This window comes from Pseudacidovorax sp. NFM-22 (genome assembly GCF_021401245.1).
In the GTDB taxonomy this organism is placed as follows: domain Bacteria; phylum Pseudomonadota; class Gammaproteobacteria; order Burkholderiales; family Burkholderiaceae_C; genus Xenophilus.
This window is the reverse complement of sequence record NZ_JACBFY010000007.1, coordinates 111605-166501: the sequence shown is the minus strand read 5'-3', so window position 1 is coordinate 166501 and position 54897 is coordinate 111605. Positions and strand designations below refer to the sequence as shown.

Genomic DNA, 54897 nt, shown 5'->3' with positions numbered 1-54897 from the left:
CGGTGGGCGGTCAGGGCCTTGAGCATCCGCGCGTGGCCGCCGCCTGAACGCCGCTCCCCGATGAGCAGCTTGATCTCCGGCAGCGAGAGCCCCAGGGCCTGGCCCGCCTGGATGGCCGAGAGTCGGCGCAGGTCGGCTTCGGTGAACTCCAGGTAGGGCCGCGACCCGCCGGCGAGCCCGGTGCGCGGCGACAGCAGGCCTTCCCGCAGGTAGTGCCGGACGGTCGTCGGCTTCACCCCTGCGCGGCGCGCGAATTCAGCGATCCACATCGGCGTGTTCCCCATGTTGACTATGCATCCAACTGCATAGTTATAACCTTGGCCATGAACCACGCGACGACGCCCCTTCTCCTCCTTCCCGGGCTGATGAACGATGCCCGGATCTGGAATCCGCTGACGACCGCCATCGCCGGAGAGCGCACCGTGCACGTCGCGCCCACGCACCTGCACGACCGCATCGCCGAGTCGGCCCGTGACGCGATCGCGGCCATGCCCGCCGGCGCATTCGCGGTCGCCGGCTTCTCGCTGGGCGGGTACGTCGCGCAGGAGGTCTGCCGCCAGGCGAGCAGCCGCATCGCCGGGCTGGGCCTCCTGAGCACGGGCGCCCGCGCGGACACCGAGGACGCGAAGCAGGTCCGGCAAAGGATGATCCAGGCCGTGGAGGGTGCCGAAGGCGCAGGCACCGCCACCGCCACCTTCGGCCAGGTCGCCCAGGGTTTTGCCGCAAGGATCGTTCACGCGTCGAGGTTGCAGGACCGCGAACTGCTGAACCTGCTGTTCGACATGGCTTCGACCGTGGGAAGCCAGGGCTTTGTCCGGCAGCAGCGGGCGGCCATGCACCGGGCGGACACCCGCGACCTGCTGCCTCGCATGCACGCCCCCGCCGTCGTCATCTGTGGGCGTGAGGACCAGATCACGCCCTTCAGCCTGAGCCAGGAGATGGCCTCACTTCTGCCGGACGCCGAGCTGGTGGCGGTGGCCGAGGCGGGGCACATGGCGATCCTGGAGCAGCCTGCGACGGTGGTTGAGGCTTTGGTGCGTTGGCTGCGGCGGGTGGATGGTGCGGCGACGTGCCGGGGCGACGGGGTGGCGGCAGTTTGAGAGCGGCTGCGGTTGGGCCGGACCAGCTATTCGTTTGAGCGTCTTGAATGAAGTCATCGACCACCGGCAGGCACTTGCTGCGCCGGCTGTTGGCCAGCGTGTCCATCACGAAGCCTGCGCTCCAGGTGTCATTGACGAGCTGGCTGGCTGCCAGAGGCTGGCGTTCGCCCGTGGGGCGTTTGACCCTGCGGCGCTTGCGCACCGACAGGTTGGCCAGCTGTACAGGCGCCACACGCGTTTGCGGTTCACCTAGTGGCCTTCAAGACTCAACAGGTCGTGATGCGCCGATAGCGAAAGCGCCGGCGCTCGTGCACCAACTCGACAATGCGTGTGCTCAGGCGAGACTGTGGGCTCGCGCATGCTGGGCGACTCCCGATAGCTGGTTCCTGGACAAAACCCCGCATAGCTACAGGCGCGGCGCTCGCTGATGGACAGTTCCTGGACCATCCTGGCAGGGGCTTCGCGCTTGACTTGCGGGGTCAGCGCTTTACCCCGAAGCCCACCTTCAACGCTTCGATGTGCAGGTGGGCCTCGGTCAGCAGCTTCTTGAGCCTAGCGTTCTCGCTCTCGATCTCGCACAGACGCGTGGCCTCGCTGGCCTGCATGCCGCCGAACTTGGCGCGCCACTTGTAGAAGGTCGCATCGCTGAAACCACCCCGGCGACACAACTCCTTGACCGACATGCCGCACTCGGTCTCCGTGCAAACCCGATGATCTGTTCGTCGGTGAATCTGCGCTTCTTCATGTCCGTTCTTCCTGTGAAAACGGACTCTACTAACCTTCAACTGGTATGCAGGTCAGTGGCATCGAATTATCCAGTCACGCCGTCTTCAGTCGGCAGTTGTCACAAGATCCACAACAAGGAAAATCTTTAATTTCTGACCAGAACTCTTCTTCTCTGATCGCCCACAAATGAAGCGAGAAGGCAAGGATAGACGCATCCGCTGCGTGTGTGCCGCATCGGCGTAACCGCTTCGGCACCTTGCCCCCACTCGAATCACAAATGCATCGTTGCTTCAGCTTCACGACCTTTTTCGAATCGCGCCACACACTGTAGAGGTACGCATTGTTCTCGTACAGCTTCATGACTCTCTTCGTACTTACTATCGAAAGTCTCCGCTCTCGCAACGCCAACTCGTACTTGGCGCCAAGAGCTCGAGCGGCTGACTCCGCACGATGCTGCTCCAGCGCAGCTTTCGGGCCGTGTGCCCACTCATTATTGTTTGGCCAGCGACGAATTTTCTTCGCTCGGTACTGGAGGACCAGAAACTTCCATAGTGTTCGCCACCAAGCATGAGCGCTGTCATTGTCACACACATCGAGGTTAGAAACCTCCCACCAATAAAGGCAGAAAGTGCCATCAATGTTGATATGGCGATGTGGGCAGAATTTTGGCAGATTTACTGGTACGCGCTCCTTAGCGGCGACCTTATTGCCGCCCACGTGGGTGGCCTCAATCTCGTAGGCGACGGTTCGGCCATCGCTTAAAGCGAGATTGAACTTTAGGATGACGCAATCGGTCGACGCATGCTCTGCTGACGCGTGGTACTCAGAAGCAACTGCCGCGATGAAGTCAACGGCAGTCAACATCAAGCTCGTCTAGATTCGCAATAAGGACGTACCACCTGCTCCTGCGCCTTGGCGATGGCAGGGGTGCTCACGACCAAACCCACGGATCTAGCAACACCTGCAGATTTTTCGCCCTCGTCGGCTAATGCTTCAGTTGCTTCGAGATAGTCGAAATTTGCAATCTTACGTGTGCTGCCAAATAACTTTCTGACAGCTGTCGATGCCTCGTTGTAGGCGTTTTTACCAATTGCAGTTTCTGTGCCGTTGCATCGTACCTGTTCAGCTTCTGAAGCAAGCACACCACGGCTCACTGAACAACGAACTCGACTACCCTTCACTCCGAGGCGAGTGACCGTCATCGGGCCGTAGTCAAAACCAACGGCAAGGCCCAGGGTCCCGGAAAAATAGTTCTCTTTCTCCAGCTTCTCAATCGCGAGATCGAAGCTGCTACGAAAAGCGCCCGCCAGCCGAGTGGCCTCAGAAATCGTGTCGTGGACGGCCGTGGCCGCTGCGGTCCCCTCACAGATTAAACCGTGGATGCAGTCGCCAATGAATCGAATGCGGCGGCCTTTAAATTCAGTTGTCAGTACACGCTCTAATTCAGCTCGAAGAACATGAAGTACACGTACAACATTTTCGGCATTCGCTTCAATGTTTTCGGCGACATACTTCGTAAAACCATCAATGTCTGCATAGATGCTCACCGCCTCTTGCCGCCGTGAGTTAGCAGGCGTTAGGGACGCAATATCCATCGTAGAGAACGGAGGCGTATGCCTAGTGAACTCAATGCCCCCAAGGGGGTTGTTTTTCTGGTCCTCACGCCACTCGTCCACGACAACATCGGCAGTAACGCCTAGGTCCGCGGCGTCTTCACAATCCTTGATCTCATCATCCGACAGGGCAGTTTTTTCTGGAAATTCCACTTCCTCTAGGCCAATCACGCGCCGTGCAGCATTGGTGAGGTAAATACCTCTTGCCGAGCGATTGCTGGCAAGCTTGGCAGCATGGTTCGCTGCATCGCCGAGAAACAAGGGCTCTCTGTATCCGTTCCGGCCGTTGTTGACGGCAAGGGTCTCGCCCGTGTCGATACCGACTCGCAAGATTGCGGCAGGGATCTTCGCATCGGTATCTTTTGTTTCGTGGAGAACATTGATCATGAGCTGGGCAGTTGCGACCGCGCGCTGCACACGCTTCTTCTCAGCACCCGTCTCTGAGTTGTACGGCTTCGTAAACAACGAGTGAAGTCGCTGGTTGTGGAAGTCCACCCGCCTCGCGTCCACTCGCTTGAGGATCCGGTTGACGGCCCGGTAGTGCTGATCTAGGAACCTAAGCGTGCGTTTGTGACAGTCAGTGCCCTCTACTCCAGTGACATTCAGCATCTCGTCCAGATTCTGTATGTCTGCGTACATGTGGACACCATCCACCCGGTAGGCCGCGTTGGTGGCAATTGACTCAAGAGACATGTCACGTCCGTACTTCTTAATCGTCACGGTACTGACGTCCCCCATCTTCTTCTCAATGTGGGTGCTGGCGCGCTCGTAGTTCCAAGTGTGGCTCACAGTGATCTCCGAAGAACCGCCTCGACAGGAAGCAGCTTGTTGCGTATAGTTTGATTATGGGTAAGGTTTTCTAACCCGTCAAGCAACTATACACATGACCACCGCTTCGAAGATTCGTTGGGGCACCGAGCGACGCCTAGAGTTCATAGAGTTCCGTCTGTACTGGGAGGGCGGCGTCAGGCGAGGGGAAATCAGTGAGAAGTTTGGAGTGTCTATTCCTCAAGCCTCAGCGGACCTAGGCCTGTACCAGCAGCTCGCTCCAGACAACCTTACCTATGACGCAAGCGAGAAGCGCTACGTGAGCACTGACACCTTCGCTCCGCTGTACCTGAGTCTCGAACCTGAGATCTATTTGTCGCAAGTTCGGGATCATGTGAAGGAACGCCCTAGCCTCACTGATCACTGGCTTGGCACTGCTCCAAGCGCTGCTGTCATGCCCTTACCTGTGCGTCAAGTGGACCCAAGCGTTCTTCGTCAGTTGGTGACCGCAATTAGAAAAAAACAGTCAATAGAAGTATTTTATCACTCAATGAGTGAGGTCAAGCAGGAGTACTCCTGGCGTTGGTTGTCGCCTCACTCTCTCGTCAATGATGGTGCAAGATGGCATATCAGAGCTTTCTGCCATAGGAATCAGGCCTTTAGGGATTTTCTGCTTTCCCGTTGCAATAGCACTAGAGGTTTCGGAGAATCTCAAAGCGACATAGCAAACGATACCAGCTGGAACGAAATATTTGACGTTGTAATTTGCCCAAATCCTAAACTAACTGACAGCCAGCGACGCGGAGTAATAGAAGACTACGGGATGACCGATGGAAAATTGGTCTTATCTGTTCGAAGAGCGCTCCTTTTTTACTTCGAAAAGAATCTAAGGCTAGATACGGCGGATATTGACGGAAATCCTGCGGCTACGCCACTGAAGATCGCTAATTACCAGGAATTCAAGCTCGCCATTGCCAAAAACTAACAGATTGCCCCGGAGAATTTATGAAGGAAAGACTTGAAGGTCCGCGCGGGCGACGTCAACGCGTTGATTTGATTCGACGCCAGCGTCTCGTAGCGGGAAATGAGCGATTGGCCGAAAAGCTCGCTGACATAGTCGATTTGCGCGAGCTAAATACGGGCGAGGTTGTCATAGAGCAGGGGGGTGAAGACAATGACCTGTATTTCATACTCACGGGTTCTTGCGACATTGTCATCAATAGCAAGATAATTAGAACTCGGGTCGCGGGTGAGTCCGTTGGAGAGATGGCCGCGGTGGAGCCCTTGCAAAAAAGATCTGCAACCGTGCGCGCCCGCGAGGCCAGTGTTCTAGCGAAACTCACTGAAACGCAATTAACTGAGATTGCGGGAGAATTTCCAGACATCTGGCGCCACCTCGCGCAAGTACTCTCTAAAAGGCTTTTGGAGAGAAATCAAATGGTCGCGGCAAGACGTGACAAGATCAGGGTTTTCGTTATATCTACAGCTGAGAATGTCAAGATTGTGCGAGCGCTCCACAATCAATTTGAGCATGATGAGTTCGCAACGGTCCCATGGAATCAGGGAGTATTTAGAATTGCGAACTACACAATTGACGATTTAGAGCAGCAGCTTGATCAATGCGACTTTGCGGTTGCTATCGCTCATGGCGAGGACAGGGTGCGAACCAGAAATAAAAACTGGCCGGCACCTCGAGACAATGTGGTGTTTGAGCTTGGGTTGTTCATGGGCAGACTTGGCCGAAGCCGGGCGATTCTGATGGAGCCTAAGGGTGTAGGGCTCAAGCTTCCGAGTGACATGGCAGGTTTAACGACGATTCGATACGACTTCGTGGAAGGCGCTCCGGAGAAATTTGCCCCAGCCTGTGACAAGTTGAGAGAACACATTAAGAAATTGGGCTGTATCGGACAAGACTGACTATAAACGCTAACGCAGAATTTCTCGTTCAACCAACTAGAAATTGTCGCTCTATCTTAATTCTTGCTTGGGCTAAAATATGCCAACCATCGAGCAACAGCTATCTGCCGCGCAATGGATGTTTGAGCGACAATTGTATTGGATTGCACAAGCAGAACTGAAGGTTGCAGCTGTTGTGACGATTGATATAGCTATGCTCGGCGGCCTGTTCGCGGCATGGACGAATATTCAATCGCATCCAGCTTGGTCGGTGCTGCTTGCGTCCGCCTGCGTAGGCCTTTTGTGCGCTGCTGTGTTATGTGGAGCGATGTGCTTGATGCCGCGAACTTTACCGGCAGAGTATATCAGCGGCTTGTACTTCGGACAGATAGCAGAAATCAGGAACTCTGCAGACTTTGCCGATGCGCATAGATTGAAGACTCAGCAGCAACTATTAGATGATTGGTTGCGTCAAGTTCATAGAAATGCTCAGATCGCAACACTCAAACACTCTTGGGTTCGCAAATCTTTGATTTTTTCATTCCTTGGCGCTGCATGTTGGGTTGGCGCAGTTGCAATCCTTGTGAAAATCTGAGACCGGCTTATCAAGCCTAAATTATAAAAAATTTGGGAAAATTAGGAGCTCAAGAGAATTTTGGTGAAATCTGCTTTTGACAAACGAACTTATCGCTCGCGATTCGAGTTACGCTCGGCATCTTTTTTGGCGATTTAGGTAGCTCGAGCGGCATTGACTTTATTTCCGAGTATGCGGGAATCACATACGCGGCATCAAATGGTGTTGGATTGCCAACGGGGGCATCCGTACCCGCGCAACGCTTCGGCAGGGCTAGGCCGGCGTCGCGGTCAGCAACCCGCCGCCCCCAAGCACCCGGTCTGGATCCTCAGCTAAGCCCAGCGACTTTTTGAGCGCCTGCAGGCTTGAAATACCCGCCCTTCCGCCTCGGTGTAGCGCCACGGCCCACACAAGCCCCGGCCCGTCTGCGATCAATCGCGCACTAGGACAATTTGCCCAGTTCCCGCCCCACCCACCGACGTATCCAATCCGCCCCATGGAATGGGTTCCCGTCGGCTTCATCACTCTGAAGGCGCTCGTCTTCTGCGCAACGATGTTCTTCGCCATCAAGTGGCATTACGAACAGGGCCAGGGCTTGAGCAAACGCGCGCTGCTGCTCACGGCGGGGAAGGTCGCTGCCGTGTTCATCCTGGTGCTCACGGCCGTGCTGCTCCTGACGTTCGGGGTCGCGGCGGGGCTCGGCATGGAACTGAAGCTGCCTTGAGGCAGGCACGGGCGAAGACCGGGATCTGATGCCGCCCCCGCCAGGGCACCCGCGGAACTGGCTTGGCCAGGCCGCTGGTTCCCCCCCCCTTGAAGGGGGAGGCGGAGCGCGAAGCGCGCAGCCTGGGGGTGGGTCAATACACCACGACCTTCCCCGTCGGCCGCGGGCTGTGGCAGTCGTTGTAGAAGTACTCGCCCTTCTGCGTGAAGGTGTAGCTGGCCGACTGCCCCGGTGCCAGGCGGAAGTTGAAGGCCCCTTCGAAGAACTGCGTGGCGCAATGCGTGTTGGGGTTATCCGCTGGGTTGGTGAAGGTCACCGTGGTGTTGGCCGGCACCCGCATCCAGGTGGGCGTCATGGCATTCACGGCCGTCGACTCGGTGGCGCCCGGTGCGTTGGTGGCGGTCTGCACGCGGCCCAGGAACACGGTGTTCGGCGTGGGCAGCGCGGCGCCTTCCACCGCTGAGCCGGAGACGGGCCGGCGCACCTCGGGCGGCGTGGGCGTGGCGGCTGGCGGCACGGTGCCGCCCACCTTGAAGGCCCACAGGTAGTCGCCGCGCGGTGCCGAGTTGCCGTACGGAATGCTGGTGCCGCCCGCATACACGGCGATGTACTGCTCGCCATCGATCTCGTAGGCGATGGGGCTGGCGCTGATGCCCGAGCCGGTCTGGAAGCGCCACAGCTCGCTGCCGTCCTGCGCGTCCAGGGCCAGCAGGTTGCCGTCGGGCTGCCCGATGAACAGCAGTTTCGAGGCCGTGCTCAGGATGCCGTTGCCATGCGCGAGCGAGTACGGCATGGGCTTCTTCCACTTGACCAGGTTGGTGCTCGGGTCGACGGCCACCACCGCGCCGGTCTGGTACTCGCCGGGCGGACGCAGGCCGTTGCTGGCTTCGGTGAGCGAATGGGCCGCGGCCACGTAGCCCATGCCGGTGTAGACCAGGCCGGTGCGCGGGCTGAAGGACTGGTGGTTCCAGTTGGCACCGCCGCCATGGCCCGGGATGGTGAGCACCGGCACGTCCCAGTGCGGGTCGAACAGGCAGCCGGTCACGTAGTTGGGCACGGCCCGGTTGGGGTCGCCGGGCACGGCAGTGCCCAGGGCCTGGTTGACCACGCAGGTCTCGGTCCAGGCGCCCTGGCGCGGGAAGGGCTGCGTGGCCGAGGTGGCCTGCCGCGCGTCCTGCTTGACCGGGATCTCGTCGATGCCCAGCGGCGCGCTGCCGTCGCGGCGGTCGAGGATGTAGTACATGCCCGTCTTGCTGCCGTAGATGACGACCTTGCGGTCGGCACCATTGATCTTCACATCGGCCAGCACGGGCGACATGACGTTGTCCATGTCCCAGATGTCGTGGTGCACCGACTGGAAGTGCCACTTGTAGGCGCCCGTGTCCATGTCCAGCGCGACGATGGAGTTGGCGAACAGGTTCTGCCCCGGCCGCGTCGAGCCGTTCTGCGACGAGCCGCCGCGCACGTTGCCGAAGGTCCAGTACACGGTCTTGAGGGCCGGGTCCACGGCAGGGTGGATCCAGGGCGTGGCGCCGGTGCGGTCGCTGTCGGGTGCGCCGCCCCAGGTGTCGTAGCCCATCTCCCCAGCGCGCGGCACGCCCCAGAAGGCATTGAGCACCTTGCCGGTGGCCGCGTCGGCCGTGAAGGCGGCGCCGCGGTTGCCGTCGTTGGTGCCGATGAACAGGCGCTTGTCGTGGTAGACCAGCGCCACCTTCTGCACCGCGCCCAGGAAAGCCGCGTCGGACGACGAGGTGGGGTACTGCTTCACATAGACGACCTTGCCCGTGTCCTTGTCCAGGGCCACCAGCCGGTTGCCGCCGCCGATGGTGAAGACCAGGCCCAGGTCCTTGGCCACGGCCGCACCGCGGCGGGTGATGGCGCCGTAGGGCGTCGTCCACTTCCACTTGGTGGCGCCGGTCTTGCCGTCGACCGCGATCAGGTTGCCCTGCGCCGATTCGATGTACAGCACGCCGTCCACGGCCACCGTGGTGCTCTGGCTGTTGCCGCTCACGACGCCGCCTTCGACGCGGTTGACCCAGGCGCCGCCGAGTTGGCCGACGCGGCTCTTGTCGATGGCACCCAGGCTCGTGTAGTTCTGGTTGCCGAGGTTGCCGCCCACCTTCGGGAAGTCCTTGTCGCCGGCGGTGCAGCAGTCGGACAACGCGGCGGCCGGCGCTGGCGCGGGCTGCGGTGCAGGCGATGGCGAGGGAGAAGGCGCCGGTGGCGCAGGTGTGGGCGCAGGCACGATGGGCAGCACGCCGCTGCCGTTCGAGTCGCCGCCACAGGCGGCCAGCATGAGGGGCGAGCCGATGACGCCGGCGGAAAGAAGCACCGTCGCCAGATGGGTGAGTTTCATGGGGTTGTCTCCGTGGAAATGCAGGGGCAGACGCGCGAGCAGGCGCGGCCGGTGCAAGCCGGCCGCGCTGCCCCGGTCAGGGCGTGGTGCAGAAGGGCGTCAGGCCCATGGCCGACTTCACGCCCTGCACGACCAGCTTCTGGAAGAACTCCGAGCCCACGCCGGAGTAGTTCTCGGCGAAGGAGTCGCCGTTGTGGCCCAGCGAGGTGACCCAGGCGCGGCCGCCGTCGTAGTACTGGCACCAGGCCACGGGATGGAAGCCTTCATGGCCCGGATGGGGCGCGGCCGTCAGCGGCTTGAGCGTGGAGGTGTCCACGGTGGCCAGGAACTTGACGTTCGACGGGAAGGGCTCGAGGTTGTACCACTCGTCCTGGAAGGAGAAGCGCTTGGGCAGGTCCTGGGTGGAGGGGTCGTCCGCCACGATCAGCACGTCGCCCGCGCGGTTGGGGCCGTGGTTGTAGAAATTGGCGTTGCCCAGCAGGCCTTCGTAGTAGGGCCAGGTGTATTCGGCGCCGAAGGCGTTGTGCAGGCCGACGAAGCCGCCGCCACGGCGCATGTAGTTGCGCAGCGCCGTGCGGGCCGCGTCCTTGCTGGTGGTGACGGCGTCGTTCCACAGCGTGTCGCGGTTGGGGCTGGCGAAGATCACCGCCTTGTAGTTGTTGATGCGGCCGGACAGCACCGACACGTCCTCGGTCCAGTCGGCGGTGATGCCCTCGGCCTTGAGCATGCGGATGAGGCCGATCTGCATGAGGTTGTCCGGATTGAGCGTCGGGTTGAGTCCGGCGGCCATCGGGGTGCCGAGGTTGGCATGGCGCGGTCCGGCGGTGCGCGAGTAGATCAGCACGCGGTCGGGTGTGGAGGCGAAGGCGCCCCAGTCGTGGTAGCACTTGGGATTGGTGCCCCGGCACACGTTGTAGTACGTGTCGAAGCTGTCGTCCTCCGGCTCGGCCGGCGCCGGGTCGTCGGGCGGTGTGGTAGTCGGCGGTGTGGTGGCCGGTGGGCTGTTGCCGGTGGCAGGCGGGTTGTTGGCCGCGGCGGCGGCCAGCAGCGCAGCGGCCGCTGCGTTGTCGTTGCCGCCACTGCCGCCGCCGCATGCGGCCAGCGCCAGGCCGAGGCATGCGGCCGTCGCGGCGCGCAAGAGTTGAGCATGGAAGAGGGTCAAGGTTGTCTCCTGAGTGTGGTGAGAAGGTCGGCCGGGGCGTGCAGGGGCCCGCCCGGCCATGGCGCATCGGCGCCAGGCGGCGAAAAAAGGGATGGGGAAAGGTGCGACGGACGGCCTGTGCGTCAGGCCGGGCGGTCGGGGATGGGCGCGCAGGGGCGGCCGCGTGCGCGAAGCGCGCGGGGCCCATGGATGGAAGGGGTGTCAAGGTCCGTCGTACGAAGGCGCAGGCACCTTCGACGCGGCCATCTGGCTGCGTTCACGCGTGTCTCCTGTTCTCTTGATGCTTCCCGTGTGGGCGCATCGTAATCAAACAGGAAAAGTTTTCCAAGAAGAAATGTTGTTCCGTCTTGGGCGACCGCGACTGTGGGCAGGGGGGCTCGCCTGCAGGCGCGAACTGAACACGGCACACGGCATGCCGTGGCACAGCAAGGGAGCAGGACAGGATCGTGCGGCGCCGCCAGCGTGGGCGTGCAGGCCCCGCCGATGCGACAGGGGCACGGCCAAGGCCGCGAGGCGGCGTTCAGCGGGCGTGACCGCCGATGCGGGGCCGCGCCGCCGGGGCCTCGGGCTCAGGCGCGGCGGCGGAACAGCGGCGAGGCGCCGCTTGCGCGCGAGACGTCCTGGGCGGTCTCCAGCAGCGCCGGGCCCAGCTCTTCCATGCGCTGCGGCGTCAGGCGCACGGCCGGCCCGGCGATGGTGACCACGCCGATGGCCTTGGCGTCCGGGCCGGCCACAGGTGCGGCCATCGCCGTCATGCCCGGCGCGAAGACCTCGTTGATCATGCTGAAGCCCCGCTGGCGCGCGGCCTTCACATAGGTCATCACGGCCTTGATCGAGGTGGGGGCCTTGGGACCGAAGTCCTTGGGGCTGCCCAGGCCGCGGCGCGCCACGATGGCCAGTGCCTCGTCGTCGCCCAGCGTCGACAGCCAGGCATGCCCGGCCGCGCTGCACGACAGCTCCACCGACAGGCCCATGTCGGGGTCGTAGCGCAGGCCGCGCGTGGCGCCCTGGGCCTTGGCGACGAAGGTCAGCTCTTCGCCGTCGACCACGGCCAGGCGCACCAGTTCGCCCGATGCCTGGGCCAGGCGCTCCAGCAGCGGCTGCGCCACGTCCACCACGCCCGAGCGGCTCAGGAAGGCCAGGCCGAGGGCGGCGAGCTTGATGGTGATCTGGTAGTGGCCGTCGCGCTCGTCCTGCCGCACATGGCCGCAGCGCACCAGGTCCGACAGGATGCGGTGGGTGGCCGACAGGGGCAACTGCAGCTCGCTGGCAAGCACCGACAGCGCGCAGCCCTGCGGATGGTCGGCAAGGTATTCGAGCACCTTGAAGCTGCGTTCCATCACACCACTCATGTTCGGCTCCCGGCCGACAAGGGGTCGGCGAATTTCTGGACGGCCGTGACTGTACCAAAGCGCCGAATAGATTTTCATTGTGGAAATTCTTTCCACATGTGCTTATGATCGCGCCGCCTGGCAGGCTGCACCGGCCGGCCACCGTCCAACCCTGATGGAGACAACCTTGAAGAAATTCGTCCGAGCCTTTGTCGCCGCGGGCCTCGCGGCCGCGTTCGCCCTGCCCGCCCTGGCCCAGCAGGAGCGCACCATCCGCTTCGGCCACCTCAACAACCCCGACCATCCGGTGAGCTTCGGCGTCAAGCGCTTCGCCGAACTGCTCTCGACCAAGAGCGGCGGCAAGATGAAGGTGCAGGAGTACCCGTCCAACCAGCTGGGCAACGAGATGCAGCAGCAGGCCGCGCTGCAGGGCGGCGTGCAGCAGATGTCGGCCCCGGCCACCACCTCGCTCGCCGGCATCGTCAAGGAGTTCGGCCTGGTCGACTTCCCCTTCTCGGTGGCCACCTTCGAGCAGGCCGATGCCCTGCTCGACGGGCCGCTGGGCCAGGCGCTGATCGCCAAGCTGCCCGAGAAGGGCCTGGTGGCGCTGGGCTACTGGGACCTGGGCTTTCGCAACGTGACCAACAGCCGCCAGGCCATCACCAAGCCGGAAGACCTGGAGGGCTTGAAGATCCGCGTGATCCCGAACCCCGTGTTCCTCGACACCTTCAAGGCCTTCAAGGCCAACCCCGTGCCGATGCCCTTCGCGGAGCTCTACGGCGCGCTCGAGTCCAAGGCCGTGGACGGCCAGGAAAACCCCTTCTCGGTGATCCTGTCCAACAAGTTCTACGAGGTGCAGAAGTTCGTCAGCGCCACCAACCATGTCTACGCCGCCAACATCGTGCTGGTGAGCAAGAAGTTCTGGGACCAGCTCACGCCGCAGGAGCAGAAGTGGATGCGCGAGGCCGCCGACGAGTCGCGCGCCTACCAGCGGCAGGTCAGCCGCGCCGCCGCGCAGAAGGCCCTGGGCGAACTGCAGGCCAAGGGCGCGCAGTTCAATGAACTGGCGGCCGACCAGCAGGCCCGCATGCGCCAGATCGCCCAGCCGGTGATCGACAAGTTCGCCGCGCAGTACGACCCCGCGATGGTCAAGCTCTACAAGGACGAGCTGGCCCGCATCCGCAAGCAGTGAACCTGGCCCACCGAATGAGCGCTTCCATGAACATCCTCGTCCTGCACGGACCCAACCTCAACCTGTTCGGCCGTCGCGAGCCGCACATCTACGGCACCACCACGCTCGCGGAGATCAATGCGCGCATCGCCGCCCTGGCCGAAGAGTTGGGCGTGCAGATCCACACGCTGCAGTCCAACCACGAGGGCGCGTTGATCGACTTCCTCCACGAGCACATCGACAGCGCCCAGGGCGCGCTGGTCAACCCCGCCGGGCTGACGCAGCACGGCGTGCCGCTGCACGACGCCATCAAGGCGATGCCCTTCCCGGTGCTGGAGGTGCACATGTCCAACATCGCCGCCCGCGAAAGCTGGCGCGCGCATTCCATCATCTCGCCCGCCGTGCGCGGCACGATCCAGGGCCTGGGACCGCAGTCCTACCTGGCGGCGCTGCGCGCGCTGGTCGAGCTCGTGCGCGAGGCCCGGCGCTGACGCCTGGCCTCCACAGGGGCGCGCCCGCTGCGGCGCGCCCCGGGAGATCCTCACCATGAATCGCTGGATCGACCGCGCCTGCCGCGCGGTGGAGAACCTGGTTGCGCTCATGCTGGCCGTGATGGTCGTGCTCGTGTTCGGCAACGTCGTGCTGCGCTATGGCTTCAACTCGGGCATCCTGCTGTCCGAAGAAGTCTCGCGCTGGCTCTTCATCTGGATGACCTTCCTCGGCGCGCTGGTGGCGCTGCACGAGCGCGCCCACCTGGGCGTGGACATGGTCGTCGGCCGCCTTCCGCCCGCGGGCAAGAAGCTGTGCCTGCTGCTGAGCCAGCTGCTGATGCTCTACATGCTGTGGCTGCTGCTGCAGGGCAGCATCGTGCAGACGCGCATCAACTGGGACGTGGAGGCGCCGGTGACGGGCCTGTCCATGGCCATCGTCTACAGCGTGGGCATCGTGTTCGCCATCGGCGGCGGGCTGCTGCTGCTGATCGACCTGGGGCGTCTGCTCACCGGCCGCCTGCGCGAGGACGAACTCGTCGCCGTGCAGGAATCGGAAGAGGCCGCGGCCCTGGCGCAGGTGCTGGGCCAGGCCCAGTCATCGCAGGCGGATCGCAACCCACATCCCCGGGAGGGCCGGCCATGACGCTGACCGTGTTCATCGGATCGCTGCTGCTGGCCATGGCCATCGGCATGCCGATCTCCTTCGCGCTGCTGGCCAGCGGCGTCGCCCTGATGTGGCAGCTGGACCTGTTCGACGCGCAGATCCTGACGCAGAACCTCATCGGCGGCGCCGACAGCTTTCCGCTGCTGGCCGTGCCCTTCTTCATGCTCGCCGGCGAGATCATGAACGTGGGCGGGCTCTCCAAGCGCATCGTCAACCTGGCACTCGCGCTGGTGGGCCATGTGCGCGGCGGCCTGGGCTACGTGACCATCATGGCCGGCTGCCTGCTGTCGGCCCTGTCGGGCTCGGCCGTGGCCGATGCGGCGGCGCTCACCGCACTGCTGCTGCCCATGATGACCGCCGCCGGCCACGACAAGGCCCGCGCGGGCGGGCTGATCGCGGCCACGGGCATCATCGGGCCGGTCATCCCGCCCAGCATCGGGTTGGTGATCTTCGGCGTGGCGGCCAACGTGTCGATCTCCAAGCTCTTCCTCGCGGCCATCGCGCCGGGCCTGATGATCGGTGGCGCGCTGTGGATCACCTGGGCCTGGCTGGTGCGGCGCGAGAAGGTCGCGCCGCCGCCCCGCAAGAGCGGCCGCGAGATCCTGATCGCCGCGCGCGAGGCGGGTTGGGCGCTGCTGCTGCCGGTGATCATCCTCGTGGGCCTGCGCATGGGCGTGTTCACGCCGACGGAGGCCGCGGTGGTGGCCGCGGTCTATGCCTTTGCCGTGGCGACCTTCGTCTACCGCGAGCTGAACTTCGGCCAGCTGCGCGACGTGTTCGTGTCGGCGGCCAAGACCAGCGCGGTGGTGATGTTCCTCATCGCGGCGGCGATGGTCAGCGCCTGGCTGATCACGGTGGCCGACCTGCCCTCGAAGGTGGTGGGGCTGCTGGAGCCCTTCATGGGCAACAAGGTGCTGCTGATGATCGGCCTCATGCTGCTGGTGATGGTGGTGGGCACCGCACTGGACATGACGCCGACCATCCTGATCCTCACGCCGGTGCTGATGCCGGTGGTGATCAAGGCGGGCATCGACCCGGTCTACTTCGGCGTGATGTTCATCATCAACAACTCCATCGGCCTCATCACGCCGCCGGTGGGGGTGGTGTTGAACGTGGTGGCGGGCGTGGGCCGCATGAAGATGGACGAGGTCACGCGCGGCGTGCTGCCCTTCATGGCGGCGGAGTTCGCCATCATGTTTGTGATGGTGCTGTTCCCGTCGCTGGTGACGGTGCCGGCACGCTGGTTCGGCGGCTAGCGTCGGCCGGTCGCCCGGACGGACCAGTCAGTCGAGGATCGCGCGGCGCACGTCTTCCTGCAGGCTGCGCAGGTGCGCGCGCATGGCCTCGCGTGCCTTGTCCGCATCGCGGCTGCGCAGCGCCTCCAGGATGCGGCCATGCTCGTCGTGGTTCTCGCGCTGGCGATGCAGCGGGCTGTGCAGGCGGAAGAGCCGCGCATTCACCCGCAGCTCCTCGACCAGGCGCGGGAACACCACGTTGCCGCTGGCCCCGGCCAGGAAGAGGTGCAGCTTGTCGTCGAAGTGCCAGTGCGCCGTCTCGTCGTGCTCGCCCTCGTCCAGGGCACGCACTTCGGCCTCGAGCGCGTCGAGCTCCTCGTTGGAGATGCGGGGCGCCGCCAGCGCGATGGCCTCGCCCTCGATCACCTCGCGCGCGCGCATGCAGTCGAAATACTCCTTGGTGCCCAGGGCCCGCACCGCATACGAGCGCGCGTCGCGCCGCACCAGCAGGCCCTCGCCGGCCAGGCGCACCAACGCCTCGCGCATGGGCGTGCGGGAGATGCCCAGTTCCTCGGCCAGCCGGCCTTCCTGCAACGGGCTGCCGCCGGAGATCTTGCGGTCGAGGATGAGCGTGCGCAGCCGGTCGTAGGCCTGCTCGGCCAGGCTGGTCGAGCGCACCTCGAGCGGCGCGATCGTGATGGTGGCCGGCTGGGCGGGGCTGGGCAGGGTGGGCATGCGGAACGGCGTGGCGCGGAGGGCAAAAGCTTAGCAGGCCGACACAAGGGCGGGACGGGCGCTCAGAGCCATTTCTCCAGCGGATTGCCGTCGCGCGGGGCACGCGGCCGCAGGCAGGGCAGGAACAGGCCCGAGCCCGGCGCCGCATCGAAGCGGCCGTCGTGCCACACCAGCCGGCCACGCGAGACCGTGGTCGCGGGCCAGGCGCGCAGCTTCATGCCTTCGTAGGGCGTGTAGTCGGCCGCGTGGTGGAGCATGTCGTTGCGGATCGTGCGCTCTTCGCCGGGCGCGAACTGGTCCCAGATGACGAGGTCGGCATCGCCGCCGACCGCGATGGTGCCCTTGCGCGGGTACAGGCCGTACAGCCGCGCGGGGTTGGTGGCCGTCAGCTCCACGAAGCGGTGGATGTCGATGCGCCCAGCCATCACGCCTTCGCTCATCAGCAGCGGCAGGCGCGTCTCCACGCCCGGGATGCCGTTGGGTATGCGGTCGAAGGACGCATCGACGCCCGCGACGCGCTTGCCATCGGGGCCGTTCATGTTGAAGGGCGCGTGGTCGGACGAGACGATGGTGAAGAGCCCGCTGGAAAGGCCGTTCCAGATGAACTGCTGGTTGGCCTTGTCGCGTGGCGGCGGGCTGCAGATGCAGCGGGCGCCGTGCATCGGGTCGCTCTCGTCGATGCCCAGGTCCTCGGCGCTGAGGAACAGGTACTGCGGGCAGGTCTCCGCATGGATCGGCAGGCCACGGCCGCGGGCCCAGTGGATCTGCTCGACCGCCTCGTGGCCCGACACATGCACGATCAGGATGGGCGTGTCGATCAGTTCCGCCAGGGCGATGGCGCGGTGCGTGGCCTCGCGCTCCACGGCCATGGGCCGCGAGGCCGCGTGGTAGCGCGGCGCGGTGAGGCCGGCGTCCAGCAGCTGTTCGGTGAGCCAGGCGATGCAGTCGCTGTTCTCCGCATGGATCATGGTCATCGCGCCATGGCGGCGGGCCGTGGCCAGCACCTCGATGATCTGGCGGTCGCCCAGCTTCAGGTCGTCGTAGGTCATGTAGATCTTGAAGGAGGTGTAGCCCTTCTCGATCAGCTGAGGCAGCTCGCGCTGCGTCACGTCCTTGGTGGCGTCGGCCACGATGAGGTGGAAGGCGTAGTCGATGCAGGCCTTGCCTTCGGCACGGCGGTGGTAGTCGTCCACCGCCGCCTGGATGCTGTGGCCGCGCTGCTGCAGCGCGAAGGGCAGCACGGTGGTGGTGCCGCCGCAGGCGGCGGAGCGGGTGCCGCTTTCGAAATCGTCGGCGAACTTCGAGCCGTCGCTGGTGGGCTGATCGAAGTGGCAGTGCCCGTCCACGCCCCCCGGCGTGACCAGGCGGCCGGCGGCGTCGAGCTCGCGGGCGGCGCTGCCTTCGAGGTCCTGCGCGATGGCGGTGATGCGGCCGCCCTTCACGCCGATGTCGGCACGGTAGCGGTCGCCGACGGTGGCGATGTCCGCGTTGCGGACGATGAGGTCGTAGTGGGCCATGGTGGGGGTGGGCCTCAGCGCTGTTCGAGGGCGGCCTCGCCGGGCACGGGCCCATGCGACCTGGACTCGGTGCCGTGCCCGTAGGCGCGGCCGAAGTGACGCTCGATGCGGCGCTGGAGCAGGTCCCAGGCCGTGGTCATGAGCAGGTAGTAGATGGCCGCGACCAGGAACAGCTCCAGCACCATGAACTTCTCCTGGATCAGCACCTGCGTGCGGCGCAGCAGTTCTTCCATGGAGATGACCGAGGTCACGGAGGTGGTCTTGAGCAGGCCGTTGATGCTGTTGCCCAGCGTCGGGATGATCAGCCGCATGGCCTGCGGCAGCACGACGTAGCGCATGGTCTGCGCGCCGGTGAAGCCCATCGCCCGTGCGGCATTGGTCTGTCCGGCCGGGATCGACTGGATGCCGCCGCGCACGATCTCGGCCAGGTAGGCCGCCTCGTTGAGGATCAGCCCCAGCAGCGCCGATTCGATCACCGACAGCTTCAGGCCCATCTGCGGCAGGCCGGTGTAGATGATGATGAGCTGCACCAGCAGCGGCGTGCCGCGGAACACCCAGATGTAGAAGTGCGCCGGGGCCGACAGCCAGCCATGGCGCGACAGCCGCGCCAGCGCCAGTGCGCAGCCCAAAAGCAGGCCGCCCGCGATGGCGGCCAGCGTCAGCCACAGGGTCGTCACCGCACCCTGGAGGATGTAGGGGTTGAACAAGTAGTCGGCGAATCCCGACCAGCTCCAGCCTTGGCCCATGTGGCGTCCTTCGTGTCGCTTCGATGGCACCCCCCCGGGGGTGCGCCTCACGCCCATCCCGTGGCGGGACGGGCGCCCTGCCCTGTCAGGCTGCCGGGCCCTTGACGACCACGGGGCCGTCGATGGGCTTCACGCCGTACTGGTCGAACAGCTTCTGGAAGCTGCCGTCGGCCTTCATGTCGTTGAGCACCTTGGCGACGGCATTGGCCAGCTCCTTGTTCTTGGTGGCCAGCGCCACGGGCGTGGGGAACAGGCCCGACAGCACGCGGTCGAAGTCGCCGCGCTTCTGGTACTCGGCACCCGTGGAGTCGATGGACAGGGCCACCTCGACCTGGCCGGCGCGCAGCGCCTGGAAGGCCATCGCGAAGTTCTCGAAGGTGCGGATGGTCATGCCCTTGAGGCCCTTGTCGGTGAGCGCCTTGTCCAGCTCTCGCGCCTTGCGCTCTTCGAAGCCGCCGATCTCCACGCCGATGGTCTTGCCCGACAGGTCCTCGGGCTTGGCGATCTTCAGCGGGTTGCCCTTGGCGGTGCTGATGCTGATGGCCTGGTCTTCGTACTGCAGCATCTGCATCAGCTTGGCGCGTTCCTCGGTGTAGAAGATGCCGGTGTTGATCAGGTCCCAGCGGCCGGCCTGCAGGCCCGGGATCATGGCCGAGAACTCGATGCGCACGTACTCGGGCGTCAGGCACAGGCGCTTGGCGATGGCCTCGCCCAGCTCCACGCGCATGCCCTTGAGCGCGCCGGTCTGGTCCACGAACTGCATCGGCGGCAGCGTCGGGTTGACCGACATGGTCAGCGTGCCCTTCTTCACCAGTGCCGAATCGGGCACCGGCGACTTGCAGGTCTGGGCGGAGGCGAGGCCGGTGGCGAGCAGGGCCGCGGCGGCGACGGTGGCGAAGCGCAGTTTCATGGGAAGTCCTCGGGGGCAGGTCGAAGTGAAGGGAATGGGATGAGGCGCGGCGGTGCTCAGGCGGCGATGGAGTCGAGCAGGCCGAGGCGGTCGAGCTCGGCGCGCAGGTCGGCCTGGTCCTCGGGCGGCAGCGGCAGTCGCGGCGCACGGGGCTGGCCCACGGGCAGGCCCATCATGGCCAGGCCGTCCTTGGAGGCGGCGACATAGCGGTGGCCGCCGACCCAGCGCACGATGGGCAGGATCTTCTTGTAGAGCGCCAGGGCCGATTCCATGTCGCGCTCGTCGGCCACCAGCTCGAAGAGGCGGGCCGAGTCCTTCGGAATGAGGTTGGAGCACACGGCCACCCAGCCCTGCGCGCCCAGCCAGAAGGACTCGTAGCCCAGGATGCCGGCGAACACCGTCATGCGGTCGCCGCACAGCTCGATGATGTCCCGCACCCGGGTCACTTCGAGCGTGGACTCCTTGATGTACTGGCAGGCGTCGATACGCGACAGGCGCGCCACCAGCGCGGGCTTGAGGTCCACATTGGCCGTGGCCGGGTTGTTGTAGACCATGATGGGGATGTCGATGGCCTCGCCCACCTTGCGGTAGTGCTCGAACAGCTCGTCGTCGGTGGGCGTGCTGTAGAAGGGCGGAATGATCATGACGCCGTCCGCGCCCATGGTCTGGGCCTCGCGCGACAGGCGCACGCATTCGTCGGTCCACTCGGCGCCGGTGCCGATCAGCACGGGCACGCGTTTTGCTGCCGTCGAGATGCAGGTCTCGATCACCAGATTGCGTTCCTCGGCGTCCAGCGACAGGAATTCGCCGGTGCTGCCCAGGGGGATCAGGCCGTGGATCCCCTGCTCGATCTGCCAGTTCACCAGCTTCTTCAGAGCCGGCACGTCCACATGTTTGCCGTCGGCGGTGAGTGGGGTGATGAGCACCGTATAGGTGCCACGGAACGCTGTCATGCCCGGTCCTTGCTCGAAAAAGGGTCGCGATACGGTTGGTATACGTGCAGTATACGTATACGATATGTGAAATCAACACGATTTCGCAGCCGTTCCTTTTCGCGCCGATGACCGACCTTCGCCTTCGCCATCCCTCTGTCGCCACGGCCGGCCGCACCATCCGCATCCATTACGACGGGCAGCCCGTCGCGGCCCTCGAAGGCGAGACGGTGGCTGCGGCGCTGACCGCTGCCGGCCATGTGGCGTTGCGCCACACCCGCAGCGGCGAGCGTCGCGGCCTCTATTGCGGCATGGGCGCCTGCCAGGACTGCCTGGTCACCATCGACGGCCGGGCCAGCCAGCGGGCCTGCCTGGCGAAGGCCGAGGACGGGCAGGACATCCGCTCGCAGATGCCGGCCGGCACGCCGGACGATCCGTTGCAGCCCTTGACGACCCCCGCCGGTGCGGCGCCCGACGAGCGCTCGGTCGACGTGCTGGTGATCGGCGCCGGCCCGGCCGGCCTGGCGGCGGCGCGCACCGCCGCCCGCACCGGGTTGTCGGTGCTGGTGCTGGACGAGCGGCCGCAGGCGGGCGGCCAGTACTTCAAGCCGCTGGCGCCTTCGCACCGCAGCGAACGGCCGCTCGATGCGCAGTTCGCCATGGGTGAGGGCTTGCGGCGCGAGGCCGAGGCGGCCGGCGTCCGCTTCGAACAGGGCGCGCAGGTGTGGGCGGCCTTCTCGCCGCAGGAGGTCGGCGCGCTGATCGACGGGCGTGCGACGGTGGTGCGCTGCCGCCAGCTGGTGATCGCGCCCGGGGCCTACGAGCGGCCCGTTCCCTTTCCCGGCTGGACGCTGCCCGGCGTGATGACGACCGGTGCGGCCCAGACCCTGGCGCGCGCCTATCGCGTCGCGCCGGGTGAGCGGGTGCTGATCGCCGGCAACGGCCCGCTCAACCTGCAGCTGGCGGTGGAACTGCTGCAAGGCGGCGCCCACGTGCTGGCCGTGGTGGAGTCCGCCCCGGCGCCTTCCGCCGCGCAGATCCAGCCCGCCCTGGCGGCGATGCGTGCGGCGCCCGACCTCGTGTGGCAGGGCGCCCGCTACCTGCGGCTGCTGCGCCGCGCCGGCGTGCCCGTTCTGTGGGGCCGGCATGTGGTGGCCGCCGAGGGCGAGGAGCGGGTGCGCCGCGTGGTGGTCGCCGAGCACGCCATGCCGTCGCAGACCACCGCCTTCGACGTGGACACCCTGTGCCTCGGCTACGGCTTCATCCCCTCCACCGAACTGGCCCGCATGCTGGGCTGCGCGCACCACGCGGCCGGCCGGCACCTGGGCCACCTGGCCACCACAACGGCCGAGGACGGCGCCACGTCCGTGCCCGGCGTGTACGTGGTGGGCGACGGCGCCGACCTGGGCGGCGCCCGCGTGGCGCTGGCCCGCGGCACGCTGGCTGGTGCCGCCGTGGCGCGCGCCCTGGGCCGCACCGTGGCCGCCGACGCGCGCACGGTCACCGACCTGCACCGCGCCGAGGCCTTCCAGCGCGCCCTGTGGACGCTCTACCAGGCCCCTCCCCTGTCGCTGGCCGCGGTGCCCGACGACACGGTGCTGTGCCGCTGCGAGGAGATCCGCTTCGGCGACGTGCGTGCGCAGATCCGCGCCGGCCGCGACTCGCTGGCCGCCATCAAGCGCAACACCCGGCTCGGCATGGGCCGCTGCCAGGGTCGTTATTGCGCCGTCACCGCCGCCAGACTGGTGACCGAGATGACCGGCCGCGCCGTGTCGCCCGAGCAGTACCTGGCACCGCGCCCCCCGGCCAAGCCAGTGCCGGCCGGTGCATTGGGTTTCGAGAAGCCCGAATGGGGCGGCCACAAGCCGGCCATCACGCCCAACCTGGCGCGGCCCCTCGAGAGCGCGCCGCTGCCCGACATGCAGGCCGAGGTGGTCGTCATCGGCGCGGGCGTGCTCGGCGCCTCGCTGGCCTACTACCTGTCGCAGGCGGGCCAGGACGTGCTGGTGCTCGACCGCGACGAGCTCAACCTGCAGGCCTCGGGCGCCAACGCCGGCAGCCTGCATGTGCAGCTGCTCAGCTTCGACTTCGGCGCCAAGGCCCAGGCCGGGGGCGGGCCCGCCGCCGCCACGCTGCCGCTGGGGCCGCTGTCGGTGCGGCTGTGGCAGCAGTTCGAGCAGGACTGCGGCGAAGACCTGGAGATCAAGATCACCGGCGGCCTGATGGTGGCCGACAGCGAAGCCGGCATGCGCTTCATCGAGGCCAAGGCCGCGCTCGAACGCCAGCACGGCATCGAGGCGCATGTGATCGACGGCACCGAGCTGCGGCGCCTGTCTCCGGCCCTGTCCGAGAGCCTGCTGGGCGCGGAGCTGTGCCCCATGGAAGGCAAGATCAACCCGCTGCGCGCCACCTATGCGCTGGCCGCCCGGGCCCAGGCGCAGGGGGCGCGCTTCGTGCGCGGCTGCAACGTGCAGTCCATCGAACGGCTGCCGGGCGCCGGCGCCGGCTTCGTGCTCGCCACCTCGCGCGGCACCGTGCGGGCGCGCCGGCTGGTCAACGCCAGCGGGGCCTGGTCCAGCGCGGTGGGCGAGATGCTGGGCGTGCGCATCCCGGTGCAGGGCGCGCCGCTGCAGATGATCGTGACCGAGCCCGCGCCGCCGCTGGTGGACCACCTGATCGCCCACGCCGACCGGCACCTCAGCCTCAAGCAGGCGGCCAGTGGCGGCCTGCTCATCGGGGGCGGCTGGACGGCCGCCTTCGATCCGGCCATGCGCCTCAACCGCGCCGTGCGCGACAGCCTCGAAGGCAGCCTGTGGGTCGCGCGACATGTGCTGCCGGCCGTTGCCGGGTTGCACATGGTGCGCTGCTGGGCGGGCATGAACGTCAACATCGACGGCGCGCCGATCCTGGGCGAAGTGCCCGGCGTGCCGGGCTTCTACAACGCCGTGACCTCCAACGGCTACACGCTGGCACCCATCGCCGGCAAGCTGGTGACCGAGCTGCTGGTGCATGGCGATGCCGGCATGGACCTCACGCCCTTTCGCATCGACCGCTTCCTGTGACTTTCTCTCGAATGACCGAACCGACCCTCACGCCCGAGGCCGCCCGCACGCTGATGCGCGGCTTCATCGACGACCACTTCGACGAGCAGGTCGACATGCTTTCGGCGCTGGTGCGCTGCCCTTCCGACAACCCGCCCGGCGACTGCGCGCCGCATGCCGAGCTCGCCGCCCGCCTGTACGAGGCGCAGGGCCTGACCGTCGAGCGCCACCCGGTGCCCGCCGAAGAGGCCGCACGCCACGGCATGCGCAGCGTGGTCAACCTGATCGTGCGCGAGCGTTTCGGGGACGGCCCGGTGGTGGCGCTCAACGCGCATGGCGACGTGGTGCCGCCCGGTGGCGGCTGGAGCACCGATCCCTACGGCGGCGAGGTGCGCGACGGCTGGCTCTACGGCCGCGGTGCGGCCGTGTCCAAGTCCGACTTCACCACCTACGGCCAGGCCCTGCGCGCACTGCGCACCGCCCATGCGGCCGGCCTGCCACTGGCCGGCAGCGTGGAGCTGCACCTGACCTACGACGAGGAGACCGGCGGCATGACCGGCCCCGGCTGGCTGCTGTCGCAGGGCCTCAGCCGGCCCGACTACGTGCTGTCGGCCGCCTTCAGCCACCACGTGGTGGTCGCCCACAACGGCTGCCTGCACCTCGAAGTGACGCTGCACGGCCTGTCGGCCCATGCGGCGCGGCCCGACACCGGCCACGACGCCATCGAGGCCGCCGCCCATCTGCTGCCCGCGCTCTACCGCTACCGCGACGGCCTGGCACGGCGGCCCTCGGCCACGCCGGGCATCACGCATCCCACCCTGGTCGTGGGGCTGATCGAGGGCGGCATCAACACCAACGTGGTGGCCGACCGGCTGACGCTGCGCATCGACCGCCGCATCGTGCCCGAGGAGGTGCCCGAACAGGTCGAGGCCGAGTTGCGCGAAGTGATCGAAGGCGCCTGCGCCGCGCTGCCCGGCATCCGCGCCGAGGTGCGGCAGATCCTGCTGGCGCGGCCCTTTGCCCCAGCGCGCGGCAGCGAAGCCTTCGTGGAACTGGTCTGCCGCGAGGCCAGCGCCGTGATGGGTCAGCCGGTCACGCCCATCGGCGTGCCGCTCTACACCGACGCGCGGCTCTATGCCGAGGCCGGCATCCCGACCGTGATGTTCGGTGCCGGCCCCAAGAGCCTGATCGAGGCCAACGGCCACCGGGCCGACGAGCGCGTGCCGCTGCACGAGTTGCGGCTGGCCACCGTGGCGGTGGCCAACGTGCTGCTGGCCTTGCTGACACCTCGGTGAGCGCTTCGCGCATGCGCCGGTGCCCGTGCGCCCGCGGGTGTGCGAGGCGTGATGCGGACCCTCAGCGCGCCGAGGCGCCGCCGTCCACCGGAATGATGGCGCCCGTCATGTAGCTGGAGGCCGGCGAGGCCAGCAACAGGGCCAGGCCCTGGATCTCGCGCGGGTCGGCCACGCGGCCCAGCGGGATGTAGGTGCGCATGCGCTCGACCGATTCGGGCAGGCGCAGCCGGCCACCATTGATGCCGGTCGAAAAGGGGCCGGGCGCGATGGCGTTGACCAGCACGTTGAAGGGCGCCAGCTCCATCGCCGCCTGCCGCACCAGGTTGTTCACCGCCGCCTTGGAGGCCACATAGGCATAGCCCGACAGCGCCTCCGAGCGCAGCCCGGCGATGGACGAGGTGACCACGATGCGGCCCTGCCCGCGCGGCTTCATGTGACGGGCGGCGGCACGCACGGTCACCAGCACGCTGTCGAGGTTGATGCGCAGCACACGGTCCCAGTTGGCCATGTCCAGGTTCTCCAGGCGGCCGGTGTCGACCATGAAGCCGCGGCCCGCGCTGATGCCCGCGTTGGCGAACACGCAGTCCAGGGCGCCATGCCGCGCGGCGACGTCGTCGATCAGCGCATCGACCGCGCCGGGCGCGGTGACGTCGAGCACGGCCGACTCGGCCAGCGGATGCGCGGCCTGCAGGCGCCGGTGCTCGGTGGCGAGCGCGTCGGCGTCCACGTCCGTCATCACCGTGCGTGCGCCGGCCTGCAGCATGGCCTCGGCGATGGCCAGGCCCAGGCCGCTGGCGGCACCGGTCACCACGACCGTGCGGCCGCTCAGGTCGAAGAGCGCGGGCAGGCTCATTGGGCGGCCTCCTTCTTCTTCTGCACGGGCAGCAGGTGTTCCCAGTGCTCGGCGGCCTCGATCATGTAGTGCACGGTCAGCACCACGCGCTGGAAGAGCCAGCGCCCGTCGAGGCGGATGTATTCGTCGTCGAAGCGGCCGACCACGTACAGGCTCTTGCCCTGGCTGACGGGGCGGCCGTCCATGTAGCTGCGGCCGGTGCCGCGGTCGCCCTGCAGCTCGATCTCGTGCTGGTGGATGAACTGCCGCGCGTGCTGCACCGGAAAGTCCTGGAAGAAGCGGCGGATCGCGTCGCGGCCCCGCACCTCCGGTCGGCCGTTGTAGACCACCGTGGCCTCGGGCGCGAAGAGTTCGTACAGGCGCGGGCCCTCGTCCTCGTTGACCAGTTCGTGGTAGCGGTTGCGCAGGGCGCGGATGGCGTCCAGGTCGTCCTGCCGGTCGAGCCGGGACTGCAGTTGGGCGACCTGGGCAGCCAGGCGCGCCAGTTCGGTGTCGGGGGTGGTCGTCATCAAGGGTTCCTTCAGGGTTGAGCGGTCGGCCCGCCCTCCGCCGTGAGCGGATGCTGGGCACGGAAGTCGTCGAGGATGCGGTGCATGCGGCGCTCGACGGACGCGCCGGTGTGGGCATGCGGAATCACATAGAAACGCTGCTGATGGATGGCCTCGAGCGTGAGCGCCGCCACCTCCGCCGCGCCGATGGGCGAGGCGGCCATGCCGACCCGCACCCGCTCCTCGTAGGCCGCGGCCGGGGGCACGGTGCGATCGAGGCCGGCGGGCCGATTGCGGCCCGACTGGTGGATGCCGGTGGGCAGCAGCGAGGGGCACAGCACCGACACGCCGATGGGTGCGCCGGCCTGCTGCAGGTCGTGCGCCAGGCATTCGCTGAACGCCACCACCGCATGCTTGGTGGCCGCATAGACGCCCGAGCCCGCCAGCGTGGCGAGCCCGGCGGCCGAGGCCGTGTTGACCACATGCGCGGGTGTGCCGCGGGCCAGCATGCGCGGCACGAAGCAGCGCACGCCGTGGGCGACGCCCATCACGTTGACATGCCACAGCCACTGCCAGTCGTCCGCCGTCGCCAGCCAGGCCGGGCCGAGCACGGCCACACCGGCGTTGTTGAACAGCCAGTCCACGCCGCCGTATTCGGCGTCGCAGGCCTGCGCGAAGGCCTCGACGTCCTGCTCGCGGCCCACGTCGCCCATCTGGCTGATGACGGGCACGCCGAGCGCGCCGGCCAATGACGCGGTCTCGGCAAGTGCCGTGGCCTCGATGTCGGTCAGCGCCAGGGCCATGCCCTCGCGCGCACAGGCCAGTGCCAGTTCGCGGCCGATGCCGCTGCCGGCACCGGTGACCGCCGCGACGCGAAGGCGGCTCATTCGGGCGTGATCCCGGCGTCGCGCAGCACGCTGTCCCAGCGCGCGGCCTCGGCGGCCACGTAAGCCTGGAACTGGGCGTGAGGCATGTCGATGGTGAAGCTCTCCACCGATTCGAGCGTGCGCCGCACCTCGGGCGTCTTCAAGGTCTCGTCCACCGCGTCGGAGAGGCGCTGCACGATGGCCGCCGGCGTCTTGGCGGGCGCGAACAGTCCGCCCCAGCTCTGGGACTCGATGCCCGGAAAGCCGGCCTCGGCCATCGTCGGCACGTCGGGCAGGCTGGGCATGCGCGGGCTGCGCGTCACGGCCAGGGGCCGCAGCTTGCCACTGCGGATCTGCGGACCCGAGGTCTGCACGAAGTCGAACATCGCGTCCAGGTTGCCGGCCACCAGGTCCACCAGGGCGGTGGAGCTGGACTTGTAGGGCACATGCGTGAAGCGCGCGCCGGTGCGGTTCTGCAGCAGCTCCAGGCAGAGGTGGCCGGAGGTGCCCTTGCCGCCCGAGCCGAAGTTGAGCTTGCCCGGGTTGGCCTTGCCGTAGGCCACCAGCTCGGCCACCGACTGGATCTTGAGCGTGGGGTTGACCACCAGCACCGTCGCATTGCCCGACAGCCCGTGGATGGCGACGAAGTCCTTCACCGGGTCGTAGCGGATGGTCTTGTAGATGGCGCTGTTGGTGCCCTGCGTGCCTTGCGTGCCGATGAGCAGGGTGTAGCCGTCGGGCGCGGCGCGGGCCACCACCTCGGCGCCCAGCGAGCCGCTCACGCCCGCGCGGTTGTCGATGACGATGGGCTGGCCCAGCCGGCTGGCGAGCACGCGTGCGATGACGCGGGCCTGCTGGTCCACCACGCTGCCGGCGCTGAAGGGCACGACGAGCGTGATGGGTCCCTGCGGATAGGCCTGGGCACGGGCCAGAGGCGCCACGCCGAGGGCTCCGAGGGCGAGCGAGAAATGGCGGCGGTTGAGGGTCATGCCTTGTCTCCTTGTGCGGTGTTGGCGGCCCCTGCGGCTTGCGTGCCGAGCACGCCCGACCATTGCGAGAAGCCGGCCAGCGGGTCCGTGTCTTCGATGTCCACCTCGAAGTTCTCGAGCACACGGCACACCAGCATGTAGTAGCCGATGGTCATGACGATCTCCATCAGCTGCTGGTGCGGCAGCTGGGCCGACAGCGCATCGAAGCAGTCGGCGGGGGCCTTCACCTGCCGGACCACCGCGTCGGTGAAGCGCAGCACCTGCTGCGCCAGCGGCTCGAAGGCCTCGGCGGGCGCCTCGCCGTTTGTGCCCGAGAGCACGGCCTCGATCTGCGCGGCCGGCACACCGGCCTGCGCGGCCACGCGCCGGTGCTGGAACACCTCGTACGCCGAGCCGCACAGCGCGCCCACGCGCAGGATCACCAGCTCGCGCAGCGGGGCCGGCAGCGAGGAGCGGCGCAGGATCGCGCTGCCCAGGCCCAGGAAGCCCTCGCCCGTCGGGCCGCCGTGCGCCACCATGCGGTAGATGTTGAGAGGCGGCCGGTCACTCAGCAGGCGCTGGAAGCCTTCGGGCGCCTGGGCCAGGTCGAAATAGGGAATGCGTGCCATGGATCAGTCCAGTCGGATGCCGGCGGCGTGGAGCACCTCGCGCCAGCGTTGGGTTTCTTCGATGACGAAGGCGGCAGCGGCTTCGGCGCTGCCACCCACGGGCTCGACGGTGAGCTCGCGCATGCGGTCGATCACGGCGGCAGTGGCCAGGGCCTGGTTCATCTCGGCGTTGAGCCGCTGCACGATGGGCGCTGGCGTGCCGGCAGGCGCCCACAGGCCGCCCCAGGCCGCCATCACGCAGTCGGGCAGGCCCAGTTCCTCGAAGGTGGGCACGTCGGGCAGCAGCGGCAGGCGCTTCGGCGCCGTCACCGCCAGCGGGCGCAGCTTGCCGGCGCGGATATGCGTGATGGTGCCGGCCACGTTGTCGAAGAGGATGGGCACCTGCCCGCCGATCACGTCGGTCACGGCGGGCGCGCTCCCCTTGTAGGGCACATGGGTGAACTGCACCCGGGCCGAGCGCTGCAGCAGCACCAGCGAGAGGTGGCCACTGGTGGCATTGCCCGGCGTGGCGACGGCCAGGCTGCCTGGCGATGCCCGCACCTGCGACAGCAGGGACGGCACCTCCGCCGGGCGGAAGGCCGGATGAGTGCACATCACGTTGTAGACCTTGCCCTCCAGCGCGATGGGCACGAAGTCCTTGATCGGGTCGTAGTCCAGCCTGGGGTACAGGCTGACGTTCATCGCCTGGGTGGCGTTGGTGCCGTAGAACAGCGTGTAGCCATCGGCGGGGCTGCGGGCCGCCGCGGCGGCGGCAATGTTGCCGGAGGCGCCGGGGCGGTTGTCGATCACGATCGGCTTGCCCAACTGGTGTGAGATCTGGTCGGCCAGCCGGCGTGCCGACTGGTCCGCCGAGCCGCCGGCCGGAAAGCCGACGATGAGCCGGATCGGCCGCTCGGGATAGGCCGAGGCCTCGCCCGCGGCCATGGCCGTGCGGGCGCCAATGCAGGCCATGGCCGTGCCCAGGACGAACTCCCGGCGTCGGAGCGACGAAGGCTGCATGGCCGCTCCTACTTGCGCGAGATGCCACCGATCAGCCCGCCGTCGACCACCAGCGCGTGCGCGTTCACGTACGACGATTCATTCGACATGAGGAAGAGCGCGGCATGCGCCACCTCCCAGCCCGTGCCCTGCCGGCCGAAGGGCAGCGGCATGGCCAGCCGGTCGGTGCGGCGGCGCGTGGCGGCGCGGCCGATGGGCGTGTCCATGAGGCCCGGCAGCAGGCTGTTGCAGCGGATGCCCTTGGCCTGGCCCGCCATTGCGATGGACCGTGCCAGCGACACCTGCGCGGCCTTGGTGGTCTCGTAGGCAGGATTGAAGCTGGAGTTGCGCAGCGCCGCGATGGAGGAGAGCAGGATGATCGAGCCGCCCGGCGCCATGTGCCGCAGCGCCTGCTGGCCGAAGAGCATGCAGGCGCGCACGTTGACCGCATGCTCCGCGTCCCAGGCCTGGGACGACTGCGCATCGAGCGAAAGGCCGCTGGCCACGCCCACCACCATCACCAGCCCGTCCAGGCCCTGCATGCGGGCGGCGGCGCGCGCCACCACGCCGGGGATGGCCTCGGCATCCGCCACGTCGGCCACGTCCTCGTGCACGGTGCCGCCGGCCTCGCGCACCAGGGCGCAGGTCTGCGCAAGCGCAGCCGGGTTGATGTCCACGCAGCTGAGCGTGGCGCCTTCATGGGCGAACAGCTGCGAGATGGCGCGGCCGTTGCCCACGGGCGGCTGCGGATCGTCGATGTCGCGCTGGCCGGCGCCCACCACCAGGATGCGGCGCCCCGCCAGTCGGCCGGACGAGGGGCGCAGCCGGCCCAGCGCCTCGTCGTAGAGCTGGGCATCGGGCTGGATGGCGGGGGCGGATGAGGGCATGGGGAAGGTCTCCTTCGGTTGTCTGCAACGCTTCGGAAAGGCTGCATCGTGCCGAGTTGGAAACGTTTCCGGCCTAGCGCTAACCCTCGACTGCTGTCACCTAAGATGCAGCCATGGTGTGGACTGGAAACGTATCCGGATGAAGGCAGACAAGGGACGCGTGGACCTGCGCGATGTGGCGCGGCTGGCCGGCGTGTCGCTGGGCAGCGCCTCGCGCGCGATGAACGGCGTGGGCGCTTCGGCGGCGACGCGCGAGAAGGTGGAGCGGGCCGCGGCCACCCTGGGCTGGCGGCCCAACCATGCGGCCCAGGCCCTGCGCTCGCGGCTCAGCCGCACGGTGGGTTGCCTGCTGCCGGACATCGGCAACCCGCTCTATGCGCAGGTCTTCCGGGCATTGGAAGACGAGTTCCTCGCGCTCGGCTACCTGCCGCTGCTGGCCAACGGGGCCAACGACCTGGAGCGCGAACTGCGCACGCTGTCCATGTTCATGCAGCGCGGCATGGATGGCGTGATCCTCGCCTCCGGCAACGAGCGCAGCCCCGAGCTCGTCGAGGCGCTGCGGACGCTGCCCATGCCGGCCGTGGTCTTCGACCGCGAGCTGCCCGGTGCGCACGACAGCGTCGTCATCGACCATACGGCGGGCGTGCGTGCGGCGGTGGAGCGGCTCATGGCGCTGGGCCACCGCGACGTCGCGCTGGTGCTGTGGCAGGGCGAGACGCGGCCGGTGCGCCGCCGCATCCAGGGCTACAGGGCGGCCTATGCCGCCGCGGGCCTGCCGGTGCCCGACCTGATCGTGCAGGCGCAGAGCGTGACCGCCTCCGCCTTCGACGAGATCGTCGAGCTGCTGGCGCGCCCCGCCCGGCCGACGGCGCTGATCGTGCAGGGCACGCACATGCTCAACAGCGCATTGCGCGCGGTGGCCTCGCGCGGGCTGCGCATGCCGCAGGACGTGTCCATCGTCGCCATCGGCGACACGGCCTTCGCCCGTGACCATGCGCCCGCGGTGTCGGTGCTGACCATCGACATGGCGGATGCAGCGCGGCGCCTGGCCCGGCTGCTGGTGGACCGCATCGCCGAGCCGGGCCTGCCGGCGCGGCGCGAGCGCGTCGAACTGCGCTATGAAGAGCGGGCCTCCGTCGTCCCGCTTGGCATCGAGGCCAGGCCCGCCAGCCGGCGCCGCTGAATCGCCCAGCCAGCGGCGCGCGGCCTTAGCGCGCTGCGCTCGCGTACTCGGCCCGCAGTGGGGCACGAGCGCTTCACATGAGGGGCTCAGCGTGCCGCGCCCTCGTACTCCGCCCGCAGCTCTCGCACGAGCGCTTCCACGCTCTGCACTTCGCGCACGGCCGACACCGTGTGGCCGCCGCTCCAGATGTCGGTCCAGCGCTGGCTGGCCGCGCCCTCCGATCCACCGCCCCAGCGGCAGCGCGCCTCTTCCACCGATGTGCTTTCGTCCAGCGTGTTGACGTCGATGCCCAGCCGCTCGGCCGACTGGCGCAGGAAGCTGGCCGGCAACCCGGTGAAGGCGCGCGTCAGCAGCACGTCGTCGATGCCGGCGTCGCACAGCATCTGGCGGTAGCCCTCGCTCGCCAGACTTTCCTGCGTGGCGATGAAGCGCGTGCCCATGATCCCGAGGTTGCAGCCTAGCGTCATCGCCGCGCGCAGGGCCACGCCGTCGGCCATGCCACCTGCCAGCACGATGGGGCCGTCGAACACGCGGCGCACGGCGCGCACGAAGGCGAAGGGATTGGCCCAGCCCGTGTGGCCGCCCGCGCCGGCGGTCAGCAGCACCAGGCCGTCCACGCCGGACGCGATGGCGCGCTCCGCATGGTGCAGCGAGGCCACGTCCGCAAAGACCCGGCAGCCGCCGTCGTGCAGCACCGGCACCACCGACGAGGGCGAGCCCACGCTGGTGATGACGAGCCGCGCGCGATGGCGGGCGATCAGGTCCACCTCCGCCCGCACCTTGGCCGGGTCGCGCCGCATGATCAGGTTGGGGCAGTACGGCGCCACCGTCTCGCCGCCGGTGCGGGCCTCGTCGTCCAGGCGCGACATCCACGCGTCCAGCTCGTCGAGCGAGCGGCAGTTGGCGGTGGGAAAGGCGCCGATCACGCCGTTGCGGCAGGCGGCAGAGACCAGCTCGATGCCCGACACGCGCAGCATGGGCGCGGCGATCACGGGCAGGGCCAGGCGGCCGAGGAAGTCCAGGGAATCGTTCATGGCAGCAGGGTGGGAAGGGCGCGCATCGCGTCCCGGCACTGGGCCAGGAACTCGTCGACGATGGCGCCCAGGGGTTGGATGCGGTGGGCGAAGGCGATGGCGGGCCCCAGGGACAGCATGCCCTGCTGCCAGTCGCCGCCTTGGTAGCAGGCGTCGCGCGCCAGGCGGCCGGCGATCAGGCCACCGAAGGCCGCGTGGTCGGTGACGCCAGTGCGTTCGATGGCCTCGATCTGGCGCGCCGTCTCGTTGCGCAGCACGCGCCAGGTGTTGCCCAGCGATTGCAGCAGGCGCACGGTGCTGTGCTCGTCGCAGTCGACCAGGTGCGCCTTGTAAGCCGGATGGGCCGAGATCTCCTCGCAGACCAGGAAGCGGCTGCCCATGAGCACGCCGTCCGCGCCCAGGGCCAGCGCTGCCGCCAGTTGCCGGCCGTGGCCGATGCCACCGCCCAGCACCAGTGGCACGGTGATGCGTTCGCGTGCCAGCGCGCCCATCAGCATGGTGGGCAGCTCGTTCATGCCGGGATGGCCGCCCTCCTCCATGCCGATGAGCGCAATCGCATCGGCGCCGGCCGCCTGCGCCGCCAGGCCATGGCGCAGGCTGGAGGCCTTGTGGACCACGATGCCGCCCGCCGCATGGATGGTTTCGATCAGGGCCTGCGGGCCGTAGCCGGCCGTCTCGAAGTGGCGCACGCCGTGGGCGAGCGCCATGTCCAGCCAGCGCGGCACCTCGGCATTGGCCTCTGGCCGGGCCGAGAGCGTGAGGTTGACGCCGAAGGCCTGGCCCTGCGACAGATCTGTGCAGCGCTGCAATTGCGTGCGCCATTCGGCCTCGCCCGCAAAAGAGCGGGGCGTCATGAAGCCCATGCAGCCCGCGCGTGCCAGCGCACTCACGTACGCGGCATCGGACAGCCACATGAGCCCGCCGCCCAGCACCGGGTGACGGATGCCGAACAGCTGCGTCAGCCGGGTCTGCAGCAGGGCGGGCGTCATGGCGCGGCGCTGGCGCTGTCCAGCGCGGGCGCGCCGGACAGCGCGTGCGGATCGACGCCGCGCAGGCCCACCGGGAAGGGCACCGCCGCCAGCGGCTCGCGGCCGAGGAAGCGGCCGCGCTCGGCGAACTGGGCGGTGGCGACGAGCTCCGTGGGCGCCACCACGGGTGCGACCGGCAGATCGGCCCGCGCCAGCCGCTCGAAGGCGGCGTCGGCATCCAGCGTCGCGACCTGTGCCGCCAGCTGCGCATTGATGCCCTCGGCCTCGGCCTTGCGTGCGGCGAAGCCACGGTAGCGCGCGTCGGCGAAGGGGCCCATGTCCAGCACCTCGCACAGGCGCGCCCAGAAGTGGTCTTCCAGCGCGGCGACCGACAGGTGCCGGCCATCGCGGCAGCGGAAGATGCCGTAGGCCGGCTTGACCAGGGCCACGCCGCGCTGGGCCTCCAGCGTGGTCGTGCCGCCATCGCGGAAGCTGCCCAGCCGCGGCGTCATCCAGTGCAGGGCGCAGTCGGCGAGGGCGACGTCCAGGTGCTGGCCGAGGCCGCTGTGCTGGCGCTGCAGCAGGGCGGCCAGCGTGGCCGACAGCGCATACATCGCGCCGCACAGGTCGGCGGCCGGCAGACCGAAGCCGGGTGCGGGCGATCCACCCGGCTCGCCGGAGAGCGCCATCACGCCCGCGGCCGCCAGGTAGTTGATGTCGTGCCCGGGCAGTTGGGCCCAGGGGCCCGCCTGCCCATAGCCGCTCAGCGACACATAGACCAGGCGCGGATGCGCGGCCTGAAGGCTGGCATGGTCCAGCCCCAGCCGGGCCATCACGCCCGGCCGGTAGGACTCGACGAGCACATCGGCCCCGGCCAGCAGGGCATGGGCGCGGGCGCGGCCGGCCTCGTCCTTCAGGTCGAGCAGCACGCTTTGCTTGCCGCGGTTGACGGCCTCGAAGCCGCCGGGACCGAGGCGCCGGGCGTTGTCGCCATGCGGCGGACGCTCGACCTTGATGACCTCGGCGCCCATCTCCGCCAGCATCTGCGTGAAGAAGGGGCCGGGCAGCAACTCGCTGAAGTCCAGCACCGTGATGCCGGCGAGCGGCGGGGCGGGCTCGCCTTTCATGCGCCGTCCAGCATCACGATGACGGCATCCAGCGGCAGGGCGCCTTCGCCCTCGCTGCCCACCCAGACGGGGTTCAGGTCCATCTCCTCCAGGTGTCCGGCATGGGCCATGACGAAGTCCGAGACGGCCAGCAGCAGCCGCTCCAGCGCGGCGACGTCGGCCGGCGGCTTGCCGCGCGCGCCCTGCAGCAGCGGGTAGCAGCGCATCTCGCGCACCATGGCGCTGGCATCGGCGGGCCGCAGCGGCAGCAGGCGGCGCGTCACGTCGCGCAGCAGCTCCACATAGATGCCGCCCAGGCCGAAGGTCATGACATGGCCGAAGACCGGGTCGCGTGTGACGCCCACCATCAGCTCGAAGCCGCCGCGCGGGGCCATCTTCTCGATCAGCAGGCCATCGATGGCGGCCGTGGGCTTGTGCTGGCGCACCGAGGCCATGATCGCGTCCCAGGCCTGCTCGACCTCGGCTCCGCTGGCCAGGCCCACCTTCACGCCGCCGATGTCGGACTTGTGCACCACGTCCGGGCTGGCGATCTTGGCGACCACCGGATAGCCCATCTCGTCGGCGATGCGCCGCGCTTCTTCGCGCGTCGCCGCCACGGCCGCAGGCAGCAGCGCGATGCCCGACTGCGCCAGCAGCTGCTTGGCCTCCAGCTCCGACAGGTTGCGCACCGTGCCCGTGGCCGGCACCGACGATGTGGCTGGCAGCGGCCTGCGGGGCTCGCCCAGCCCCCCGGCGCGCTGCCAGCGGCCCCATTCAGTCCAGCGCTGCACGGCCTTGAGGGCCTTGCCCACCGAGCGCGGCGGCGCGAAGCCGCCTTCGACCAGCAGCCGGTAGCCCTCGCCCAGGCGGTCGCTCATCCAGATCGGGATGATGGGCGTGCTGCTCTGCTGCTGCGCGGCGCGGATGGTGTGGGCCAGGCTCACGGTCGTGGCGCCGTATTCGAGCGCGATGGGCGCGAGCACGCAGCCCAGGTTGGGGTCGGTGGTGACGGCGCCCAGCGTCTGCTCGATCAGGTCGGCATCGGCCAGGATGGCGGCGGTGGTGTCCACCGGGTTGTCGATGGCGGCGTAGTCGGGCAGCCGGCTGCGCAGCAGCTCGCGGGTGTGCGGTGCGAACTCGGCGAGCTTGAGGCCCGAGGTGCCCACGGCATCGGCCGTGAGCGCGGCCGTGCCGCCCGAGGAGCAGTAGATGCCGATGGCCTCCTGCGCGGGCGGCATGGCGCGCGCGAACAGCCAGGCGGTGTCGACCAGCTCGTCGATGTCGTCCACCTCGATCACGCCGTACTGGCGGAACACGGCGCTGTTGACCTCGGCCGAGCCGGTGAGCGAGGCGGTGTGCGACTGGGCAGCGCGCTGGCCGTATTCGGACTTGCCCACCTTCAGCGCGATCACCGGCTTGCCGTTGTCGGCCGCGCACTGCAGCGCGGCCAGCAGGCGGGGGCCGTCCTTGATGCCTTCCAGCAGCGTGATGATGACCTTGATGTCCGGCGCGGTGGCCATGTAGTGGATGAAGTCGGCCACCTGCAGGTCGACCTCGTTGCCGGTGGAGGCCCACAGGCCGATGCCCACGCCGCGCTCCATGGCCTGCATGACGTTGCGGCCCAGGCCGCCGCCCTGCGTGGCCAGGCCGATGGGCCCGGGCACCAGGTCGTGCGGGAAGGAGGGCGAGAAGGTCATGCCCAGCCGCGCATTGATGTTGCACAGGCCCGGGCAGTTGGGCCCGTAGATGCGCATGCCGGCGGCGTCGGCGATCTCCTTCAGGCGCTGCTGGGCGCGCTCGCCTTCGGCGCCGGCCTCGCCGAAGCCGGAAGTCAGGATGACCAGGAAGGGCACGCCGCGGGCCGCGCATTCCTCGGCGACGGCCAGCACGCCGGCCGCGGGCACCGCGATGATGGCCACGTCGGGCGTCTGCGGCAGCGCGGCGATGCTGGGCCAGCAGCGCCGGCCGCGCAGCTCGGTCTTGGTGGGATTGACCAGGTACAGCTCGCCGCGGATGGTCGAGTGGTCGATCAGATTGGTCAGCGTGCGGCCGCCGATGCTGTGAGGCCGGTCGGAGGCACCGACCAGGGCGATGCAGGCAGGGTCGATCAGGCGCGCCAGGTCGGCGCGTTGGGCGGAGGTCGTCATGCGTGCTCCCGCGGCTCAGGCGATGGCCGAGATGCCCAGGATCTCGCGGCCGACGATCAGGGTCTGCACCTCGGTCGTGCCCTCGGGGATGGTGCCGCCGCGCGTGTCGCGGAAGATGCGCTCGATCGGGTAGTCGGTGGCATAGCCCAGGCCGCCGTGCACCTGCAGCGCCATGCTCGCCACTTCATGCGCGGCCTCGGTGGCGTAGAGCTTGGCGATGGAGGCGGCCGTGCGGGCCTCGCCCTCGGAGTCCAGCGCCGCGGCGGCGCGCAGGCCCAGCGCGCGGGCGGCCTCGACGCGGATGGTCATGTCCACGATCAGCTTCTGCACCAGCTGGAAGCTGCCGATGGGCTTGCCGAACTGGGTGCGCGTGCGCGCATGCTCGATGGACAGGTCCAGCGCCGACTGTGCCGCGCCCACCGCGCCCATGGCGATGTTGACGCGGGCGCTGTCCAGGCCGATCAGCATCTTCTTGAGGGCCTTGCCCTCTTCGCCCAACAGGTTCTCGCGCGGGATGCGCACGTTGTCGAAGTTCAGCTCGGCGGTGCCGGTGCTGCGCAGCACCATGGTGTCCACGCGCCGCACCTCGAAGGGCGACACGTCGCGCTCGACAAGGAAGGTCGACAGCTGGCCCTGGCAGTCCGGGCTGAAGGTACGCGCCACCACGATGCCGAAGTCGCCGAAGGCGCCGTTGGTGATCCACAGCTTGCGGCCGTTGAGTACGTAGTGGTCGCCCTGCAGGTCGGCGCGGGTCTGCACCTGCGCGATGTTGGAGCCGGTGCCCGGCTCGCTGATGGCGCTGAAGCAGCGGCGCTGGTTGGTCAGCAGCGGGCGCAGGAAGCGTTCCTTCTGCTCGGGCGTGGCCTCCTGGGCCAGCTTGTTGATCGCGGCGTTGGTGATGTTGAGGATGGTGCGCAGCGACAGCCAGGCATAGCCCGCCTCTTCCATCAGCAGGGCCCAGGTGAGCTGGTCCATGCCCATGCCGCCTTCTTCTTCCGGCAGGCGGCCGCCCAGGTAGCCGAATTCGGCCAGCTTGCCGAGCACCTCGAAGGGGAAGGTGCGGTCCTGGTCGTGGCGCGACACGATGGGCGCGATCTCGGCCTTCATGAAGCGGCGGATGCTGTCGCGCAGCATGGTCTGCTCGGAAGAAAGGGTGAACATGGTCTTGTCTCCTGGGTGGTCGGATGGATGGCCGGCCCGGGGGGGCCGTGCCGGGGTGGCGCTACGCCCGGGCCTTGGTTCGTTTGGAAGGTGCGGGCGCGGGGGATTCGGCAGACGCCGCGGCTTCGGCCACGGCCGCGTGTTTGCGGAAGACGAGGGCCTGCACTTCCTGCAGGGCCTCGATGCACAGGCTGCGCTGTGCGCGCATGCGGTCGGTGAGGCCGGCCACCGACAGGGCGATGGCCTCGCCGCCGATCTGGCCGGCGACGGCGACGGCGGTCAGGCCTTCGCTGCCTTCGTTCTCGATCCAGATCCAGCCCTGTTCCTTGGCCTGCGCCACCTGGGCCTCCAGGGCGGCCAGGTCGGTCAGCGTGCCCGAGGCCAGGCCGCGCAGAGGCTTGAGCCGCAACTGGCGCGCCGCCTCTTCGGGCGTGCCGATGGACAGGATCGCCTTGCCAAGCGCGGAGACGTGCAGCGCCAGCTTGTCGCCCACGTGCTGCATATAGCGCAGCGGATGGCGGCCTTCGCTGAGCGCGATCACCTTGACGATGCCGTTCTCCAGCCGGCCGCACAGGCCGGTCTCGCCGGTGCGGTCGCGCAGCAGCTCGCTGGCCTCGGCGCCCACGGCATAGAGCGGGTCGCTGGCCGAGATCTCCTTGGCCACGGCCAGCAGGCGGGCGGTGGGATAGAAGCGCCGGCTGCGGGCCGTGCGCAGCAGGTAGCCCAGCTCGTGCAGGGTGTGCAGCAGGTCGGAACAGCTGCTTTCGGGCAGGTCCATGAGCCGCGCGAGGTCGGAGTTGGACAGCTCCCGCTTCTCGCGGGCAAAGACCTCCAGCAAGGTCATGGTGCGGGCAGCGGCAGGGACAAGGGTGGGCATCGCCTCTCCGATATTTCGTAGAAAAGCACGATGGTACAGACCGTGCCGTTTGCGGCATCGGGCTGACTTTCCGTGACTGCGCTGCGAATGCATCGATTTCGATTTGCTTTTCTACGACGTGTTGAAGTAGTCTACGGCATACCGAATATCAAGAGCAACCGGAGACATCCATGAAACGCGCTTTCCACACCCTCGCCCTGACCCTGGCGGCGCTCGTCGCCCACGGCCCTGCCACTGCCGCGCCCGACGACGCCTGGCCCACCAAGCCGCTGACCTTCGTCGTGCCCTTTCCGCCCGGCGGCATCACCGACAACACGGCCCGCGTGCTGGCGCAGAAGGTGGGCGACAAGCTGGGCCAGCAGGTGGTGGTGGACAACCGGCCGGGTGCGGGCGGCTCCATCGGCGCCGAGTACGCGGCGCGGCAGCCGGCCGACGGCTACACCTTCCTCTACGGCACGCAGGGCACCCACGGCGCCAACCTGGCGCTCTACAAGAACGTGCGCTACGACCCGATCAAGGACTTCGTCGCCGTGCATGGCATCTCGGAGTCGCCGCTGGTGCTGGTCATCAACCCCACGCGCAGCTTCAAGACCGTGCCCGAGCTGGTCGCCTACGCCAAACAGAACCCCGGCAAGCTGAACTACGGCTCGGCCGGTGCCGGCACCGGCACGCACCTCACGGCCGAACTGTTCCAGACGGCGGCTGGCATCAAGATGACCCATGTGCCCTACAAGGGCAGCAGCCCGGCCCTGACCGACCTGATCGCCGGCAACCTGGACATGGCCTTCGACTACGCGGCGGTGGTGATGCCCTTCGTGCAGGCCGGCAAGCTGAAGGCCCTGGCCGTCACCAGCAAGACCCGACTGGCGAACGTGCCGCAGCTGCCCACGCTGGGCGAGCTGGGCATCTCCGGCGCGGACTCCACCGCCTGGGGCGCCGTCTTCGTGCCCGCCAAGACGCCCGCCCCCATCGTGCAGCGGCTGTCCGATGCCGTGGCCGCCGCCATCGTCGACCCCGAGTTCGTCGCCGTGAGCGAGAAGAACGGCAGCCTGCCCATGCGTGGCATGCGCGGCGAGAAGCTCGACGCCTTCGTCAAGTCGGAAATGAGCCGCTGGCGCGAGGTGGTGCAGAACTCGGGCGCCAAGGTCGACTGACCGGCCTTGCCTCCCCTTTCCTCTTTCATCTTTCATCCCAAGGACTCCCATGACCCTCGACCTGCGGGGCTACCAGCCCCGCCATCCCACGCTCTACCAGCTGGCCGCCGATGGCGAATCGCTGGACTTCGTCTTCGCCCGCTGCCCCGCCTGCGGCCACCTGGCCTTTCCGGCCGACGCGCCCGGCTGCAGCCAGTGCGGCGACCCCATGAAGGACGCCGAGCGCATCACGCGCCCCGGCAGCGGCACGCTGCTGGAGTTCGTGACCCTGCATGTGCCCCTGCTGCCCGGCATGGAGGTGCCGCGCATCGCCGCCGACATCCGTCTGGGCGAGGACGGCCCCATCGAGGAAGGCGTGATGGCCACCACCGACGAGTCGCAACTGCGCGTGGGCATGCCCCTGCGCGCCGTGGCCCATCCCCTGCCCGCGGGCGAGGTGTTCGACTGCCGCTTCGTGCCGGCCGCGGAGGCGCAGCGATGAGCCACTGGATCGACGACAACGAGGGCGTGTACGTGGCCGGCATCGGCATGCATGCCTACCAGTTCCCCACCGAGACGCCCTACACCCACCTGGGCCTGACCGCGGTGCGCCAGGCCCTGGCCGACGCGGGCCTGACCTGGCCGCAGGTGAACAGCGCCTACATCGGCACCACCTCCATCGGCATGGCGGCCGGCCGGGTGATGCTGCGCCACCTGGGCTCGACCGGCCTGGCCGTCACCCAGGTCGAGAACGCCTCGGCCTCGGGCTCCTTCGCCTTCCGGCAGGCCTGCCTGGAAGTGGCGCGTGGCGTCAGCGACGTGGTGCTGGCCGTGGGCGTGGACAAGCACGGCGACGGCCGCCGCGCCGCCGACAAGGACGGCCTGGCGCACCTGAGCGACACCGCCAACGTGCCGCCGGTCAAGTTCGCCATGATGGCCCGCACCTACCTGCGCGAGCGCAATGCCGACGCGACCGCGATGGCGCAGGTGGCGGTCAAGAACCATGGCAACGCCTCGCGCAACCCCTATGCGCAGTACCGCAAGCCGCGCACGCTGGAACAGGTGCTGGCTTCGCCGCGCGTGGCCGGCGACCTGACGGTGCAGCAGTGCTGCCCGCGCGGCGAAGGCGCGGCGGCGGCCATCGTGGTCTCGGGCCGTGCCCTGCGCCGGCTTGGCCTGGACCCCAAGCGCTGCGTGCGCGTGCGGGCCTCCACCGCCTGCAGCGAGACGCCCGAGACCGCCTACGGCCAGGCCGCGGTCGACCTGGTGCGCAGCAGCGCGCAGTCGGCGCTGGAGCAGGCGGCCATATCGGCCCAGACGCTGGACCTGCTCGAACTGCACGACGCCTTCTCGGTGGAAGAGCTGCTCTACAGCGAGGCCATCGGCGTGTGCCCGCCCGGTGAGGGCGCAAGCTTCCTGATGCGCGGCGACTCGCGCATCGGCGGGCGCTGCGCCATCAATGCCTCGGGCGGCCTGATCGGCATGGGCCATCCGCTGGGGCCGACCGGCATCGGCCAGATCGCCGAGCTGACCCGACAGCTGCGCGGCGAGGCCGGCGAGCGCCAGCACAGCCATTCGCGCTGGGCCATGGCCCACATGATCGGGCTGGGCTCGGTGGCCATCGCCCATGTTCTGTCCGCCCCGGACGCCTGAAGGAGGACCGCCGCATGACCAACTACGCCACGGCCCCCGACCACGTCGACCTCGGCACCCTCACCTATGCAGTGCAGGGCCAGGTCGCCGTGATCACCCTCAACCGCCCCGAGCGCATGAACACCATCGGCAGCACGATGAAGCCCGACCTGGCGCAGGCCTTCCTGCAGCTGGCGCGGGCCGACGAGCGTGTGCGCGCCGTCGTGCTGACCGGTGCGGGTGACCGCGCCTTCTGCGCCGGCGCCGACATCAAGGAGCGCGCCGATCACCAGATCTCCGCCAACGACTTCTTCGTCGCGCAGAAGGCCACGCACGACCTGCTGCGCGACATCGAGGAATTCGAGAAGCCGGTGATCGCCGCCATCAACGGCGTCGCCCTGGGCGGCGGCCTGGAGATCGCGCTGTGCTGCGACCTGCGGATCGCGGCCGACCATGCGAAGTTCGGCCTGCCCGAAGCGCGCATCGGCGCCCTGCCCGCGGCCGGCGGCACGCAGCGGCTGCCGCGGCTGATCGGCGAGGCGCGCGCCAAATACCTGATGTTCACCGCCGCCCAGATCGACGCGGCCCAGGCCCTGCAGATGGGCATCGTCACGCAGGTCTGCCCCGGCGCCGAGCTGATGACCGAGGCCATGAAGCTGGCCGGCACCGTGGCCGCGATGCCGCCGCTGTCCATCCGCCTCATCAAGCGTGCGGTCAACCGCGGCATGCAGACCGACCTGGACAGCGGCCTCGAATACGAACGCTACGCCGCCGCCATGCTGATCGACAGCGAGGACCGCAAGGAAGGCATGCGCGCCTTCGTCGAGAAGCGGGCGCCTGTCTTCAAGGGCCGCTGAAGCGCGGCCTCTCCATTCCCATCATTCACAAGGAAACACCATGAAACTCAATCTGGAGCGCCGCGTCGCGCTCGTCACCGGGGGCGGCCAGGGCGTGGGCCGTCAGATCTGCATCGAGCTGGCGCGCGAGGGTGCGCGGGTGGTGGTCAACGACCTGTTCGCGCCGCGTGCCGAAGCGGTGACGGCCGAGATCCGTGCGCAGGGCGGCGAGGCGATGGCCGCACCGGCCGACATCACGCAGGCCGAGCAGGTGCGGGCCATGGTGGACCAGGCCGCGAGCCACTTCGATGCGCCGGTGGAGATCCTGGTCAACAACGCCGGCATCATTCCCGAGCGCCGCGAGAAGGGTGGGCGCACGCCGGCCTTCATCGACATGCCGGTGGAGGACTGGGCCAAGATCGTCAACCTCAACGTGTACGGCACGCTGCACTGCTGCCACGCGGTGCTGCCCGGCATGGTGGCGCGCAAGGGCGGCCGCATCGTCAACATCATTTCCGAGGCCGGCCGCATCGGCGAGGCCAACATGGCCGTCTACTCCGGCGCCAAGGCCGCCATCGCCGGCTTTGCCAAGGCCCTGGCCAAGGAGCATGGCCGCCATGCGGTGACCGTCAACTCCATCGCGCTGGGCGCCGTGTCGCACGAGGGCATCAAGGACGGCCCGCTGCATGTGGACGCCACGCCGCAGAACAACGAGCTGCTGGCCAAGATGCTGGGCATCTACCCCATCTCCAAGGGCGTGGGCCGGCTGTCGCGGCCGGACGACGTGTCGGGTCTGGTGGCCTTCCTGGCCTCGGACCGGGCGCTGTTCATCACCGGGCAGACCATCGGCGCCTCGGGCGGCTTCGCGATGGTCTGAGGGACAGGGCGGCGGCGGGCCGGCACCGGCCCGCCCTTTATGATCCGGCCCGCGTGCAAGACGCCTCCGGGTCCGCGGGAAGGGTTGAACCCACTTGCCTGTCTTGCGGCATCCATCGCGATGCCGCCTCCTCACCACCTTGGGTGCAGCCGGTCTTGCGGGCCATCGGCGTTCGATGCACAGAGGTGTCCATGCAATCCCTCCCTCCCCGGCCCGACATCGGGCATCTGAAGAAGCAGGCCAAGTCCCTGCTGGCCGACTACCGGCGCGGCGCGCCCGCGGCGATGCAGCGCTTCCGGTCGGCATTGCCCGCCGCGCGCGGCCGGGACGATGCCGCCCTCACGGCACAGTCGCTGCGGCTGCACGATGCGCAGTCCTGCATCGCACGCGAGCACGGCTTCGCCAACTGGGCGGATCTGCTGCGCTTCGTCGAGGCGCGGCGAGCGCTCCTCGACGATCCGCAGGCGGCGCTGCTGCACTGGCTGCGGCTGGTCTATGCCGGCGATGTGGCCGGCGGCAACGGCGCCAGCCGGCCCGCGGTGGCGGCGCGGCTGCTGGCGGAACATCCTGCGCTCGTGGCCGGCGCCGATCCCTGGCTGGCTTGCGCCATCGGCGACGAGGCGACGCTGCGGGCCGCCATGCAACGCGATCCGTCCTGGGTCCACCGGCCCGGCGGCCCGTTGCGGCTGCCGCCGCTGGTGGCGGTCACCCATTCCGGCCTGGCGCGCGTGCCCGGTTTCGCGGAGGGCCTGCGGGCCTGTGTGGCAGAACTGCTGGCCGGCGGCGCCTCGCCCAACCAGTCCATCGGCAGCCGGTGGACGCCCGCCTCGCTGGACGCGCCGGACGAGTCCTTGCGCGTGTCGGCGCTGTACGGCGCAGCGGGCCAGGCGGGCGACGCGGCCATGACGAAGCAGCTGCTCGATGCGGGCGCCCGGCCGGACGATGGCGAATCGCTCTACCACGCGCTCGGCACCCCCGCCTGCGCCCGCCTGCTGCTGGAGGCCGGCGCCACGATTGCGGGCACCAACGCCATCTACCGCGCGCTCGACTTCGACGATCCGCAGGCCCTGCAACTGCTGCTGGCGCATGGTGGCGATCCGGACGAGCCGCCGGCCGGTCCGCCGACCTCGGAATGGGGCACGCCGCTGCTGTGGGCGATCCGGCGGCGCCGTTCGGTGGCGCATGTCCAGGCGCTGATCGACGCCGGCGCGCGCACCGATGTGCGCACGCCCGACGGTGTGACGGCCCGCGTCCTCGCGCTGCGCTTCGGCCTGCCGGAGATCGCCGCGCTGCCGGCATTGGCCGCGTCGGGGCGTCCAGGCGGCGACGACCTCGACACGGTCGAGGCCTTCGTGGCCGCATGCGCCCGTGGCGACACGCCGTCCGCGCTTGCCCTCCAGCGTGCCGAGCCCGATGTGCTCGCCCGGTTGGACGACGCGCAGCGGCGCCTGCTGCCGGAACTGGCGGCCGATGGCTGCGACGCCGCCGTGCGTGCCATGGTGGCCTGTGGCTGGCCGCTGGAAGTTCGCGGCGGCGACATCGACGGCTCGGCCCTGAACCAGGCCGTGTTCCGCGGCGACGCGGCGCTTGCGCGGCTGCTGCTGGAGAACGGCGCCGACTGGCGGGCCCCGCATGGCTTCGGCGACGACGTGCGGGGCACGCTGTCCTGGGCCTCGCTCAACACGCCGTCAGGCGAGGGCGACTGGGCTGGCTGCGCCCAGGCGCTGCGGGACCACGGCATGCCGGCCGCCCTGCCCGACCCGGACGGGTCGGACGCGGTGCTGATCGATGGCCGCCGTTATCTGTTCGCGGACGAGGTGCGGGCCGTGCTGCTGGGCACGGAGGCGCTTCACCTCAGTCGGCCGTGCATACCCGGTCGCGGCCGGACTGCTTGGCCTTCAGCATCGCCAGATCGGCCCGATGCAGGGTGTGCATGACGGATTCGTCTGCCCGCAGCACGGCGATGCCGACAGAGACGGTCAGGCGTTCATCGGGCCGCGGCACCTGCGCGAGCAGCAGACGCAGGCGCTCGGCCACCGCCACGGCCTGGGCTTGCTCCTGGCCCGGGAGCAGCACGCAGAACTCTTCCCCGCCGAGCCTGCCCAGCACGTCATGCTGCGGCAGGGCCTGCCTCAGCGCCCCGGCCATGCCTCGCAGCACCGCGTCCCCGGCCGCGTGGCCGTGGCTGTCGTTGAGCCGCTTGAAATGGTCGATGTCCAGGTACAGCAGGGCAAGCGGCGCCCCAGTCTCGCGCGCCAGGCCGGCCGCCTGTTCCGCCTGGTGCAGGAACTCTGCCCGGCTGCGGGCGCCCGTGAGGGCGTCCGTGGCGCTGAGTTCCGCGAGCCGGCATTCCTGGTCGAAGGCGCGGCGCTGGTAGTCCTGGATGCGGCGGTGGGTGACAAAGCCCGTGGCGAGGGCGATGCCCGCATAGAGCAACGTGAAGACGGTGTCGGTCCGGTTGGCCGTGGGGTCGAACACGAAAGGCAGGAAGAAGGCATAGCAGGCCAGCGAACCGCCGACCCACTGCGCCAACGTGATCCAGAAGAAGCTGGTGGTGACGGCGATGATGATCGCCGCGGGAAGGAAGTACATGAGCGGCCGGTCGGTGCCGAGCGCGCCCAGATAGCTGTTGAAACTCACCGTGGCAATGGTCGCCATGCAGGCCAGGCCGTAGGCCTGGACCGAGGGGGCGCGCGCGATGAGGAAGGCGAACAGCGCGGTCAGCGGCAGCAGCAGTACCCGCAGCCCCACATATTCCGGCATCGGGATCAGCAGCCGCGCCAGCAGCGCCGCCACCGAGCCGGCCACGGCGGTCAGGCCCATTTCGATCGCCGTGAGTTGCAGACGCTGGCGGGTGTGGTCCCGGTAGATTTTTTCTTGATCGGCGGCGGAGGCGGCGCGCTGGAGCATCGGCTTCTCGTAGGGCAACGGCAGCGGCCGTTCGGGCGTGGGAAAGGATGAGGCCGGCATGGCCCTCGTGGGTCAGCGAGCCGGAGCTCCCCCTGCGCCCAGCGCCTTGCGCTCGCGCCAGGCCGTCTGCACGAAGGGATCGGTCACGGCGTAGATGCCGTGGCCCTTGCGGATGATGAGGTTGGCGTCGCGCAGTTCGTCGGCCACGCGCTGCACCTGGTCGGCCGTCACGTCGCGGGCCAGTTGCGCGGTGTAGTCGGCCAGGGCCTGCGCGCCGAACAGGCCGGTGGCGTCGCCCTCGGCCTGCGCAACGCGGTCGAACACGGCACCGGCGAGGGTGCCCAGGTCTTCCACCTTGCGCAGCTCCACATCGGCGGCCGCCGTCTTGAGCGTGGCGGCAATGACGGGCAGGAAGCGGTCGGCCTCGGCCGGGTCGGCCTGCTGCAGCTGGCGCAGAGCGCGGATCAACTCTTCCGGGCGCCGGCCCAGCGTGTCGAAGGCCTCGATGGCCACGGCCAGGCTGGGCTGGACGCGGGCGCCTTCCAGGGCGATGCCGTCCAGCACATGGGCCACGTAGTCGCCGTCCAGCGTCGGGTAGTCGACCGAGGTCGCGCCGGCGAAGGCATGCCGGCCCTGCAGCGTCATGCCCACCACCTGCGCACGGTGCGAGCCGGTGCCGATGAAGATGAAGTGACCGGGCGTGCCGGGCCGTGGATTGATCGCGTCGCGCGCCGCCTTGATGGCCAGCAGCATCTGCGCGCCGTCTTCGCCGGCCAGCGCCTGCTGCACCTCGTCGACGATCAGCACCACGTCGGTCCGGGCCTTGTCGACCACCTCGGTCAGTGCGTCGGCCAGCGTCACGCCGCCCTTGGCGCCCACCTCGTTCAGCTGGAAGCCGAACTTGAAGCCGGCGGCGCCGACATCGAGGCCCTTGAGCCGTTTCAGGCGCGCGAGCACGCCGGAGGCGGGCGTCTGCAGCTCGGCCAGCGCGCGCTGGATGGCCGCATGGATGAGCGTGGCCGGGTTGGCCCGCGTATCCGTCCACAGGTCCACATAGATGACGATAGCGCCCAGCGCCTCCAAGGCCGGGATCAGGTCCTGCCGCAGGAAGGTGGTCTTGCCGGTCCGCCGCAGGCCCGACAGGAACAGTCCGGAGCGCAGGCCCTGGTCGAGCAGGCCCGGACGCAGGAGCTGCCGCGCCATCTGGTCGGCCAGGGCTGTACGGTGGAACAAGGTCATTTCGGCGATTTTACCCAGATCGGCTAATTAGTCGAAATCCATAAAACACGCAAAACTGCCAGATCCAAGCTGCGGAGCCCCGCAGGGCCGCGCAGGGCCGATCTGCAGACAAACAGCGGCCTCGGACCCGGGAAGGCCCGCGACGTGAAAGCGCCGCGGGCCTTTTTGCGTGGGCATGACGGTCAGGCTGGCATGGATGCTGCAAGGGAAAACCAGACTGTCGATTGTTAGACAATCCAACAAAATCCCCGCCGGCCTTCTCGCCAGACGCCGATCCATCCTTCCGCTCTTCATGACCCAGCCCATCCTGCGCATCAGCGGCCTCCACAAGCGCTTCGGCGATCACCATGTGCTGCAGGGCATCGACTTCGATGTGCAACCCGGCGACCGCGTGGCCATCCTGGGCTCCAGCGGCTCGGGCAAGAGCACCTTCCTGCGCTGCCTCAACTTCATGGAAACGCCCAGTGCCGGCAGGATCGAGCTCAAGGGCCGCCCCATCGGCCGGCCCGACGCGCGTGGCGGCAATGCCGTGCGCTACACCCAGGCCGAGCTGGCGCAGGTGCGCCGGCAGGTGGGCATGGTGTTCCAGCAGTTCAACCTGTTTCCGCACATGACGGTGCTGGGCAACGTGATGGAAGGCCCCATCACGGTGCGTGGCATGGCCGCTGCGCGGGCCCGGGACATCGCCCTGCGCGAACTCGACAAGGTGGGCCTGGCCCACAAGGCGGACGCCTACCCCGGCCACCTGTCGGGGGGTCAGCAGCAGCGCGTGGCCATCGCCCGCGCGCTGGCCATGGAGCCCGACGTGCTGCTCTTCGACGAGCCCACGTCATCGCTCGACCCCGAACTCGTGGGCGAGGTGCTCAACGTCATCCGCGACCTGGCCGAGGAAGGCCGCACGATGCTGCTGGTGACCCACGAGCTGGGCTTTGCCTACCACTACGCCAACAAGGTGCTCTTCCTGGCCGACGGCCTGATCTACGAAGCCGGCACCCCCGACGAGGTGCTCAAGCACCCGCGCAAGGAGCGCACGCAGCGCTTCCTCGAACGCTTCACGGCCTTCAGCTTCTGAAGCAGCCGTTCCCTCATTCCGCGCCCTCCTCCCATGCAGCTTTCCAACCCCGCCTCCGCCACCAGCTCCCAGGCCTACCGGGCCGACGACCGCAACGAGCAGGTGCTCGTCTACCTCAACGGCGACTTCGTGCCTCGCAATGAAGCCAAGGTCTCGATCTTCGATGCCGGCTACGTCTGCGGCGACGGCGTGTGGGAAGGCGTGCGCCTGGTCAACGGGCGCGTGATCTCCTTCGACGCCCACATCGACCGCCTGTTCGAAGGCGCCAATGCCATCGCCATGGACATCGGCCTGAGCAAGCAGCAGGTCAAGGACGTGATCCTGCGCACCTTCGAGGTGAACGGCATGCACGACGGCGCGCATGCGCGCCTGATGGTCACGCGCGGCCTCAAGAAGACGCCCAACCAGGACCCGCGCTTCATCATCGGCAGCGCCACCGTGGTCTGCGTGGCCGAGCACAAGGTGGTCGATGTCGCGGCCAAGAAGCGCGGCCTTGCGCTGCACACCAGCACCATCCGCTGCAGCACGCCCGACGTGTTCGACCTGCGGCTCAACTCGCACAGCCGGCTCAACTTCATCCAGGCGCTGATCCAGGCCATCCATGTGGGTGCCGACGAGGCGCTGATGCTGGACACCAACGGCTTCGTCTCCAGCTGCAACTCCACCAACTTCTTCATCGTGCGCGGCGGCGCGCTGTGGACCTCGTCCGGGCGCTACTGCTTCAACGGCATCACGCGCGCCACGGTGCTGCGCCTGGCGCGCGAGAACGGCATCCCGGTGCACGAGGGCGACTACACGCTCGCGGAGGTCTATGCCGCCGACGAGGCCTTCGTCACCGGCACGCTGGGCGGCCTGACGCCCGTGGCGGCCATCGACGGCCGCCGCCTGCCCACCGAGGGCTACGGCCCGCTGACGCAACGCCTGGCCGAGCTGTACCAGGCCTACATCACGGCACCGGCGGCCTGACTTTTTCCACCCCTCCCCTTCCTGTCCAACCCTCGTAGGAGCGACGAATGAACATCCTGTCCCGCTTTGCCGCCGTCCGCCGCGGCCTGCTGTTCGGCCTGCTCGGCCTGGGCCTGCTGGCCGGCGTGCCGGCCCAGGCCCAGACGCTGGAGAAGGTCAAGAAATCCGGTGAGCTGCGCATCGGCGTGGCGCCGGGCGACCCGTGGTACTACCGCGACCCCGCCACCGGCCAGTGGACCGGCGTCGGTGTGCTCATGGGCGAGCAGATCGCCAAGAACATCGGCGTGAAGATGGTGCCGGTCGAGACCACCTGGGCCAACAGCGTGGCCGGCCTGCAGTCGGGCCAGTTCGACGTGATGTTCGTGCTGGACGCCACCGAGGAGCGCAAGCGCGCCATCGACTTCCCTGCCGCGCCGATGCTCTGGTATGCCCAGGGTGTGCTGGCCAAGGACGGCTTGGTCGTGAAGAACTGGAGCGACCTCGACAAGCCCACCGTGCGCGTGGGCGTGGCCCTGGGCACCGCCACCGACCGCGACCTCACCAAGCGCCTGCCCAACGCCAAGATCGAGCGCTTCACCAACACCGACGAGACCGTGGCCGCCTTCAACGCCGGCCGGGTCGACGCCATCGGCTTCTACCACTCGGTGCTGACCATCGCGTACTCCAAGATCAAGAAGGGCAGCGTGCAGATCCCGCAGCCGGTGGTCGCCATCGCCACCAGCGCCGGCGTGCGCAAGGAGCAGGACCCGGCCTTCCGCGACATGCTCGACGAGCAGTTCAAGAAGCTCTACGCCTCAGGCCAGACGCAGGCGCTGTATGCGCAGTACCTCAAGACCAAGGGGTTGGATCCGGACAAGATGCCCGGCGTGACCAAGGAGTCGCTGGAGAAGTAAGGCGGGCAATGGCGGTATCGCCGGCATGGAGCCCCCACCCGGCAAGGCTGAGAGAGCCCCTCTCCCCTTGCGGGAGAGGGGTCGGGGAGAGGGGGTGTGCCCATCTCCACCGCAGTGCCTCCGGCCATCGCAGCGGCCCCTCTCCCCAGCCCTCTCCCGCGAGGGGAGAGGGAGCCAAGCCCAGCGGGTGCGCGGCCTCCGATGCTCGCCACTGACCCTGCTGCCTGCGCTGCGGCTCCTGCGCAGCGCCACGGACACATGACATGAACTACGACTGGGACTTCGGCGCCGTCTGGGAATACCGCCAGATGCTGCTGACGGGCGTGCTCGGCACCTTCCGCATCGCGGCCGTGGCCATTGCCATGGGCGTGCTCATCGGCGCCGTGCTGGCCACCCTGCGCTTGACGAAGACGCGCTGGCTGCAGTGGCCGGCCCTGTGGTTCACCGAGTTCTACCGCAACACGCCACCGCTGGTGCACTTCTTCTGGGCCTTCTATGCGCTGCCCGTGGTACTGGGCGTGAGCCTGGACCCGTACGTGGCGGCCATCATCGCCCTCTCCACCCAGTCGGGCGCCTTCTATGCCGAGGTGTTCCGCGGTGGCGTGGTCAGCATCGACCGTGGCCAGTGGGAAGGCGCCCGCGCCCTGGGCATGCGCCCGCCGGCCGTGCTGCGGCGGGTGGTGCTGCCGCAGGCCCTGCAGCGCATGCTGCCGCCCTTCATGGAACGCTCCTTCGAGCTCATCAAGACCACCGCGCTGGCCTCGACGCTGGCGTATTCCGACCTGCTCTACCAGGCCATGCAGGTCAACAGCATCACCTTCCGCCCGCTGGAGGTCTACACCGTGGTGGCGGCCATCTTCTTCGTCACGCTGCTGGTCCTCAGCACGCTGGCGCACCTGCTGGAGGCACGGCTGACCCGCGCCACCCGGCCCGTTTCCGCGACCGCGAGGTGACCGGCATGGACTTCTCGTGGGACTTCGCGCCGGTGCTGCAGAACTGGCCCGTGCTGCTCAAGGGCGTGGGCATGACGGCGCTGCTGTGGGCCATCGCCTTTCCGCTGTCGATGGCGCTGGGCCTGCTGCTGTCACTGGCCACCGGCTCGGGCCGGCGGGTGCCGGTGATGCTGGGGCGCAGCTGGGTCGAGCTGTTCCGCAACACGCCGGTGATGGTGCAGCTGATCTGGTTCTTCTATGCCTTTCCCATCCTCACCGGGGTGCAGCTCACGCCCCTGGTGGCGGCGCTGTGCGGGCTGGTGCTCAATGCCTCGGCCTACTGCTCGGAGATCTTCCGCGGCGGCATCGCCTCCCTGCCGGCGGGCCAGTGGGAAGGCGCCCGTGCGCTGGGCATGACGCGCACCCAGCTGATGCGCCGGGTGATCGTGCCGCAGGTGCTGGCGCGCATGCTGCCGGCCTTCACCAACCGTGGCATCGAGCTGGCCAAGAACACCTCCATCGCCTCGGTGATCGCGGTGCAAGAGCTGATGTACCAGGGCCGCGCGCTGTCGGCCGCCTTCTACCGACCGCTGGAGATCCTCACGGCCGTGGGCCTGATCTACTTCGTCCTGATCTACCCGGGCTCCTACCTGGCCTCGCGGCTGGAAAAGCGCTTCGCGCTGCGGGCCTGAAGCCCTTGCACCCCGCGAGCCGCATCGAGCCCTCGCCGAGAATCGCGCGCACACCATGAGCAGCATCCCCCGTTTCGAGCCCCTGCCCACGCTGACCCGCCGCGATCAGGTGGCCGAGACGCTGCGCCGCGCCATCCTTTCCGGGCGCATCGCGCCGGGCACGCAGCTGGTCGAAAGCCGGCTGGCCGGTGACCTGGCCGTGAGCCGCGGCCTGCTGCGCGAGGCCATCCGCGAGCTGATCGAGAGCGGCCTGGCCACCAACCGGCCCTATGCCGGCACCTTCGTCACCGAGGTCAATGCCGAAGTGCTGCGCGACGTGTACGAGATGCGCCGCGTGATGGAGACCCAGGCCTACCGCCGTGTCTGGCCGCTGCGCGATGCGGCCTTCCGGGGCGAGTTGCAGGCCCGCTTCGACCACATGATCGCGGCCGTGCGCAGCGACGACCTGTCGGAGGAGATCCGTGCCGAGGCGCACTTTCACGGCCTGGTGTACGAGCGCTGCGGCAATCATTTGATGCCCGCCTTCTGGCAGCAGATGACGCAGAAGATCCAGCTGGGCTTCGGCATCTGCCAGATCGCGCATGCGCCCAAGGTGGACTTCGAGGCCAACCACCGGCGCTTCCTCGACTGCGCGCTGGGCGACAGCCTGGACGAGATGCTGGCGGAGCTGGAGATCCACCTGGACCGGGGTCTGGCGACCATTCAGTTCGAGGCGGGCGGCTGAGCGTCGACGCCGGCCGCGCCTGCCGCAGCCAGCACGGCGACCGCGCGGCGCGCTAGGTCGGCAGGGCCTGCGCCCAGTCGGCGATGGCCTGGGCCACCGCATGCGGCTGCTCGGGCACGAGCGCATGGCCGGCGTGCGGGATCACCTGTACCGTGACCTTGTCGCCCAGCAGGGCCTTCAGCTCGTTGCGCGTGGAAGCCGGGCGCCACGCATCCTGCCCGCCCTGCAGGTCCAAGATGGGCGCATGGCTGCGCCCGAACCACACCGACTTCGCGGGCGATTGGCCCGCGGCCCGGTAGGCCGCGCGCAGCGCCGGATGCCAGCCCTGCAGCCACGGCGTGGGATCGTTGCCCGTGGCGAACATGCACAACCGCAGCGCGGCCAGCCGCTCCGGGGCCGGCCGTGTCGGGTCCGACGCGATGGCCAGCGCCTCGGCCATGCCCGCCGGAAAGACCTGGGCCGATGCGCCCAGCGCCACCACGCCACGCACGAGCGCCGGATGGTTCATGTCGGTGACGCGCGCGGTCCAGTGCCCGTAGGCATGACCGACGACGACCGCCCGGCCGCCGCCGAGGCGCTCGATGGTGAATGCGACGTCGCCGGCCAGCGTGTCCAGCGTCATGCCCGGCGGCGGTGCGGAGCTGCGGCCCATGCCGCGCGGCTGGGGCCGCAGCACGCGGAATCCGCGGGCAGCGATCAATGCGGCGACTTCGTCGAAGTCCTCGGAGTCGCGCAGCGACGAGGGCAGCATGACGATGGCCGGTCCATCACCATCGACGATGACGTCGATGGCGGTCGTGCCGTTCTTCAGCAGTTCGCGGTGGCGTTGAGGTGGAAGTGGGTTCATGGCGCAGCCGTGCAGCGAAACAAGCGCGGCGGGAAGGCCCAGCACCAGGGCGCGGCGCGGCAGGGGCCGATGGAGGTCCGGCATGGTCGTTGTCTCCTGCTTGTGATGTCTGCAAAGAATAGGCCGCCATCGGCGGGCGAGCCATGCAGATCGCCGCATAGCATGCTTGCCGGTGCAGCGTCTCTGCGCTGCGTCTCGATCGTTTAGCCTCGCCCGGAGACACAGCTTCCGATCCACCATGGCACGCATTCCCCTCTTCCCTTCGGACAACATGGACGCGGCGCAGCGCCTCGTGCTCGACAAGGTCGTCTCCGGCCCGCGCGGCCGGATCCAGGGCCCGCTGCGCGCTGCCCTGCACAACCCCGAGCTGGCCGACAAGTGGCAGGCGCTGGGCGCCCTGCTGCGCTATGGCACCTCGCTGCCGCCGCGGCTGTCGGAGATCGCCATCCTCGTGACGGGCCGGGCCTGCCGCTCGCCCTTCGAGTGGTATGCGCACCGCATCGAGGGCGAGAAGGCGGGCCTGGAGCCGGCCTTCATCGAGGCACTGCTCGCCGAGTCCGAGCCGCCCGCCATGTCGCCCGACGACGCGGCTGTCTGGCGCTATGCGGTCGAGCTGAACCGGCACCGCTCGGTGTCCGAGGCCACCTATGCCGAGGCGCTGGCGCGCTTCGGCACCAAGGGCGTGGTCGAGCTCACGGCGCTCATCGGTTACTACACCATGGTGGCGATGACGCTCAACTGCCACGAGATCCCACTGCCGGAAGGCGTGGCGCCGGCCTTCGCGCTGCCGCAGCAGGAGGCGCTGTCGTGACCGCCGACGCTGCCGCGCCCGACAGTGCCCGGCCAGCAGGCGAAGCGCCACGGCACGCGGTGGGCGCGCCATCCGAGGCCGTCGGCGGCTGGGACTGCCACGCCCACCTCTTCGGCCCCTACGCACGCTTCCCGCTGGCCGCGGATCGCAGCTACACGCCGCCGGAGGCGCTGGAGCCGCAGTACCTGGCACTGCTGCGAC

53 protein-coding genes and 1 pseudogene (2 of these 54 only partly in view) are annotated in these 54897 nt (G+C 68.5%); 26 read left to right on the top strand and 28 right to left on the bottom strand.

The window, feature by feature from the left end; genetic code table 11:
- Positions 1–269: the 5' portion of a MerR family transcriptional regulator gene (locus L0984_RS23685; protein ID WP_234196802.1), read on the bottom strand. The gene continues 130 nt to the left of window position 1, outside the view; the window shows 269 of its 399 coding nt (coding positions 1–269); it begins with the start codon at positions 267–269; its stop codon lies off the left edge, out of view.
- A gap of 54 nt (positions 270–323) precedes the next feature.
- Between L0984_RS23685 and L0984_RS23680 the strand changes: the two genes are divergently transcribed.
- Positions 324–1100: an alpha/beta fold hydrolase gene (locus tag L0984_RS23680; RefSeq protein ID WP_234196801.1), complete on the top strand. Its 777-nt coding sequence runs from the start codon at positions 324–326 to the stop codon at positions 1098–1100.
- Between the two features lie 396 nt (positions 1101–1496).
- On the opposite strand, the pseudogene L0984_RS30090 reads toward L0984_RS23680, so the two are convergent.
- The 3 genes and pseudogenes from L0984_RS30090 to L0984_RS23665 all read right to left on the bottom strand — a co-directional run.
- Positions 1497–1845 (bottom strand): annotated as a pseudogene (locus L0984_RS30090) (transposase); the annotation flags it as partial.
- A 74-nt stretch (positions 1846–1919) separates the two neighbouring features.
- A complete protein-coding gene (locus L0984_RS23670; protein ID WP_234196800.1) occupies positions 1920–2690 on the bottom strand; it encodes an E2 domain-containing protein in 771 nt (256 codons plus the stop codon).
- Positions 2690–4228, bottom strand: a complete 1539-nt coding sequence (locus L0984_RS23665) for an adenylate/guanylate cyclase domain-containing protein (RefSeq protein ID WP_234196799.1) — start codon at positions 4226–4228, stop codon at positions 2690–2692. The genes L0984_RS23670 and L0984_RS23665 overlap by 1 nt, the downstream gene beginning before the upstream one ends.
- A gap of 94 nt (positions 4229–4322) precedes the next feature.
- Between L0984_RS23665 and L0984_RS23660 the strand changes: the two genes are divergently transcribed.
- The 4 genes from L0984_RS23660 (at position 4323) to L0984_RS23645 (ending at position 7401) form a co-directional block, all read left to right on the top strand.
- Positions 4323–5192 (top strand): WYL domain-containing protein, encoded by an 870-nt coding sequence (locus tag L0984_RS23660; RefSeq protein ID WP_234196798.1) that lies wholly within the window; start codon positions 4323–4325, stop codon positions 5190–5192.
- A gap of 20 nt (positions 5193–5212) precedes the next feature.
- On the top strand, positions 5213–6124 hold the full coding sequence (locus tag L0984_RS23655) for a TIR domain-containing protein (RefSeq protein ID WP_234196797.1): 912 nt from the start codon (positions 5213–5215) through the stop codon (positions 6122–6124).
- Between the two features lie 79 nt (positions 6125–6203).
- Positions 6204–6698, top strand: coding sequence for a Pycsar system effector family protein (locus L0984_RS23650; RefSeq protein ID WP_234196796.1), 495 nt, complete (start codon positions 6204–6206; stop codon positions 6696–6698).
- 475 nt (positions 6699–7173) lie between these two features.
- Positions 7174–7401 carry a hypothetical protein gene (locus L0984_RS23645; protein ID WP_234196795.1) on the top strand — a complete coding sequence of 76 codons (228 nt, stop codon included), beginning with the start codon at positions 7174–7176 and terminating at the stop codon, positions 7399–7401.
- A 133-nt stretch (positions 7402–7534) separates the two neighbouring features.
- Here the strand turns inward: L0984_RS23645 and L0984_RS23640 are convergent, their stop codons facing one another.
- From L0984_RS23640 to L0984_RS23630, 3 genes are all read right to left on the bottom strand, one after another.
- On the bottom strand, positions 7535–9757 hold the full coding sequence (locus L0984_RS23640; protein ID WP_234196794.1) for an outer membrane protein assembly factor BamB family protein: 2223 nt from the start codon (positions 9755–9757) through the stop codon (positions 7535–7537).
- Positions 9758–9833: 76 nt separating this feature from the next.
- On the bottom strand, positions 9834–10919 hold the full coding sequence (locus L0984_RS23635) for a ThuA domain-containing protein (protein WP_234196793.1): 1086 nt from the start codon (positions 10917–10919) through the stop codon (positions 9834–9836).
- A gap of 569 nt (positions 10920–11488) precedes the next feature.
- A complete protein-coding gene (locus L0984_RS23630) occupies positions 11489–12271 on the bottom strand; it encodes an IclR family transcriptional regulator (RefSeq protein WP_234196792.1) in 783 nt (260 codons plus the stop codon).
- Positions 12272–12425: 154 nt separating this feature from the next.
- Between L0984_RS23630 and L0984_RS23625 the strand changes: the two genes are divergently transcribed.
- Genes L0984_RS23625 through L0984_RS23610 form a run of 4 tightly spaced genes read left to right on the top strand, consistent with a single transcriptional unit; the run spans position 12426 to position 15832 of the window.
- Positions 12426–13442 carry a TRAP transporter substrate-binding protein gene (locus L0984_RS23625; RefSeq protein ID WP_370646161.1) on the top strand — a complete coding sequence of 339 codons (1017 nt, stop codon included), beginning with the start codon at positions 12426–12428 and terminating at the stop codon, positions 13440–13442.
- Between the two features lie 26 nt (positions 13443–13468).
- A complete protein-coding gene (locus tag L0984_RS23620; protein ID WP_234196790.1) occupies positions 13469–13912 on the top strand; it encodes a type II 3-dehydroquinate dehydratase in 444 nt (147 codons plus the stop codon).
- 55 nt (positions 13913–13967) lie between these two features.
- Complete coding sequence (locus L0984_RS23615; RefSeq protein WP_234196789.1) at positions 13968–14555, top strand: TRAP transporter small permease; 588 nt, start codon at positions 13968–13970, stop codon at positions 14553–14555.
- Positions 14552–15832 (top strand): TRAP transporter large permease, encoded by a 1281-nt coding sequence (locus tag L0984_RS23610; protein ID WP_234196788.1) that lies wholly within the window; start codon positions 14552–14554, stop codon positions 15830–15832. Before L0984_RS23615 ends, L0984_RS23610 begins: the two co-directional genes overlap by 4 nt.
- A 27-nt stretch (positions 15833–15859) precedes the next feature.
- Here the strand turns inward: L0984_RS23610 and L0984_RS23605 are convergent, their stop codons facing one another.
- From L0984_RS23605 to L0984_RS23585, 5 genes are all read right to left on the bottom strand, one after another.
- Complete coding sequence (locus L0984_RS23605; RefSeq protein ID WP_234196787.1) at positions 15860–16546, bottom strand: GntR family transcriptional regulator; 687 nt, start codon at positions 16544–16546, stop codon at positions 15860–15862.
- 62 nt (positions 16547–16608) lie between these two features.
- Positions 16609–18063: a dihydropyrimidinase gene (hydA, locus tag L0984_RS23600; RefSeq protein ID WP_234196786.1), complete on the bottom strand. Its 1455-nt coding sequence runs from the start codon at positions 18061–18063 to the stop codon at positions 16609–16611.
- A gap of 14 nt (positions 18064–18077) precedes the next feature.
- Positions 18078–18809, bottom strand: a complete 732-nt coding sequence (locus L0984_RS23595) for an amino acid ABC transporter permease (RefSeq protein ID WP_076506382.1) — start codon at positions 18807–18809, stop codon at positions 18078–18080.
- A gap of 85 nt (positions 18810–18894) precedes the next feature.
- Positions 18895–19719: an ABC transporter substrate-binding protein gene (locus L0984_RS23590; protein ID WP_234196785.1), complete on the bottom strand. Its 825-nt coding sequence runs from the start codon at positions 19717–19719 to the stop codon at positions 18895–18897.
- A 56-nt stretch (positions 19720–19775) separates the two neighbouring features.
- Positions 19776–20672, bottom strand: a complete 897-nt coding sequence (locus L0984_RS23585) for a dihydrodipicolinate synthase family protein (protein ID WP_234196784.1) — start codon at positions 20670–20672, stop codon at positions 19776–19778.
- A 107-nt stretch (positions 20673–20779) separates the two neighbouring features.
- On the opposite strand from L0984_RS23585, the gene L0984_RS23580 reads away from it, so the two are divergent.
- Both L0984_RS23580 and L0984_RS23575 read left to right on the top strand, forming a co-directional pair.
- Positions 20780–23713, top strand: a complete 2934-nt coding sequence (locus tag L0984_RS23580; protein ID WP_234196783.1) for an FAD-dependent oxidoreductase — start codon at positions 20780–20782, stop codon at positions 23711–23713.
- 11 nt (positions 23714–23724) lie between these two features.
- Complete coding sequence (locus tag L0984_RS23575) at positions 23725–24987, top strand: M20/M25/M40 family metallo-hydrolase (protein WP_234196782.1); 1263 nt, start codon at positions 23725–23727, stop codon at positions 24985–24987.
- A 61-nt stretch (positions 24988–25048) separates the two neighbouring features.
- On the opposite strand, the gene L0984_RS23570 is transcribed toward L0984_RS23575, so the two are convergent.
- Genes L0984_RS23570 through L0984_RS23540 form a run of 7 tightly spaced genes read right to left on the bottom strand, consistent with a single transcriptional unit; the run spans position 25049 to position 30656 of the window.
- On the bottom strand, positions 25049–25840 hold the full coding sequence (locus L0984_RS23570) for an SDR family NAD(P)-dependent oxidoreductase (RefSeq protein WP_234196781.1): 792 nt from the start codon (positions 25838–25840) through the stop codon (positions 25049–25051).
- The gene (locus tag L0984_RS23565; protein ID WP_234196780.1) at positions 25837–26349 is read right to left on the bottom strand and encodes a nuclear transport factor 2 family protein; all 513 of its coding nucleotides are present in this window, start codon (positions 26347–26349) and stop codon (positions 25837–25839) included. The genes L0984_RS23570 and L0984_RS23565 overlap by 4 nt, the downstream gene beginning before the upstream one ends.
- Before the next feature lie 11 nt (positions 26350–26360).
- Entirely contained in the window at positions 26361–27215 is an 855-nt protein-coding gene (locus L0984_RS23560; RefSeq protein WP_234196779.1) for an SDR family NAD(P)-dependent oxidoreductase, read from the bottom strand.
- Entirely contained in the window at positions 27212–28183 is a 972-nt protein-coding gene (locus tag L0984_RS23555) for a Bug family tripartite tricarboxylate transporter substrate binding protein (protein ID WP_234196778.1), read from the bottom strand. Before L0984_RS23555 ends, L0984_RS23560 begins: the two co-directional genes overlap by 4 nt.
- Positions 28180–28791, bottom strand: coding sequence for a carboxymuconolactone decarboxylase family protein (locus L0984_RS23550; RefSeq protein ID WP_234196777.1), 612 nt, complete (start codon positions 28789–28791; stop codon positions 28180–28182). Before L0984_RS23550 ends, L0984_RS23555 begins: the two co-directional genes overlap by 4 nt.
- A gap of 3 nt (positions 28792–28794) precedes the next feature.
- Entirely contained in the window at positions 28795–29790 is a 996-nt protein-coding gene (locus tag L0984_RS23545) for a Bug family tripartite tricarboxylate transporter substrate binding protein (RefSeq protein WP_234196776.1), read from the bottom strand.
- 8 nt (positions 29791–29798) lie between these two features.
- Positions 29799–30656: an SDR family NAD(P)-dependent oxidoreductase gene (locus L0984_RS23540; protein WP_234196775.1), complete on the bottom strand. Its 858-nt coding sequence runs from the start codon at positions 30654–30656 to the stop codon at positions 29799–29801.
- Positions 30657–30795: 139 nt separating this feature from the next.
- On the opposite strand from L0984_RS23540, the gene L0984_RS23535 reads away from it, so the two are divergent.
- Entirely contained in the window at positions 30796–31839 is a 1044-nt protein-coding gene (locus L0984_RS23535) for a substrate-binding domain-containing protein (protein ID WP_234196774.1), read from the top strand.
- A gap of 86 nt (positions 31840–31925) precedes the next feature.
- Here L0984_RS23535 and L0984_RS23530 read toward each other — a convergent pair whose 3' ends face one another.
- The 6 genes from L0984_RS23530 to L0984_RS23505 all read right to left on the bottom strand — a co-directional run bounded on the left by L0984_RS23530 (position 31926) and on the right by L0984_RS23505 (position 39132).
- Entirely contained in the window at positions 31926–32873 is a 948-nt protein-coding gene (locus L0984_RS23530; RefSeq protein ID WP_234196773.1) for an NAD(P)H-dependent flavin oxidoreductase, read from the bottom strand.
- Positions 32870–33862, bottom strand: coding sequence for an NAD(P)H-dependent flavin oxidoreductase (locus L0984_RS23525; protein WP_234196772.1), 993 nt, complete (start codon positions 33860–33862; stop codon positions 32870–32872). The genes L0984_RS23530 and L0984_RS23525 overlap by 4 nt, the downstream gene beginning before the upstream one ends.
- Positions 33859–34968, bottom strand: coding sequence for a CaiB/BaiF CoA transferase family protein (locus L0984_RS23520; protein WP_234196771.1), 1110 nt, complete (start codon positions 34966–34968; stop codon positions 33859–33861). Before L0984_RS23520 ends, L0984_RS23525 begins: the two co-directional genes overlap by 4 nt.
- A complete protein-coding gene (locus tag L0984_RS23515) occupies positions 34965–37094 on the bottom strand; it encodes an acetate--CoA ligase family protein (protein ID WP_234196770.1) in 2130 nt (709 codons plus the stop codon). The genes L0984_RS23520 and L0984_RS23515 overlap by 4 nt, the downstream gene beginning before the upstream one ends.
- A gap of 15 nt (positions 37095–37109) precedes the next feature.
- Positions 37110–38255 carry an acyl-CoA dehydrogenase family protein gene (locus tag L0984_RS23510; protein ID WP_234196769.1) on the bottom strand — a complete coding sequence of 382 codons (1146 nt, stop codon included), beginning with the start codon at positions 38253–38255 and terminating at the stop codon, positions 37110–37112.
- A 61-nt stretch (positions 38256–38316) separates the two neighbouring features.
- Positions 38317–39132, bottom strand: a complete 816-nt coding sequence (locus tag L0984_RS23505; protein ID WP_234196768.1) for an IclR family transcriptional regulator — start codon at positions 39130–39132, stop codon at positions 38317–38319.
- Between the two features lie 170 nt (positions 39133–39302).
- Between L0984_RS23505 and L0984_RS23500 the strand changes: the two genes are divergently transcribed.
- The 6 genes from L0984_RS23500 (at position 39303) to L0984_RS23475 (ending at position 45547) form a co-directional block, all read left to right on the top strand.
- On the top strand, positions 39303–40286 hold the full coding sequence (locus L0984_RS23500) for a Bug family tripartite tricarboxylate transporter substrate binding protein (RefSeq protein WP_234196767.1): 984 nt from the start codon (positions 39303–39305) through the stop codon (positions 40284–40286).
- Positions 40287–40335: 49 nt separating this feature from the next.
- Positions 40336–40767: a Zn-ribbon domain-containing OB-fold protein gene (locus tag L0984_RS23495; protein WP_234196766.1), complete on the top strand. Its 432-nt coding sequence runs from the start codon at positions 40336–40338 to the stop codon at positions 40765–40767.
- Positions 40764–41918, top strand: coding sequence for a thiolase family protein (locus L0984_RS23490; protein WP_234196765.1), 1155 nt, complete (start codon positions 40764–40766; stop codon positions 41916–41918). The genes L0984_RS23495 and L0984_RS23490 overlap by 4 nt, the downstream gene beginning before the upstream one ends.
- 14 nt (positions 41919–41932) lie before the next feature.
- Positions 41933–42754: an enoyl-CoA hydratase/isomerase family protein gene (locus L0984_RS23485; RefSeq protein WP_234196764.1), complete on the top strand. Its 822-nt coding sequence runs from the start codon at positions 41933–41935 to the stop codon at positions 42752–42754.
- A 40-nt stretch (positions 42755–42794) separates the two neighbouring features.
- Entirely contained in the window at positions 42795–43610 is an 816-nt protein-coding gene (locus tag L0984_RS23480; protein ID WP_234196763.1) for an SDR family NAD(P)-dependent oxidoreductase, read from the top strand.
- Between the two features lie 191 nt (positions 43611–43801).
- Positions 43802–45547 carry a hypothetical protein gene (locus L0984_RS23475; RefSeq protein ID WP_234196762.1) on the top strand — a complete coding sequence of 582 codons (1746 nt, stop codon included), beginning with the start codon at positions 43802–43804 and terminating at the stop codon, positions 45545–45547.
- Here L0984_RS23475 and L0984_RS23470 read toward each other — a convergent pair.
- Both L0984_RS23470 and L0984_RS23465 read right to left on the bottom strand, forming a co-directional pair.
- Entirely contained in the window at positions 45465–46580 is a 1116-nt protein-coding gene (locus L0984_RS23470) for a GGDEF domain-containing protein (RefSeq protein ID WP_234196761.1), read from the bottom strand. The two genes, L0984_RS23475 and L0984_RS23470, sit on opposite strands and share 83 nt — an antisense overlap.
- 12 nt (positions 46581–46592) lie before the next feature.
- Complete coding sequence (locus L0984_RS23465; RefSeq protein WP_234196760.1) at positions 46593–47759, bottom strand: AAA family ATPase; 1167 nt, start codon at positions 47757–47759, stop codon at positions 46593–46595.
- Positions 47760–48051: 292 nt separating this feature from the next.
- Here L0984_RS23465 and L0984_RS23460 point away from each other — a divergent pair, with 292 nt between their 5' ends.
- The 6 genes from L0984_RS23460 (at position 48052) to L0984_RS23435 (ending at position 53038) form a co-directional block, all read left to right on the top strand.
- Positions 48052–48831, top strand: coding sequence for an amino acid ABC transporter ATP-binding protein (locus L0984_RS23460; RefSeq protein WP_234196759.1), 780 nt, complete (start codon positions 48052–48054; stop codon positions 48829–48831).
- A gap of 33 nt (positions 48832–48864) precedes the next feature.
- Complete coding sequence (locus L0984_RS23455; protein ID WP_234196758.1) at positions 48865–49797, top strand: aminotransferase class IV; 933 nt, start codon at positions 48865–48867, stop codon at positions 49795–49797.
- A gap of 47 nt (positions 49798–49844) precedes the next feature.
- The gene (locus tag L0984_RS23450) at positions 49845–50690 is read left to right on the top strand and encodes a transporter substrate-binding domain-containing protein (protein ID WP_076506476.1); all 846 of its coding nucleotides are present in this window, start codon (positions 49845–49847) and stop codon (positions 50688–50690) included.
- Between the two features lie 263 nt (positions 50691–50953).
- The gene (locus tag L0984_RS23445; protein WP_076506478.1) at positions 50954–51643 is read left to right on the top strand and encodes an amino acid ABC transporter permease; all 690 of its coding nucleotides are present in this window, start codon (positions 50954–50956) and stop codon (positions 51641–51643) included.
- A gap of 5 nt (positions 51644–51648) precedes the next feature.
- Positions 51649–52314 carry an amino acid ABC transporter permease gene (locus tag L0984_RS23440; RefSeq protein ID WP_234196757.1) on the top strand — a complete coding sequence of 222 codons (666 nt, stop codon included), beginning with the start codon at positions 51649–51651 and terminating at the stop codon, positions 52312–52314.
- Between the two features lie 55 nt (positions 52315–52369).
- Positions 52370–53038, top strand: a complete 669-nt coding sequence (locus L0984_RS23435) for a GntR family transcriptional regulator (RefSeq protein WP_234196756.1) — start codon at positions 52370–52372, stop codon at positions 53036–53038.
- Between the two features lie 52 nt (positions 53039–53090).
- Here the strand turns inward: L0984_RS23435 and L0984_RS23430 are convergent, their stop codons facing one another.
- Positions 53091–53969, bottom strand: a complete 879-nt coding sequence (locus L0984_RS23430; protein ID WP_234196755.1) for an alpha/beta fold hydrolase — start codon at positions 53967–53969, stop codon at positions 53091–53093.
- A 154-nt stretch (positions 53970–54123) separates the two neighbouring features.
- Between L0984_RS23430 and L0984_RS23425 the strand changes: the two genes are divergently transcribed.
- Together L0984_RS23425 and L0984_RS23420 are read left to right on the top strand one after the other, a co-directional pair.
- On the top strand, positions 54124–54696 hold the full coding sequence (locus tag L0984_RS23425) for a carboxymuconolactone decarboxylase family protein (protein WP_234196754.1): 573 nt from the start codon (positions 54124–54126) through the stop codon (positions 54694–54696).
- On the top strand, positions 54693–54897 hold the start of the coding sequence (locus L0984_RS23420) for an amidohydrolase family protein (RefSeq protein ID WP_234196753.1). 683 nt of this gene lie beyond the right edge of the window; 205 of the gene's 888 nt are visible here — the first part of the coding sequence; the start codon lies at positions 54693–54695; its stop codon lies beyond the right edge, outside the window. The genes L0984_RS23425 and L0984_RS23420 overlap by 4 nt, the downstream gene beginning before the upstream one ends.

What these genes read in the sequence shown, in the direction of transcription:
- L0984_RS23680 (WP_234196801.1), top strand. Translation starts at nt 324, where the DNA reads ATGAACCACGCGACGACGCCCCTTCTCCTCCTTCCCGGGCTGATGAAC.
- L0984_RS23670 (WP_234196800.1), bottom strand. Translation starts at nt 2,690, where the DNA reads ATGTTGACTGCCGTTGACTTCATCGCGGCAGTTGCTTCTGAGTACCAC.
- L0984_RS23660 (WP_234196798.1), top strand. Translation starts at nt 4,323, where the DNA reads ATGACCACCGCTTCGAAGATTCGTTGGGGCACCGAGCGACGCCTAGAG.
- L0984_RS23655 (WP_234196797.1), top strand. Translation starts at nt 5,213, where the DNA reads ATGAAGGAAAGACTTGAAGGTCCGCGCGGGCGACGTCAACGCGTTGAT.
- L0984_RS23650 (WP_234196796.1), top strand. Translation starts at nt 6,204, where the DNA reads ATGCCAACCATCGAGCAACAGCTATCTGCCGCGCAATGGATGTTTGAG.
- L0984_RS23645 (WP_234196795.1), top strand. Translation starts at nt 7,174, where the DNA reads ATGGAATGGGTTCCCGTCGGCTTCATCACTCTGAAGGCGCTCGTCTTC.
- L0984_RS23640 (WP_234196794.1), bottom strand. Translation starts at nt 9,757, where the DNA reads ATGAAACTCACCCATCTGGCGACGGTGCTTCTTTCCGCCGGCGTCATC.
- L0984_RS23630 (WP_234196792.1), bottom strand. Translation starts at nt 12,271, where the DNA reads ATGAGTGGTGTGATGGAACGCAGCTTCAAGGTGCTCGAATACCTTGCC.
- L0984_RS23625 (WP_370646161.1), top strand. Translation starts at nt 12,426, where the DNA reads ATGGAGACAACCTTGAAGAAATTCGTCCGAGCCTTTGTCGCCGCGGGC.
- L0984_RS23620 (WP_234196790.1), top strand. Translation starts at nt 13,469, where the DNA reads ATGAACATCCTCGTCCTGCACGGACCCAACCTCAACCTGTTCGGCCGT.
- L0984_RS23615 (WP_234196789.1), top strand. Translation starts at nt 13,968, where the DNA reads ATGAATCGCTGGATCGACCGCGCCTGCCGCGCGGTGGAGAACCTGGTT.
- L0984_RS23610 (WP_234196788.1), top strand. Translation starts at nt 14,552, where the DNA reads ATGACGCTGACCGTGTTCATCGGATCGCTGCTGCTGGCCATGGCCATC.
- L0984_RS23605 (WP_234196787.1), bottom strand. Translation starts at nt 16,546, where the DNA reads ATGCCCACCCTGCCCAGCCCCGCCCAGCCGGCCACCATCACGATCGCG.
- hydA (WP_234196786.1), bottom strand. Translation starts at nt 18,063, where the DNA reads ATGGCCCACTACGACCTCATCGTCCGCAACGCGGACATCGCCACCGTC.
- L0984_RS23595 (WP_076506382.1), bottom strand. Translation starts at nt 18,809, where the DNA reads ATGGGCCAAGGCTGGAGCTGGTCGGGATTCGCCGACTACTTGTTCAAC.
- L0984_RS23590 (WP_234196785.1), bottom strand. Translation starts at nt 19,719, where the DNA reads ATGAAACTGCGCTTCGCCACCGTCGCCGCCGCGGCCCTGCTCGCCACC.
- L0984_RS23585 (WP_234196784.1), bottom strand. Translation starts at nt 20,672, where the DNA reads ATGACAGCGTTCCGTGGCACCTATACGGTGCTCATCACCCCACTCACC.
- L0984_RS23580 (WP_234196783.1), top strand. Translation starts at nt 20,780, where the DNA reads ATGACCGACCTTCGCCTTCGCCATCCCTCTGTCGCCACGGCCGGCCGC.
- L0984_RS23575 (WP_234196782.1), top strand. Translation starts at nt 23,725, where the DNA reads ATGACCGAACCGACCCTCACGCCCGAGGCCGCCCGCACGCTGATGCGC.
- L0984_RS23570 (WP_234196781.1), bottom strand. Translation starts at nt 25,840, where the DNA reads ATGAGCCTGCCCGCGCTCTTCGACCTGAGCGGCCGCACGGTCGTGGTG.
- L0984_RS23565 (WP_234196780.1), bottom strand. Translation starts at nt 26,349, where the DNA reads ATGACGACCACCCCCGACACCGAACTGGCGCGCCTGGCTGCCCAGGTC.
- L0984_RS23560 (WP_234196779.1), bottom strand. Translation starts at nt 27,215, where the DNA reads ATGAGCCGCCTTCGCGTCGCGGCGGTCACCGGTGCCGGCAGCGGCATC.
- L0984_RS23555 (WP_234196778.1), bottom strand. Translation starts at nt 28,183, where the DNA reads ATGACCCTCAACCGCCGCCATTTCTCGCTCGCCCTCGGAGCCCTCGGC.
- L0984_RS23550 (WP_234196777.1), bottom strand. Translation starts at nt 28,791, where the DNA reads ATGGCACGCATTCCCTATTTCGACCTGGCCCAGGCGCCCGAAGGCTTC.
- L0984_RS23545 (WP_234196776.1), bottom strand. Translation starts at nt 29,790, where the DNA reads ATGCAGCCTTCGTCGCTCCGACGCCGGGAGTTCGTCCTGGGCACGGCC.
- L0984_RS23540 (WP_234196775.1), bottom strand. Translation starts at nt 30,656, where the DNA reads ATGCCCTCATCCGCCCCCGCCATCCAGCCCGATGCCCAGCTCTACGAC.
- L0984_RS23535 (WP_234196774.1), top strand. Translation starts at nt 30,796, where the DNA reads ATGAAGGCAGACAAGGGACGCGTGGACCTGCGCGATGTGGCGCGGCTG.
- L0984_RS23530 (WP_234196773.1), bottom strand. Translation starts at nt 32,873, where the DNA reads ATGAACGATTCCCTGGACTTCCTCGGCCGCCTGGCCCTGCCCGTGATC.
- L0984_RS23525 (WP_234196772.1), bottom strand. Translation starts at nt 33,862, where the DNA reads ATGACGCCCGCCCTGCTGCAGACCCGGCTGACGCAGCTGTTCGGCATC.
- L0984_RS23520 (WP_234196771.1), bottom strand. Translation starts at nt 34,968, where the DNA reads ATGAAAGGCGAGCCCGCCCCGCCGCTCGCCGGCATCACGGTGCTGGAC.
- L0984_RS23515 (WP_234196770.1), bottom strand. Translation starts at nt 37,094, where the DNA reads ATGACGACCTCCGCCCAACGCGCCGACCTGGCGCGCCTGATCGACCCT.
- L0984_RS23510 (WP_234196769.1), bottom strand. Translation starts at nt 38,255, where the DNA reads ATGTTCACCCTTTCTTCCGAGCAGACCATGCTGCGCGACAGCATCCGC.
- L0984_RS23505 (WP_234196768.1), bottom strand. Translation starts at nt 39,132, where the DNA reads ATGCCCACCCTTGTCCCTGCCGCTGCCCGCACCATGACCTTGCTGGAG.
- L0984_RS23500 (WP_234196767.1), top strand. Translation starts at nt 39,303, where the DNA reads ATGAAACGCGCTTTCCACACCCTCGCCCTGACCCTGGCGGCGCTCGTC.
- L0984_RS23495 (WP_234196766.1), top strand. Translation starts at nt 40,336, where the DNA reads ATGACCCTCGACCTGCGGGGCTACCAGCCCCGCCATCCCACGCTCTAC.
- L0984_RS23490 (WP_234196765.1), top strand. Translation starts at nt 40,764, where the DNA reads ATGAGCCACTGGATCGACGACAACGAGGGCGTGTACGTGGCCGGCATC.
- L0984_RS23485 (WP_234196764.1), top strand. Translation starts at nt 41,933, where the DNA reads ATGACCAACTACGCCACGGCCCCCGACCACGTCGACCTCGGCACCCTC.
- L0984_RS23480 (WP_234196763.1), top strand. Translation starts at nt 42,795, where the DNA reads ATGAAACTCAATCTGGAGCGCCGCGTCGCGCTCGTCACCGGGGGCGGC.
- L0984_RS23475 (WP_234196762.1), top strand. Translation starts at nt 43,802, where the DNA reads ATGCAATCCCTCCCTCCCCGGCCCGACATCGGGCATCTGAAGAAGCAG.
- L0984_RS23470 (WP_234196761.1), bottom strand. Translation starts at nt 46,580, where the DNA reads ATGCCGGCCTCATCCTTTCCCACGCCCGAACGGCCGCTGCCGTTGCCC.
- L0984_RS23465 (WP_234196760.1), bottom strand. Translation starts at nt 47,759, where the DNA reads ATGACCTTGTTCCACCGTACAGCCCTGGCCGACCAGATGGCGCGGCAG.
- L0984_RS23460 (WP_234196759.1), top strand. Translation starts at nt 48,052, where the DNA reads ATGACCCAGCCCATCCTGCGCATCAGCGGCCTCCACAAGCGCTTCGGC.
- L0984_RS23455 (WP_234196758.1), top strand. Translation starts at nt 48,865, where the DNA reads ATGCAGCTTTCCAACCCCGCCTCCGCCACCAGCTCCCAGGCCTACCGG.
- L0984_RS23450 (WP_076506476.1), top strand. Translation starts at nt 49,845, where the DNA reads ATGAACATCCTGTCCCGCTTTGCCGCCGTCCGCCGCGGCCTGCTGTTC.
- L0984_RS23445 (WP_076506478.1), top strand. Translation starts at nt 50,954, where the DNA reads ATGAACTACGACTGGGACTTCGGCGCCGTCTGGGAATACCGCCAGATG.
- L0984_RS23440 (WP_234196757.1), top strand. Translation starts at nt 51,649, where the DNA reads ATGGACTTCTCGTGGGACTTCGCGCCGGTGCTGCAGAACTGGCCCGTG.
- L0984_RS23435 (WP_234196756.1), top strand. Translation starts at nt 52,370, where the DNA reads ATGAGCAGCATCCCCCGTTTCGAGCCCCTGCCCACGCTGACCCGCCGC.
- L0984_RS23430 (WP_234196755.1), bottom strand. Translation starts at nt 53,969, where the DNA reads ATGCCGGACCTCCATCGGCCCCTGCCGCGCCGCGCCCTGGTGCTGGGC.
- L0984_RS23425 (WP_234196754.1), top strand. Translation starts at nt 54,124, where the DNA reads ATGGCACGCATTCCCCTCTTCCCTTCGGACAACATGGACGCGGCGCAG.